The 57333-nt window shown below is 66.9% G+C and carries 49 protein-coding genes and 1 pseudogene (1 of these 50 only partly in view); 18 read left to right on the top strand and 32 right to left on the bottom strand.

Going from position 1 to position 57333, the window contains the following annotated elements; all coding sequences use genetic code 11:
• Window positions 1-2010, top strand: partial view of a TonB-dependent siderophore receptor gene (locus N7590_RS08890; protein WP_164241038.1) — the 3' portion only. It extends 126 nt beyond the left edge of the window; only the last 2010 of its 2136 coding nucleotides appear in the window; its start codon lies beyond the left edge, outside the window; it ends in the stop codon at window positions 2008-2010.
• Window positions 2011-2073: 63 nt separating this feature from the next.
• Here the strand turns inward: N7590_RS08890 and N7590_RS08885 are convergent, their stop codons facing one another.
• The 12 genes from N7590_RS08885 to N7590_RS08830 all read right to left on the bottom strand — a co-directional run bounded on the left by N7590_RS08885 (window position 2074) and on the right by N7590_RS08830 (window position 13369).
• Window positions 2074-2664 carry an outer membrane beta-barrel protein gene (locus N7590_RS08885; RefSeq protein ID WP_080376047.1) on the bottom strand — a complete coding sequence of 197 codons (591 nt, stop codon included), beginning with the start codon at window positions 2662-2664 and terminating at the stop codon, window positions 2074-2076.
• A gap of 147 nt (window positions 2665-2811) precedes the next feature.
• Window positions 2812-3516 carry a molecular chaperone gene (locus N7590_RS08880; protein WP_053512069.1) on the bottom strand — a complete coding sequence of 235 codons (705 nt, stop codon included), beginning with the start codon at window positions 3514-3516 and terminating at the stop codon, window positions 2812-2814.
• A gap of 38 nt (window positions 3517-3554) precedes the next feature.
• On the bottom strand, window positions 3555-4535 hold the full coding sequence (locus N7590_RS08875; RefSeq protein WP_239544160.1) for a fimbrial protein: 981 nt from the start codon (window positions 4533-4535) through the stop codon (window positions 3555-3557).
• Window positions 4536-4679: 144 nt separating this feature from the next.
• Window positions 4680-5282: a type 1 fimbrial protein gene (locus N7590_RS08870; protein WP_164241027.1), complete on the bottom strand. Its 603-nt coding sequence runs from the start codon at window positions 5280-5282 to the stop codon at window positions 4680-4682.
• 95 nt (window positions 5283-5377) lie between these two features.
• Window positions 5378-6127: a molecular chaperone gene (locus N7590_RS08865; protein WP_080375950.1), complete on the bottom strand. Its 750-nt coding sequence runs from the start codon at window positions 6125-6127 to the stop codon at window positions 5378-5380.
• A 49-nt stretch (window positions 6128-6176) separates the two neighbouring features.
• Window positions 6177-7184 (bottom strand): hypothetical protein, encoded by a 1008-nt coding sequence (locus tag N7590_RS08860; protein ID WP_279935341.1) that lies wholly within the window; start codon window positions 7182-7184, stop codon window positions 6177-6179.
• Window positions 7185-7230: 46 nt separating this feature from the next.
• Window positions 7231-9798, bottom strand: coding sequence for a fimbria/pilus outer membrane usher protein (locus N7590_RS08855; protein WP_164241025.1), 2568 nt, complete (start codon window positions 9796-9798; stop codon window positions 7231-7233).
• 89 nt (window positions 9799-9887) lie between these two features.
• A complete protein-coding gene (locus tag N7590_RS08850; RefSeq protein WP_204275095.1) occupies window positions 9888-10622 on the bottom strand; it encodes a molecular chaperone in 735 nt (244 codons plus the stop codon).
• A 63-nt stretch (window positions 10623-10685) separates the two neighbouring features.
• Complete coding sequence (locus N7590_RS08845) at window positions 10686-11210, bottom strand: fimbrial protein (RefSeq protein WP_053509166.1); 525 nt, start codon at window positions 11208-11210, stop codon at window positions 10686-10688.
• Between the two features lie 168 nt (window positions 11211-11378).
• Window positions 11379-12308, bottom strand: coding sequence for a hypothetical protein (locus N7590_RS08840; RefSeq protein ID WP_053509168.1), 930 nt, complete (start codon window positions 12306-12308; stop codon window positions 11379-11381).
• A gap of 97 nt (window positions 12309-12405) precedes the next feature.
• Window positions 12406-12603 carry a hypothetical protein gene (locus N7590_RS08835; RefSeq protein WP_154582878.1) on the bottom strand — a complete coding sequence of 66 codons (198 nt, stop codon included), beginning with the start codon at window positions 12601-12603 and terminating at the stop codon, window positions 12406-12408.
• 88 nt (window positions 12604-12691) lie between these two features.
• On the bottom strand, window positions 12692-13369 hold the full coding sequence (locus N7590_RS08830; protein WP_053509170.1) for a response regulator: 678 nt from the start codon (window positions 13367-13369) through the stop codon (window positions 12692-12694).
• 56 nt (window positions 13370-13425) lie between these two features.
• Here N7590_RS08830 and N7590_RS08825 point away from each other — a divergent pair, with 56 nt between their 5' ends.
• Window positions 13426-14070: a response regulator transcription factor gene (locus N7590_RS08825; RefSeq protein ID WP_053509172.1), complete on the top strand. Its 645-nt coding sequence runs from the start codon at window positions 13426-13428 to the stop codon at window positions 14068-14070.
• Between the two features lie 26 nt (window positions 14071-14096).
• On the opposite strand, the gene N7590_RS08820 is transcribed toward N7590_RS08825, so the two are convergent.
• Entirely contained in the window at window positions 14097-17504 is a 3408-nt protein-coding gene (locus N7590_RS08820) for an ATP-binding protein (protein ID WP_053509174.1), read from the bottom strand.
• Between the two features lie 32 nt (window positions 17505-17536).
• Window positions 17537-20218: an ATP-binding protein gene (locus N7590_RS08815; RefSeq protein ID WP_164241024.1), complete on the bottom strand. Its 2682-nt coding sequence runs from the start codon at window positions 20216-20218 to the stop codon at window positions 17537-17539.
• Window positions 20219-20262: 44 nt separating this feature from the next.
• Between N7590_RS08815 and N7590_RS08810 the strand changes: the two genes are divergently transcribed.
• Both N7590_RS08810 and pip read left to right on the top strand, forming a co-directional pair.
• Window positions 20263-21279, top strand: a complete 1017-nt coding sequence (locus N7590_RS08810; protein ID WP_239544159.1) for a hypothetical protein — start codon at window positions 20263-20265, stop codon at window positions 21277-21279.
• 95 nt (window positions 21280-21374) lie between these two features.
• Window positions 21375-22334 carry a prolyl aminopeptidase gene (gene pip, locus N7590_RS08805; RefSeq protein ID WP_053509178.1) on the top strand — a complete coding sequence of 320 codons (960 nt, stop codon included), beginning with the start codon at window positions 21375-21377 and terminating at the stop codon, window positions 22332-22334.
• 9 nt (window positions 22335-22343) lie between these two features.
• Here pip and N7590_RS08800 read toward each other — a convergent pair whose 3' ends face one another.
• Genes N7590_RS08800 through N7590_RS08785 form a run of 4 tightly spaced genes read right to left on the bottom strand, consistent with a single transcriptional unit; the run spans window position 22344 to window position 28676 of the window.
• Window positions 22344-23705, bottom strand: coding sequence for a heavy metal sensor histidine kinase (locus tag N7590_RS08800; protein WP_164241023.1), 1362 nt, complete (start codon window positions 23703-23705; stop codon window positions 22344-22346).
• Complete coding sequence (locus N7590_RS08795) at window positions 23702-24391, bottom strand: heavy metal response regulator transcription factor (RefSeq protein ID WP_164241022.1); 690 nt, start codon at window positions 24389-24391, stop codon at window positions 23702-23704. The genes N7590_RS08800 and N7590_RS08795 overlap by 4 nt, the downstream gene beginning before the upstream one ends.
• Window positions 24388-27501, bottom strand: a complete 3114-nt coding sequence (locus N7590_RS08790) for a multidrug efflux RND transporter permease subunit (protein WP_164241021.1) — start codon at window positions 27499-27501, stop codon at window positions 24388-24390. The genes N7590_RS08795 and N7590_RS08790 overlap by 4 nt, the downstream gene beginning before the upstream one ends.
• A complete protein-coding gene (locus N7590_RS08785) occupies window positions 27498-28676 on the bottom strand; it encodes an efflux RND transporter periplasmic adaptor subunit (protein WP_239544158.1) in 1179 nt (392 codons plus the stop codon). Before N7590_RS08785 ends, N7590_RS08790 begins: the two co-directional genes overlap by 4 nt.
• Window positions 28677-28926: 250 nt before the next feature.
• Between N7590_RS08785 and N7590_RS08780 the strand changes: the two genes are divergently transcribed.
• From N7590_RS08780 to N7590_RS08755, 6 genes are all read left to right on the top strand, one after another.
• Window positions 28927-29232 carry a hypothetical protein gene (locus tag N7590_RS08780; protein WP_053509188.1) on the top strand — a complete coding sequence of 102 codons (306 nt, stop codon included), beginning with the start codon at window positions 28927-28929 and terminating at the stop codon, window positions 29230-29232.
• Window positions 29233-29549: 317 nt separating this feature from the next.
• On the top strand, window positions 29550-29849 hold the full coding sequence (locus N7590_RS08775) for a hypothetical protein (RefSeq protein ID WP_006447714.1): 300 nt from the start codon (window positions 29550-29552) through the stop codon (window positions 29847-29849).
• Window positions 29850-29912: 63 nt separating this feature from the next.
• Entirely contained in the window at window positions 29913-32672 is a 2760-nt protein-coding gene (mgtA, locus tag N7590_RS08770; protein ID WP_279935332.1) for a magnesium-translocating P-type ATPase, read from the top strand.
• A gap of 30 nt (window positions 32673-32702) precedes the next feature.
• On the top strand, window positions 32703-33443 hold the full coding sequence (locus N7590_RS08765) for an MgtC/SapB family protein (RefSeq protein ID WP_164241019.1): 741 nt from the start codon (window positions 32703-32705) through the stop codon (window positions 33441-33443).
• A gap of 277 nt (window positions 33444-33720) precedes the next feature.
• Window positions 33721-34776: an ATP-binding protein gene (locus tag N7590_RS08760; protein ID WP_053509194.1), complete on the top strand. Its 1056-nt coding sequence runs from the start codon at window positions 33721-33723 to the stop codon at window positions 34774-34776.
• Window positions 34769-35410, top strand: a complete 642-nt coding sequence (locus tag N7590_RS08755; RefSeq protein WP_053509196.1) for a response regulator — start codon at window positions 34769-34771, stop codon at window positions 35408-35410. The genes N7590_RS08760 and N7590_RS08755 overlap by 8 nt, the downstream gene beginning before the upstream one ends.
• A gap of 64 nt (window positions 35411-35474) precedes the next feature.
• On the opposite strand, the pseudogene N7590_RS08750 reads toward N7590_RS08755, so the two are convergent.
• The 3 genes and pseudogenes from N7590_RS08750 to N7590_RS08740 form a co-directional block, all read right to left on the bottom strand.
• Window positions 35475-35723 (bottom strand): annotated as a pseudogene (locus N7590_RS08750) (EamA family transporter); the annotation flags it as partial.
• Between the two features lie 20 nt (window positions 35724-35743).
• On the bottom strand, window positions 35744-36916 hold the full coding sequence (locus N7590_RS08745; RefSeq protein ID WP_279935330.1) for a low temperature requirement protein A: 1173 nt from the start codon (window positions 36914-36916) through the stop codon (window positions 35744-35746).
• A 9-nt stretch (window positions 36917-36925) separates the two neighbouring features.
• The gene (locus N7590_RS08740) at window positions 36926-37192 is read right to left on the bottom strand and encodes a hypothetical protein (protein WP_133934788.1); all 267 of its coding nucleotides are present in this window, start codon (window positions 37190-37192) and stop codon (window positions 36926-36928) included.
• Between the two features lie 202 nt (window positions 37193-37394).
• On the opposite strand from N7590_RS08740, the gene N7590_RS08735 reads away from it, so the two are divergent.
• From N7590_RS08735 to blaL1, 5 genes are all read left to right on the top strand, one after another.
• On the top strand, window positions 37395-37919 hold the full coding sequence (locus N7590_RS08735; protein WP_164241017.1) for an RNA polymerase sigma factor: 525 nt from the start codon (window positions 37395-37397) through the stop codon (window positions 37917-37919).
• Window positions 37916-38767 carry a FecR domain-containing protein gene (locus N7590_RS08730; protein ID WP_279935327.1) on the top strand — a complete coding sequence of 284 codons (852 nt, stop codon included), beginning with the start codon at window positions 37916-37918 and terminating at the stop codon, window positions 38765-38767. Before N7590_RS08735 ends, N7590_RS08730 begins: the two co-directional genes overlap by 4 nt.
• Window positions 38768-38848: 81 nt before the next feature.
• Window positions 38849-41272, top strand: coding sequence for a TonB-dependent receptor (locus N7590_RS08725; RefSeq protein ID WP_164241015.1), 2424 nt, complete (start codon window positions 38849-38851; stop codon window positions 41270-41272).
• A gap of 90 nt (window positions 41273-41362) precedes the next feature.
• Window positions 41363-42829, top strand: a complete 1467-nt coding sequence (locus N7590_RS08720; RefSeq protein ID WP_164241014.1) for a P-loop NTPase fold protein — start codon at window positions 41363-41365, stop codon at window positions 42827-42829.
• A 134-nt stretch (window positions 42830-42963) separates the two neighbouring features.
• Entirely contained in the window at window positions 42964-43836 is an 873-nt protein-coding gene (gene blaL1, locus N7590_RS08715) for a L1 family subclass B3 metallo-beta-lactamase (RefSeq protein ID WP_164241013.1), read from the top strand.
• A gap of 97 nt (window positions 43837-43933) precedes the next feature.
• Here the strand turns inward: blaL1 and N7590_RS08710 are convergent, their stop codons facing one another.
• Window positions 43934-44473 carry a DUF411 domain-containing protein gene (locus N7590_RS08710; protein ID WP_164241012.1) on the bottom strand — a complete coding sequence of 180 codons (540 nt, stop codon included), beginning with the start codon at window positions 44471-44473 and terminating at the stop codon, window positions 43934-43936.
• Between the two features lie 476 nt (window positions 44474-44949).
• Window positions 44950-47235 carry an FdhF/YdeP family oxidoreductase gene (locus N7590_RS08705; RefSeq protein ID WP_279935325.1) on the bottom strand — a complete coding sequence of 762 codons (2286 nt, stop codon included), beginning with the start codon at window positions 47233-47235 and terminating at the stop codon, window positions 44950-44952.
• Between the two features lie 245 nt (window positions 47236-47480).
• Here N7590_RS08705 and fdhD point away from each other — a divergent pair, with 245 nt between their 5' ends.
• Window positions 47481-48326, top strand: a complete 846-nt coding sequence (fdhD, locus tag N7590_RS08700; protein ID WP_164241010.1) for a formate dehydrogenase accessory sulfurtransferase FdhD — start codon at window positions 47481-47483, stop codon at window positions 48324-48326.
• 102 nt (window positions 48327-48428) lie between these two features.
• On the opposite strand, the gene N7590_RS08695 is transcribed toward fdhD, so the two are convergent.
• A complete protein-coding gene (locus N7590_RS08695; protein ID WP_164241009.1) occupies window positions 48429-48965 on the bottom strand; it encodes a carboxymuconolactone decarboxylase family protein in 537 nt (178 codons plus the stop codon).
• Window positions 48966-49071: 106 nt separating this feature from the next.
• Between N7590_RS08695 and N7590_RS08690 the strand changes: the two genes are divergently transcribed.
• Window positions 49072-49962 carry an AraC family transcriptional regulator gene (locus tag N7590_RS08690; protein WP_164241008.1) on the top strand — a complete coding sequence of 297 codons (891 nt, stop codon included), beginning with the start codon at window positions 49072-49074 and terminating at the stop codon, window positions 49960-49962.
• A gap of 192 nt (window positions 49963-50154) precedes the next feature.
• Here the strand turns inward: N7590_RS08690 and N7590_RS08685 are convergent, their stop codons facing one another.
• From N7590_RS08685 to N7590_RS08650, 8 genes are all read right to left on the bottom strand, one after another.
• Window positions 50155-50712, bottom strand: coding sequence for a TetR family transcriptional regulator (locus N7590_RS08685; protein ID WP_164241007.1), 558 nt, complete (start codon window positions 50710-50712; stop codon window positions 50155-50157).
• 4 nt (window positions 50713-50716) lie between these two features.
• Window positions 50717-52249 (bottom strand): MFS transporter, encoded by a 1533-nt coding sequence (locus tag N7590_RS08680; protein WP_164241006.1) that lies wholly within the window; start codon window positions 52247-52249, stop codon window positions 50717-50719.
• Window positions 52250-52402: 153 nt separating this feature from the next.
• On the bottom strand, window positions 52403-53149 hold the full coding sequence (locus N7590_RS08675) for a hypothetical protein (RefSeq protein ID WP_164241005.1): 747 nt from the start codon (window positions 53147-53149) through the stop codon (window positions 52403-52405).
• A complete protein-coding gene (locus N7590_RS08670; protein ID WP_164241004.1) occupies window positions 53149-53775 on the bottom strand; it encodes a DUF3299 domain-containing protein in 627 nt (208 codons plus the stop codon). The genes N7590_RS08675 and N7590_RS08670 overlap by 1 nt, the downstream gene beginning before the upstream one ends.
• A complete protein-coding gene (locus tag N7590_RS08665) occupies window positions 53765-54325 on the bottom strand; it encodes a DUF3299 domain-containing protein (protein WP_164241003.1) in 561 nt (186 codons plus the stop codon). The genes N7590_RS08670 and N7590_RS08665 overlap by 11 nt, the downstream gene beginning before the upstream one ends.
• A gap of 2 nt (window positions 54326-54327) precedes the next feature.
• Window positions 54328-55581, bottom strand: a complete 1254-nt coding sequence (locus N7590_RS08660; protein WP_164241002.1) for an ABC transporter permease — start codon at window positions 55579-55581, stop codon at window positions 54328-54330.
• Window positions 55574-56269, bottom strand: coding sequence for an ATP-binding cassette domain-containing protein (locus N7590_RS08655; RefSeq protein WP_164241001.1), 696 nt, complete (start codon window positions 56267-56269; stop codon window positions 55574-55576). Before N7590_RS08655 ends, N7590_RS08660 begins: the two co-directional genes overlap by 8 nt.
• A complete protein-coding gene (locus N7590_RS08650) occupies window positions 56266-56799 on the bottom strand; it encodes a DUF2796 domain-containing protein (protein WP_164241000.1) in 534 nt (177 codons plus the stop codon). The genes N7590_RS08655 and N7590_RS08650 overlap by 4 nt, the downstream gene beginning before the upstream one ends.
• 32 nt (window positions 56800-56831) lie before the next feature.
• Between N7590_RS08650 and N7590_RS08645 the strand changes: the two genes are divergently transcribed.
• Window positions 56832-57308, top strand: a complete 477-nt coding sequence (locus N7590_RS08645) for a MerC domain-containing protein (protein WP_164240999.1) — start codon at window positions 56832-56834, stop codon at window positions 57306-57308.
• Window positions 57309-57333 lie beyond the last annotated feature (25 nt).

The following is a 57333-nucleotide window of genomic DNA, read 5'->3' as shown; positions in this document are numbered from 1 at the left end:
CGCCGGGTGACCGGCGATTATGCCGGCGGCCAGGTAGCCTCCGGCAACCGCGTCGGCCTGCTCGGCGACAAGGACTTCATGGACACACCGTTCAGCACCGTCAGCTATACCGAGGCCTTCATCCGCGACCGCCAGGCCCGGGACCTGACCGACGTCATCGCGGCGACCGACCCCACGGTATTCAGCAACGGCGTGACCGGTTCGTGGAGCGAGAACTATTCGATCCGTGGTTTTGCCTCCAGCACCAGCGACACCACCTTCAACGGGCTCAGCGGCATGGCGCCGTACTACCGCACCTCGCCGGAAATGTTCGAGCGCATCGAGGTGCTGAAGGGCCCGTCCGCACTGCTGAACGGCATGCCGCCGGGCGGCTCGGTCGGCGGCAGCGTCAACCTGGTGCCCAAGCGCGCGGGCGAGCAGCCGCTGCTGCGGGTCAGCGCCAACTTCGCCTCCGATGCGCAGTTCGGCACCCATGTGGATCTCGGCCGCCGGCTGGGCGCCGACAAGCAGTTCGGCATCCGCTTCAATGGTGCCTACCGTGATGGCGACGGCGCCGTGGGCAAGCAGAGCAAGAAGGTGCAGCTGGGGGCGCTGGCACTGGACTGGCGCGGCGCGCGCGCGCGCATCTCCGCCGATCTGTACAGCGCCGACGACCGCGTCGATGGCCCGGCACGTGGCGTTGGCCTGGCGCCGGGCGTCGCCATTCCGCGGCCACCGCGTGGCGATACCCTGATCAACCCGGATTGGGCCTACGTCGACAGCCGCGACAAGGGCGCGATGCTGCGCGGCGAACTGGACATCAACGACAACCTGATGGCCTACCTGGCCTATGGCACCAGCAAGACCGACTACCGCTACAACGGTTCGATCAGCGCGCAGGTGCTGAACCCGGCCGGCGACTTCACCACGGTGATCGGCCAGCTCGCCTTCGACATCAGGAAACAGTCCGGTGATGCCGGCCTGCGCGGCCGCTTCCACACCGGCAGCGTCGGCCACCAGTGGGCCGCCAACGTGACCCACTACCAGCACACCCAGAACGACTATGGCCGCCGCAGCGTGCCCGGCTGGGACTGGACCACCAACCTGTACAACCCGGTGTGGGGGCCGGCGGCGCCGTTCGTGGCACCGCACATTTCGCACACCGAGCTGAAGCTGGACAGCATCGGCTTCGCCGATACGCTGTCCTTCGCCGATGGCCGCGTGCAGCTGACCGTGGGCGTGCGCCGCCAGCAGGTGCTGAGCGAAACCTTCAGCGTGGCCACTGGCGCGCGCACCTCGCGCTACGACGAGAGTGCTACCACCCCGGCCTTCGCCCTGCTGGTGAAGGCCACGGACAAGGTTTCGCTCTACACCAACTACATCGAGGGCCTCAGCCAGGGTGCCACCGCGCCGATGACCGCCGCCAATGCCGGTGATGTGTTTGCCCCGTTCCGCACCAAGCAGAAAGAGCTGGGCCTGAAGCTGGACCTGGGCCGCTTCGCGCACACCTTCGCCGTGTACGAGATCAAGCGGCCGAGCAGCTACACCGACCCGGTCACGAATATCTTCTCGTTCGGCGGCGAGCAGCGGAACCGGGGCATGGAATGGGGCTTCTTCGGCGCACCGCTGGATGGCCTGCGCCTGATGGGTGGCGTGGCCTACGTGCAGCCCAAGTTGACCCGCACCGCAGGCGGCGTGAATGAAGGCCGCATTGCGACTGCTGTGGCACAGCGCCAGGCCAAGCTGGGCGTGGAATGGGATGTGCCGGTGCTGGAGGGCTTGACCCTGACCGGCAATGCCACTGCGATGTCGAAGCAGTACATCAGTGCCGACAACCGCCTGTCGGTGCCGGGGCGTACGTTGTTCGACGTGGGTGCGCGCTACAGCACCGCGCTGGCCGGCCGGCCGCTGGCGTTGCGGGCCAGCGTGAACAACGTGACCAACAAGGCGTACTGGGGCATGCCGTTGTTGTCGAGCCTGGCGTTGGGCGCGCCGAGGACCGTGTTGCTATCTGCGACGATGGACTTCTGAAAAGCATCCACGCATGGCGTGGATCTACGGTGGAGCCGAGCCGAGCATGGCTCGGCTCTCTACTCAGAACTGATACTGCAGGCCCAGCGTGGCCGACCCCAGGCTGAGTTCGCCGCGAACCGGCCCGGCGTGGTAACTGCCCTGCGACAAACTGTCGACATCCAGGCGGACTGCCATGGCATTGGTGATGCGGTAGCGCGCACCCAGCCCCAGGCCCAGATGCATGTGATTCATCCTGACCGTGTACGGCTTCCGCACGCCCTCGCTCCACCGGTTGCGCTCGATACCGGCCGACAGCTTGCCAAACAGTTCGAACGAATCGCCCAGCGGCACGATGCCCAGTACCGAACCCTGGGTGCCATAGCTGCGCACGCCCCCCAGGCTGCCGAGGTTCACCTTTCCCAGCGTGGTGTGCGCGTTGGCCTCTACCGCCACGTGGCGGCTCCAGCGGTAGCCGATGCCAGCGCGCAGGCTGGGTGCGGTGCCATTGCGCTCTACACGCGCACCGGCCGCGGAAGCCTCGGCCTCGACGGTCGCCACCCCGAGGCTGCCGAAGCGATACAACCCTTGATGATCGGATGCGCTGACGATGGCCGGCATACCGGTTGCGGCCAGGAGGACAAGGGTGGAAATCAGCGGGTTCGCCTTGCTCATCAGATGCGGCACTCTCTTGGGAAAGTGCCACTTTCGGCGGTGCTCAGGGTCTTGGCTGTAGGATGAAGACGAATTCTGGGACGAGCAGCACCGTCCACGCATGATCCATCAGAATCTGTCGGTTCGGTGCCGTCAGGCCCTTCCCCGTCAACGCAGTTCGCGCCGCTCGGCATGCAGTGCGCCATCATCATCCACCCAGCTGTAGCGGATGGCGGTAGCCGGGCCGGAGAACCCGGCCGGGAACGCAAGGTGCTTTGTCTCACCGGGTGCGACGTAGAAGCTGTCCAGCGCACGCTCGCCAGCCGTCGATTCCAGCGTGGCTTCGCCTACGTTGAAGTAGTGCGGCGCTGCATTGCTTATGTCCAGCCCTGCCGCGCTGACGCGCACACTCACCTGCGCGTCCGGATTCGAGGGGGCGCCCACGCCTTCAGGGCGATACAGCAGTTTCAAGCGGAAGCGCACTGCCACCTGGATGACATTGTCGCCCACGCCCGACTCCCGCGGCGGCACATCCACCACGTTCAACCAGTACAGATGCTCTTTCGCGTCCACCGGCGCCCCGGTCGCGATTCCGCGCACCCGCAGGCTGTGTGATGTGCCCGGGTCCAGGCGGAACATCGGCCGGTCCACCACGAAGGGCGCCTTCGACGCCTCCGGCGGCTGGTCAGCACCTCCATCGGACACCCACGCCTGTACCAGCGATACGCGTTGCCCCTCGTTCTTCAGGGTGACGCTGATCTCGCGCGCGCCTGCCGGGAACACCGCCCGCGTGCCCACCACCGTCACTTCCGCCTGCGCCACCGGGCAGCACAACAGCAACACGGCGAACAACGCCGGCAGAAAAGTGCGCATCATCGCGAGAGATTCTCCTGCTGAGGCCTGTGACGGGTTCATGGAAAGGTGAGGCTGAACATCAGGCCGGCGTTGGCCGGCCCGGGGGTGATGGTGGGCAGGGTCTGCTGGAAGCGCACGCCGAAGGTCTTGGTCAGCACCTGCTCTGTTGCCCCGCCATGGCCGAACAGATCAGTGGCATAGAAGCGCAGGGGCGAGCCATCTGCATTGAGGAATTGATACGCCACGCCGGCCACCCCGCCAGTGGCTTCAGCCAGGCCCAGTTCGCTGTTGATCACCGCCGTGGTGGGCACCACCTGATAGTCCACCTGGCCGACACCGGCTTCGCAGTCCAGCACCAGATCGTAGCTGCGTTGCCCGGCGTGGCTGCCGACGCCGCTGAACGACGCGGGCGAGAGGGTGCCCATGTTCACTTCCTGGGTCCGCATCCTGCAACTGGGTGGGTCGGAGACCCTCAGCGTTGAGCCCATCAGGTGCAGGTCCACTCGAAGCGGCTCGGCATCTCCCGCTTCATACAAGCGGGACTGGATTGGCATGACCATCCTGGTGCTGTGACTGCCGTTGGAAATGTTTCCCGTGCGGATGAACTTGACCAGAATCCGCATCCCCAATTCGGTGCCGCTCTGCCCGGCGAACAGTTCGACCTCGTCATAGACCAGAGCAAACGGTCTGCCTCTTGGCGCTTTTGGAGACTCCATGTTGAAGACCACGCCCACGCCCTGCACGCCAGTGGGATAGACCATGTAGGATGCTCCACCTTCAACATAGCGCTCGGCAATGAAGCCTCCGTGGCTGATGCCGCGATAACTGACGTGCACGCTGGCGGCACAGCGGAAGTCAGCAACCACTCCCCCCGTACTGGCGTTGACCGGGATCCAGGGGGTCAATGCAGCATTATTGGCCACGCCCTTTGTCGAGAACTCAATCGAGGCAGGCGCGGCAAAAACGGCCGTCCCTGTTCCTGCGCTGCAACTGGCAGCGCGCGCGGATGGCGCAAGTACCATCAGCACGCACAGCATGACCGGCCAGGCGGCCGCACACGGTCCGCTCCTGAGCATCGGCAAACGTATTCTCCGAACGCTGGCCAACATAACGCCTCACGGGCAGGGGCTGCCCGAGATATACCCCGCCCCAGTACAACGCGCAAGGCATCCTTGCCATAGTCACTGCAAGGACACCGCGGGGCACGCGGCGCTGCCTGCGCGATTCATGGGAAGGCAAGGCTGAACATCAGCCCGGCGTTGGCCGGCCCGGGCGTGATGGTAGGCAGGGTCTGCTGGAAACGCACGCCGAAGGTCCTGGTCAGCACTACCTCGCTTGCTGCCCCCATGGCCGAACAGGTCGGTGGCATAGAAGCGCATGGGCGAGCCATCTGCATTGAGGAATTGATACGCCACGCCGCCCACCCCGCCGCTGGCTTCAGCCAGGCCCAGCTCGCTGTTGATCACCACCGTGGTGGGCACCACCTGATAGTCCACCTGGCCGACACCGGCTTCGCAGTCCAGCACCAGATCGTAGCTGCGGCGCCCGGCGTGGCTGCCGACGCCGCTGAACGACGCGGGCGAGAGGGTGCCCATGTTCACTTCCTGGGTCCGCATCCTGCAACTGGGCGGATCTGCAATCTTCAATGTGGTGAGTGCGAGCCAGAAGTCCGCCCGCAACGGCTCGGCGAACGGGTCTTCATACAGGCGCGTCTGGATGACCATGGTCAGATCGGTGGGAAAGGTTCCTCGGGGCACATCACCCATGCGGATGAACTTCACCATGATGCGCACCCCAGTTTCGGCGCCGCTCTGCCCGGTATGCAGTACCACTACCCGGCCCGGGCCGGGCACGCAAGGCGCCCCCCAGCGGGCCCGGATCACAAACCGGTGCACTGCTCCGACGAGCAGCTCACATTGGCCTGCAGGGACTGACCCTCCCCCTTGTCATCCAGCCACAGCACCTTCACCACAGCTCCCTTCCTTGCAGCCGGTTCCGGAATCCCGACCGTCCATTCGGAAAAAGGTGCAATTACCGCACTGTCCGGGTCCAGCTCAATCTCCGCATCGCCCACGCTCAGCTCGCGCAGATTGATGTGGTAGGGCGTGTCATTCTGGGCGCGAAGCTGCACCACACCCGCCTCGCCCTTCTGCATCCTCCAGGCCAGCTGCGCCGGCGCAGCCTCCGCCGCCCCGGCCAGGCCGGCAGGCCGATGGAACAGCTTCACCCGCCAACGCACCGCATAACTGATGTTCATGGCGTCGGCCGTCTTCTTTGATGCGGGAAGATCCAGAATATTCAGCCAGTACAACGACTCGCGATCGCGCGGAAGTGAGGCCGCGTCCACCAGCCTTACGCTGATGTCACGGTTGCGGCCAGGCTCCAGCTGGAACAGCGGTGGCGTAACGAAGAAGGGCAAGCGATCGGCCTGGGGTGAGTCGTTGCCTTGGCCGGTGTCGATCCATGACTGGATCATCGAGGCCACCTCACCCTGGTTCCAGATGCGTTGCACCACCATCCGCTCGCTGCCTTGATGAACAAGCCGCGTGGCCTGGATGGCAATATCGGCCCGGCTGATGAATGACAGTGCCAGCAGACCCATTGCAAAGACAATTCTATACAGCAGCATCACGCTTGCTCCTTCTTCATTCCGGCAGCTGCGCAGGCAACTGCCGGAATCAGTACACGTCCAGATTGATTTTCAGGCTGCCGTTGGCTACTCCTGGCTTCAATTCCGCCCCGGTGATGGGTACGTAACGTACGTCCAGGTATTCCGTCCCGCTCGTTCCCCGACTCGAGACCTTGTTGAACTCCACCGGCCTCCTGGTAGAACCGGAGCTGATGGCGCGCCGCACCTCAAGCTCGACACCCTCGGCTGCGCCAACGCCTGCTTCAATGGACATCCGCCCTGACTTTGGGTCTGTGGTACTGGTACCGGGCGTGTAGGTTATGTTCGCTCCCGATGCGGTGGAGTTGCAGTTGAAGCTCCAGGTGAACGCCTGCTCCGGCCCGCTACCTGTCCGCTCCAGCATGCCGACCGTGGTAAGGGGCAATGCAACACTGGCCGGAGGACTTCGTACGAACCAACACGACCGTGGCGGTGGCGGGACATACAGCTTGATGTCGTCTGCGGCCGATCCCTTGCCGAAACTCAAGCTCCCATCGCTGAAATTGGTGATGGCCCAGGTGAACGGGTTCATTTTCAGCGACATTGCAGAGCCGACATCAACAATGGCGATGTAGCGATACCATAATTTGAATCGAGCACGACCGGTGCCGAGCGCCTCCACGTTGAGATTCGAGCCGGTGCTACCCACGCTTCTCGCGCTGCCAAAGCCGGAAGTACCTTCGACAATCCTGAACTGCACGCCCACGTTGCTTGCCACCTCGAACACGGCAGCGCCATCGACCTCGTATCCCACGTAGGCCAGCTGAGGGGATACATTGAGCGAGTAGGTGCTACCTACCGTACAGTCGACATAGAAGCTCGCTGCCGGGTCCACATAGCTGCCCCACATCTCCTGCCACTCGGTCAGCGGCCGGCGAACCCCGGAATAGGTGAAATCATTCCCCGACGTTAGAGGGCGCATTTCATCGTAGTTTGCAGTGCACGCCTGCGCGGCCCAAGCGCCCATCAACAACACTATGGCCAAGGCGCCCTTTCCTGTCCTGATTGCTAGTTTCATGGTGAATTCTGCCTGTCTCGAGTTGAAGGATGCCGAAAGGCGCACCTTAGTTCGGCGCACCACGGGTGGACGGTGCCGGACCGGCTGCGTCCGCGATGCCATGCGCAACACAGCGGCTGAGGTGCAGTTCATCGCTGGCCGAATCGGCCAGGTTGTACGCGATGGTGCAGCGCTGCCCACCTTCGTTACCCGCATTGACGTAGAGCTGGCCCGACTCGTTGATGCCGCGCACCCACAGCCGGCTGCCCTGCCCCACTACGCCCACCACTTCGCCTGCTTCGTCGTAGACATCCAGGCCGAACGGCAGTGCCAGGCCCCGTTCGTCCATGGCTTCGATCAATGCACTTCGGCCGCTTGCGGTGGGGATGACCAGCTTGACCACGGCACCTGCGGTCGGTGCCGTGCTGGCAGAGCCGGCCTTCAGCTCAACGTCCATCGGCAGGCCCTTGGGATCTACGGAGACTTCATTCAATCGATACGGGCTCAGGTACGGCACGACAGCGAATCCGTTCTTGTTGGTCTTCACGCCGCGATGGTGGCCCACAGCGGCGTTGGCCGCGCCCGGCACGTGCAACAGTGCGACGGTGTCGCCCAGGCGCTGCGAGAAGGCGACACCCTGGCCGTGCGCCAGCACGCTGCCGCTGGCTGACACGCCGAACTGCTGGCCTGCGCTCGAGCGCGTCCACGACGCCCCCAGGGTTGCCTTGGGGGCCTGGTAGCCCACGCCAACACCGATGTCATGGCCGTTGCCATTGCTACCCAGCGCGACGTTGTAGTTGCCCTGGCGATCGCTGCCGAACTGACCGTCCAGGCTGCCGTTGTAGCCGGTGCCATAGCGGTCGTTGTTGACCGTGACGCCCAGGCGCGGTGCCGCCGGGGCCCGGCCCAGCGGCATGTGCACGCTCAGGTAGCCGCCCGTGCTGGCGGTCTTGAAGCCGCCAGACAGCGACGATTCCATGCTGCGACGGGCGCTGATGCTGTACGACGCAGGGCCCAGCCGGCCGTTGTAGCCCAGGCTGAAGTTGGTGGAGCGGCGATTGTCGCTCCAGTAGTCCGTGGTGCTGCCCTGCAGGTACAGCGAACCCTTGGGCAGACGATGGTTGACCGTCAGGTCCAGGCGGCTGCGCTGGCGCGAGATCGTCGGGCGCGAAACGCCCGCTTCGAGCTCGGCCTGCATGCGCGCGGCGTCGCTGAAATCCAGATAGCCGTCGGTGGAGTAGCGATAGGCCGCCAGGGTGAAGCTGGTGGCCTTGGTAAAGGTGCGGCTATAGGCCAGGCGATACGACTGCCCCTGCATGCGGCGGCCGAAGCCCTCCACCGAAGCCGGCAAGCGCGCATCGGAGAAGGTTACGTCGCCGGAGAAGGCGCCGATGCGGGTGTTTACCGCACCGCCCAGTACGATGGCGCGGTAGTCTTCGGCGGCCAGCAGACCACCGTAGCCCGTGAAGGCGCTGCCCAGGCCGTGGCGCACAGTGGCCTGAACGAATCGCGGTGCGGTGGCGCCATTGGTGCGCAGTTCGCCCACGGTGACGCTGCTGCGCTGTTGACCCTGACGCAGCAGGCTGGGCACCGACGCGTACGGAACCACGAAGGTTTCCACACGGCCATCGGCCTCGGTCACTTCCACTTCCAGATCACCGCCGACCGACATGTTGCGCAGATCGTCGATCTCGAACGGACCCGGGCTGACCGTGGTTTCCAGGATCACCTGATTGCGCTGGCGGATGGTCACCCGCGCATTGGTCTGCGCCACGCCACGCACCACCGGCGCATAGCTGGTGGCCGTTTCCGGCAGCATGCGCGGATCGGTGCTTACATTGATGCCGCGGTAGCCCACCGACTTGAACAGGTCACCATCGGTAGACGATTCGCCCAGCGTCAGCTGCGCGTTCCAACGACGGACCTCGCGCTGCGCGTAGGTGTTGCCGGCGGCATAGTTGAAAGCGCTTTCGCTGCTATGCGAGAAGTAGCCGTTGTGGCGCACGCGCCAGGCACCCAGATTCAAGCCAGCATCGATGCTGGCGCTGGTATGGTCGCTGCTGCGGCCGTTGGATTCGAAGCGCGTGTGGCTGAAGCTGTAGTTCACGAAGGCGGCATTGATGCCCTGGTCCCAACGGTCCGGGCCAACCCAGCCATGCAGGTTCGAACGCATGTAAGCCTGCGGAATGCTGACCTCCAGAACCTGTTCGCCCATATTGAGGTTGAGCGTGGCAGCAGGAATGAAGCGCGCGATATCCTCGCAGCTTGGCGCATCGGGGAACGGCAGCAGATCGGCATGCTCGCCGCTGGTGCGTGCGGCGTCCAGCTTGGCCTCATCGAAGCCCATCATGGCCAGCAGCTCAGGGGTCAGGCAGACCGTGGAGCGTCCATCGATATCGCGCACGTTCACATCGCGGCGGCCCACCAGGGCACCGTTCACGCTGATGTCGGCGCTGTAGATGCCCGGGGAAAGGTCATCACGCTCGAAGCGGCTGAGGTCGATGCCACTGCCGTACAGCAGGTCTGAGTTGAACTCCAGCGCCGGGGCCGCCATCGCCGCTGCCGGTAGCAGCGCGACAAGCACGGCGGCGGCAAGGCGATGCTGGCGCGGCGAAGCTGTCGGATGTCGGTTCATGGCGAAGTCCTGCGAGTAGGCAAAGGGAGTCCTGCGACCCCCTGCGGGGCCCGGAGGCAGAAGAGCAATGGGCGTCGGAAAAGCTGGAATCAGGACCGGGTGAGCGGTGCTGTCACTTCCTTCACCGCGCCATGGTCGTTGACGACTTCAAAGGTGACCGTCTTGCCCAAGGCGCTGTACTGCGCCTGGCTCAGCCGATAGCGGGTGGTGGCGAAGGGCGTTGCCAGACCCGCCGGGATCCGTTCGCTGCTGATCACTGCATTGATGTTCACGTGATAAGCACTTGGGTTGTTGGCCTGCAGCACCCAGCCCTGCGCATCGCGGGACACCGACCAGGCCAGCTGCGAGGCGACCTTGGACGCACCCACAGCGGGCAGGCCCTTGGGCCGATAGAACAGCTTCAGGCGCGAGCGCACGATCAACTTCATGTGCGCCTGCCCTTCAGCCGCGGGCGCTGCTGCAGGCACGTCCAGCACGTTCAGGTAGTACAGGCTTTCGCGATCGGCCGGCATGGGTTGCCCGGTATGCAGGATGCGCAGTACCTGGCCGGCCCCGGCATTCATGCGGAACACGGGCGGACGGATCACGAACGGAACCCCCGCCGACTGCTCCGGCGTGGCGCGCGGATCACCGTCGTCAATCCACGCTTGAACCAATGACGGAGTCTGCGAGGTGTTGGACAGACGGAGCGTGACCTCACGCTCCTGTTCCGGGAAGATCACCCGCGTTCCAGCGATCACCACGCCGGCTTCTGCAGTCTGTGCAACCAGCGTCAGTGCGGCCATGGCTCCAGCCAGCACAAGATTCCTGTTGATGAAGGACATGACGTCTACTCCGGATCGAGGGGTGTCCAGGGCCTTGCGGCCCTGGAAGGCGGGGGCGCTTCGTCAGTACGAGACGAAGATCTCCATTGCAGTGGCGAAATCACCGTCCTGGGCCGTGGCGCCAGACGCCTGCTCGTAGCGCGCAACCATCGGAATATTGGTAAAACCGGTGCTACCACTGATGACCTTGGTCACGTCGCCGGTGGCCAGGTTCAGCGGCATGCCGTCCGCGTCGATGGCGAGTTCAACACCCTTGGCTTCATCGCCGCTGGACACCGTATTGTTCAGTCGGCCATCAGCGTTGACGTTGGCACCCTTGAAGGTGAAGGTGTAGGTGCCATCGGCACACTTGGTGGTGCCGTCGCCCAGCTGCAGGTTGAACGCCTTTTCGCGGGGGGCACCATTGTTGATGGAGGACGCCGAAATCGTCGGCATGTCCACGCTGAGGGTCGAGCTGCCACCGATGGTGAACTTGCAGGTCAGTGCTTCGATCTTGCCGGTGAAGTTGACGGTGGCGTCGGCAGCGTTGGCCGAGGCGATAGCGCCCAGCGAGAGCGCGGCGGACAGTGCGATTGCAATCTTGTTCATGGGAATGAATTCCTGTTGTGAGTGGTTTCTGGTGTTCAAGCCGCGCTGTGCTGGGGCTTGAGCGAAGGACCCTGCCTTCGAGATCAAATGCTACGGATGCGACGGATTGGCAGGCATAGGACGACGACTAAATTCGCTTTTGGACCGCCATGCCGGCCTTTCTGCGCTCTAGTTCTGAACGTGCCAAAGCTCGTCAATGGCGCTGTAGCGCATGCGCAGCTCCTGGCCCTTCGGCAGGCCCCGGGACGCCGGCATCGAAGTGTGCGTCGCTGCGACGCGATGTTCGTCAAGACCGGCTTCGTCCAGGAATACGTAGACGTCACCATGCACTGCATGCTTCGGCAGGGTCATCTGCGAGGCCGGATCAATCGCCGCATTGATTTCCACGCGCATCACGCCGCTTACCGGGAACGGCAGCTCCGCCACCGGGCGCACGCTGCTGCTGCGATCCGCGGCATGCCAGCCGCCCTTTCTGGTGTCATACGCGAAGACACAGTCCGTGCGGGAGCCGCAGGTCCGCCAACGCGGATTGTGGTCATTGCCGAGATTGATGCGGGTGGACCAGGTGGCCCGATTGGCCACGGTCAGCACCGCATTGTTCGGCGCCTGCAGCGGCAGGTGCAGCTCGCCAGCATGCTCTCCGTCCGCCATGGTGTACTGGGTGATCAGGTGCTGCGATGAGGCGATGCGATCCACTGCTTTGTTGGGCCCCAGCAGAGCGCGGGCGATCTGGCCGTTCTGCACATCCCATCGACCTGCGTGAGCGTTCCAGGCCAGATCCAGCAGGTCCCACGGGCTGACGACCACGCCGCGTGCCGACTCAAATGCCGTGCCGGCCAGGTCCAGGCGCGCAGCCCAGCGTGCTTCGGAGTACAGGCTCACCCGGTCGCTCTGGGTCGGCGTTGTCGGCAACCTGATGACCGGCGCCCAATCACCGTTCTCCATCAGGAAGTTCAGCTGGCTGTAGCCAGAGGGCAGATGCCCGGTGCCGCCATTGGTGTTGGGCGAAAGGTTCGCCTCCGCAGCCCACAGGCTCGCAGCGGGTGCGCAGCAGGCCAGCAGCAGGCTCGCTGCCAGCAGGTTCGATGTCTTCTTCATTTCGGTGCTCGTTGATGGGGAGGCCGGGGCGTCCACTCAACGGCACACCCTTCGGCACCGCATACGATGCCTTCCAGGGTCAGCGCCAGCTGTCTGACTAGTTCGAATTTTTCACATCATCATCACATTCATTGGACTGCTGCGCCTGCCAGCGCAGACGCAGGCGCCGGCGTTGTGCCGGGGACGCGTACAGGTAAGCATTGAGCAACTCGGTGAATCGCCGCTGCGCGAGGGGTGTAAGTTGCGAGAAACGGCACATCAAGGCTGCGATGCGTGCATCGAGCGAGCTTGGCACGGCGACTCCTGGGTGTGGATCAATAGGCCCTTTCACCGTATCTGTCGTGCCACACCAATCCATCGGACGATGTCTGATTGCCGCTGGATCAGTCGCCGTCATCGTGATCGACCCGACGCGCACGCATTGCCTGCGAGGCTGACACCATGCCGGTCTGCACGGCGTACTCGAAGATCTCCGCCGGGCGCTGCATGCCCAGCTTGCGCATGGCGGAGTGCTTCTGCGTGCTGATGGTCTGCCGGCTGCGCTGCAGTTGCGCGGCAATCTCGGTCTGGCTGAGGCCCTCGGCGATCAAGCGCAGCACCTCGGCTTCGCGTTTGGTCAGACGCGCCTCGCCAGACGCCGGCTGGGAGGCCAGCTGACGCTCGACATCGGCCGATAGATAGCCTTCGCCATTGCGCGCGGCACGGATGGCGCTGGCCAGTTCGCTGATCGGGTCAGCCTTGGCGACAATGCAGGCAACACCGGCCTTGCGGATGCTGGCCAGTACCTGGATACCGCCGACGCCGGTCAGCACCACCAGTGGGATTCCGGAGAAGCGGCGGCGCAGGAAGCCGAGCAAGGCGGCGCCGTCGCCATACTTGCCGCCGGGCATCGAAAAGTCGGTCACCGCGACGTCCACCGGCAACTTGCTCATAGCGTCAACCAATGACGTAGAATCCTCGGCGCCAGCGACCACCGTGATGCCTGGCTCGCTGCCGAGCGCTTCGCGCACGCCGGCCAGAATGACGGGATGGTCATCGGCGATGACGATGCGGATGTTCATGCTGCTTTCTCCTGGAAATGGTTCGCACCCTTGATGACGACCGGACGCCCGACCCCATGACCCAGCTGTCCATCCGCGTTGCGGTTGCCGACGATCACCCGGTGATACGGCTGGGCGTGCAGAGCGTGCTGGATGAGGCGCCGGCGCTGCACTGCATCGGTGCGGCGCAGGATTCGACCGAACTGGTGGCGCTGCTGCAGCGTGAACCCTGCGATGTACTGGTCACCGACTATGCGATGCCGGGCGGTACGCATGGTGACGGGCTGGCGCTGCTGGACTTCCTGGCCGCGCACTTCCCGCAGCTGCGTATCGTTGTGATGACCGGGCTGGACCAGCCCTCGCTGCTCAACCGGCTGGATGCGCACGGCGTGCATGGCATCGTCAGCAAGGGCGACGACCTGCAGCATGTGCAGTCGGCGGTAATGGCGGCCTACGCCAACCGCCGCTTTCTCTCGCCCAGCGTGGCCGAGATGCTGGATCGTCGCGAGCAGCGCCGCGTCACCGCCTTGTCGCCGCGCGAGCAGGAGGTGGTTGAACTGTTCATTGCCGGCCTGAGCGTGGCCGAGATCGCCAGGAAGCTTGACCGCAAGAAGCAGACCGTCAGCACGCAGAAGAACAACGCCATGCGCAAGCTGGGCATCGAGCGTGACGCCGAGCTGCTGACCTTCGCTGCCGACCTGGGGCTGAAGCCGCAGGGGTGAAGGCCGTGGCCGTATAGCCCACGCACTCACGACGGCTGCTCCAGATCACGCCGGTAGTCATCCAGCCGTGCCTGCAGCGCTGCCTGCAGCGCGTCGAGTGCTTCTTCGTCCAGAGGCATCGCATCGCGCAGGTCGCGCTCGATGGCGCCGCACTGCTCGGCCAGGGAGTGCTCACCCAGCATCTGCAATGCCCCCTTGAAGGCGTGGATGCGCTCCAGCAGGTAGCTGGCATTGCCCTGCGCGCGGGCGTCGGCGATGGATTGCAGATCCTTGTCGCCGGTGTCGACGAAGATCCTGCGGATCGCTGCCGAAACCGTACGCGGAACCGGCTGCGTGGGCGGCTTGCGTTCAACCTTGCCGGATGACGATTCCCAGCGCGCCAACCCTGCCTCCAGGCGTTCCAGGTTGAGCGGCTTCAGCAGCAGATCATCGATGCCGGCTGCCAGGCAACGCTCGCGCTCACTGGCCAGTGCGGTAGCGGTGATCGCCACGATGGGCAGCGACTGGCCACGCTGGCGCAGTTCGCGCGCCAGCGCATAGCCATCCATCACCGGCATGTTGATGTCGGTCAGCACCGCGCGATAGCGTCCGTCCTGCCACTGGACCAGGGCTTCCTCGCCGTTCTCGGCGGTGTCCACCGCAAAGCCGATCTCTTCCAGCTGCTGCTGGATCAGCTCGCGGTTCACCGCGTTGTCTTCCACCAGCAGCACGCGCCCGCGGGCCTCGCTGGCCGCCGGCACTGGCGCGGGCGTGGCGGCAGGCGGGCGGCCGTCCACGCTTTCGCCGGGCCCCAGTGCCTCAAGCACGGCCTCGCTGGCATAGCTGCTGACCTCGATGCGGTCGCCACGTGTTTCCGCGCTGAGCGGGCCCTGCGCATGGGCGTGCACGGTGCGCGCGTAGCCCTGCATCAGCTGCAGCTCTTCCTCAATGCTCCACGCGCGGTGGTCGCCCACGATCAGCAGCGCGTCGCCGCCCTCGTCGCCGTTCTTCGGCCGGTCGAGCAGTGTGGTATTCGCCCCCCACGCCACCAGCAGGCGCTCCATCTCGGCACGCCATTCCGGTGTGCTGGACAGCACGGTAACCCGTCGGCCCAGCAGCGGCTGCATGGGCGGTGGCTGCAACGCCTGTACCTGCATCGGCAGCAGCAGGGTGAAGCTGCTGCCAACCCCTTCCGTGCTTTCCACCGACACCTGGCCGCCCATGGCCTGCGCGATCTGCTGGCACAGCGCCAGGCCAAGCCCACTGCCGCCGTAGCGGCGCGAAACGCTGGCGTCGGCCTGCTGGAATGGCTGGAACAGTTGCGCGGCCTGCTCAGGGCTCATGCCGATGCCGGAGTCGATGACCTGCACGCGCAGCTGAGTATCCTGCCCTGCCCCGCCCTGCATTTCTGCCCGCAGCAGGATGCGCCCGGACTCGGTGAACTTGACCGCGTTGCCCACCAGGTTGGTGAGGATCTGGCGGATGCGATGGGCATCGCCTACGCAGAGCTGGTCCACCGCCGCGTCCACGGTGAAGTACAGGCGAACGCCCTTGCGCAGCGCGTCGGGCGCGAACAGCAGCGCCACGCCTTCGATCAGGGGACGCAACGCGAAGGGCACGGGCTCCACGTCCAGCTGGCCGGCCTCGATCTTGGAGAAATCCAGCACGTCACTGATGATGCGCATCAGCGCGTCGGCCGAGAAGCGGATGCGGTCCAGGCGCTCGCGCTGCCCTGGCTGCAGCGGCGAACGGGCCAGCAGTTCCAGATGGCCCAGCACGCCGTTGAGCGGCGTGCGGATCTCATGGCTCATTGTGGCCACGAAGGCGGACTTGGCCCGGTTGGCCGCCTCGGCGGACTGGCGTGCGGCTTCGGAATCCTCGCGTGCGCGGCGCAGGTTGTCTTCCAGCTCTACCTGCGCGGTGACGTCGCGCAGTGCGCACACCCACACCGGCTGTTCGTAATAGGTGGCCTGCGCCATGCTGATCTGCAGCTGGGTGGCGGTACCCGATTCGGCGGGAGACCACTGCAGTTCCAGCACTTCATCGATGCTGGCATTGCGGCCCAGTTCGGCAAGGCGCGCATACAGCGGCGGCAGCGTGGTGTCCTCGCCGGCTTCATGCACGGTCTCGACCAGCTGGCGTGCCGCGTCGTTCTGCAGCAGCGGTTCGCCGTTGCTCCGCGACAACAGCGCCAGGCCGATCGGCGCGGTGCCGATGATGACCCGGCTCAGCGCTTCACTCTCGTACACCCGGGACGCATCGGCCAGCGCCGGAGTGAAGACACGCCGGTCGATGCGTTGCAGCAGCCACCACAGCAGGCCGATGATCAGCAATGCGCTGAGCGCGCGCGCCAGCAGGTAAGGCCCCTGGCTGCGCCAGACATCAGACCAGTCGTAGACGTGGCCGAGCGTCCAGTCAACGCCCGGAAGCCTGCACGCCACCACGAACCGCCCGTGGCTGTAGCGACGCAGCGGCTGTGCGCCCGCGCGCCCCGCGTTGCCTGAGGGCAGTGTCATCAGCAGGTTCTGTTCCCGGCTGGTCAAGCCACCGGTACTGAGCACGACCTGCCGGTCTGCGGTGGTGACCAGGTAGCGGCCCTGCTCACGCGCTTCCAGCTGGGCCTTGATGGTGCCGATCGATTCAAACACCACGCGGCGGAAGTACGGGCTCGTGCCCTCGGCAAGGGTAACCATGCCGACCAGCGATGGCTGGCCGGTGAACGGGTTGATGTCATAGCGCGACAGCAGGCGCCCCTCGCGTGCGGCCTCGCGGATCGGGCCGGGCCGCGGCGGTACCTGGCGGACCTGCGCTTCTTCGTGCAGCAGCCGTGCAAAGGCCTGCTGCCGGGTGGCCACGCCCAGGGTCTGCAGCAGCTGGGATTCGTCACGGATGTTGGACACCGCCAGCAGCCGCCCCTGCGGCTCGTAGGCATAGACCAGCAGTGGCCCGGCGGCATTCTGCGAGGTGATCGAATCGGCGGTGTAGGCCGAGTAGATGTCGACCATGCCCAGGTAGGCGGCCAGCTCCTGTTCCGGCAACGGATTGTTCTTCAGCCCCAACACTAGCCACGGCACCGCAGTGCGTCCTTCGGCGCGCACCAGCACTTCTTCGCCCTGCGCGTGGAAACGCCCGGCCAGTGCAGCGCCGGTGGCAACCAGCCCCGGGCGCTGGTCGCGCCACAGCACGTCATTGCCGTTGATGGAGGTGGCGTAGGCACGATCACGCTGCAGCAGGTAGTACTCGACCGCAGCGCGTGCCTCGTTGAACGAGTGCCGTTCGCGGGCATGGAACTCCTCGACATCGGCGATGGAACTGACGATGGCGGTCAGCAGCACCAGCACGGTGATCAGCGCACCACCCCCGAACAGCAGCCGGCGGCGCAGCTGGCGCAGGTCGTCCAGGCGCGTGGCGGCCGCGCGCCTGTTGGGGCCATGCACTGCGTCTGAGCCTGCCATGACCGTGATCCTGAGGTGAGTGCCCATGCAATTTATCCGATTGCAGTACAGGCTGTCAGGCTGGGCGCTGGCGTCGGCAGGACCCGCTGCACGGCCTGGTACAGCGCATTGCTGGCATAGCAGGACACCATGGCGGTCTGCCCGTCCCAGCGTGCTCGCACCGGGCCATCGCGGCTGACCAGCACGCGCGGAATGCCGCGCTCGGCAAGGCGCAGCAGCTGGTCCGGCGCCGGTTCGAACAGCACGATGGCGGCCAGGCCGGCAACAGGCGGGGCGCCGTGCTCCAACGGGCTGAGGTACTGCACCTGCGCGCCCCAGTCCTGCAGCCGCCGCCCCAGCTCGTCACGCCAGGGCCCGGCCGAGGCCAGCAGGCCGATCGAGTGACCCTGCAGGGGCACCGACGGACGGACACTGGGGGTGCCCAGCAGCGGCGCCTCGGCGATGAAGCGACTGCCGACTCCCTGCGTGCTTTCCACCCAGATTCGCCCGCCCATGCACTCGCACAGCTGCTGGCACAGGGCCAGGCCCAACCCGGACCCGCCGAAACGCTGCAGGATGCTGGCATCGGCCTGCACGAAGGGTTGGAACAGGCGCGCGCATTCGTCAGCGCTGAGGCCAATGCCGGAGTCGGTTACTTCCAGGCGCAGATGGCTGCCGCCCTCGCCGCGCAGGCAGGACACGCGCAGCTGCACCCGCCCCGAAGCTGTGAACTTCAATGCATTGCTGGCCAGATTGCGCAGCACCCGCTCGATCGTGCCCATCGGCGCGACCACCGCGGTCGGTACACCCGGGTCCACCACGCAATCCAGCTGCAGGCCCTTGGCCTGCGCCACCGGGGCATACAGCAGGGCCACGCGTTCCAGCATCGCCACTGGCGAGAAGCGCTCGGGGTGCAGCGCCCACTGCCCGGACTCGATGCGCGACAGGTCCAGCACGTCGGTGATGACGTCCATGAGCGCATCGGCCGACTGGCGCAGACGCAGCACCCGTTCACTGGCCTCGGCCGGCAGCGGTGCGCGGCCCAGCAGTTCCAGATGACCGATGATGCCGTGCAGCGGCGTGCGCAGTTCGTGGCTCATGGCTGCCACGAAATTCGACTTGGCATGGCTGCCCGCCTCGGCCTCGGCCCAGCGCACCTGCTCGTGCTGTATCGCACGTACGTGGTCGCTGATGTCCTCCACGATCAGCAGTACGCTGCCCGGCCAGCTTCCATTGCCACAGTACAGGCGCGTGCGGTGGAACAGGCGCTGCCCATGATCGAGCACCTGCGGCAGGTCCTCGCTGAGGGTGACCGGGCCGTTGCTGAGGTCGGTCGTCGTCACCGCAGCCCGCAGCCGCCGGATCAACCGCGATCCGGTGGCCCGGTCCATGTCCTGCAACGGGCCATTCCAGTCCTGGATGTCGCCGGTGGCCGCATCCATCAATGCCACGCCGACCGGAACGTGTTCCAGCAACAGGCGCAGGCGCCGATCACGGGCATAGATCGCCTTCACCTGGCGAAGCGCCGGCGAGTACATGCGCCGATGCAGCCACAGCAGCAACCCCCACAGCAGCACCAGCCCCCCCAGCAGCATCGCCGCACTGCTCAGCAGCATCGGGGTGATGCCACGCAGGATGTCTGCCCAGCAGTAGGTTTCCACCAGGGTCCACGGCGTCCCTTCCACCGCCAGTGCAAGGGTGAAGCGGCCATTGTGGTAGCGCGCACGGGTGGCATCGCCGAGCAGCACCCAGTCGCGATCAACGCCAGGGCCGTGGCGTGCCGCTGCCGGCTGGTTGGCGCACAACAGGCGCAGGCCGCCACGATCAAGCAGCGACAGGTAGCCCTGGCTGTTGCGGGCCAGCAGGGCCTGCAGGCCGGCAACCGGTTCATAGGCGACGAATGTGGCGAACGGCCGCCCTCCTTCGCTGGCCTGGAACACCGACACCAGTGACGCTTCGCCACTGATGGGATGGCGCCCGAAGGTTCGCCGCGGCTGATTGCTGCTGGCGACACTTTCCAGCAACGGCATCTGATCGACGCTTGACGCGGGTGCCAGAAGATGCGCCGGCGCCCGCAGGTGCTCGAACACCTCGGCACGCGACGTGACCGCCAGTGCCTCGCGCAGGCTGCGCTCGGTCAGGCCCTTGTCCAGCGAGAGATACTGGCCACTAGGATCGAAGAAGTAGGACACACTGGCGGGTTCGCCGTCGTTCGGCGTGCTGGTCAGCCGCTGGATCAGCGAGACCGCCGCGCTCAGCTCCAGGTAACGCTCCAGCGTTCGCGGCGCCCACGTGGTGGTGGCCAGGCCCAGTGCCATCTGCGGCTTGCTGGCGTCGTCGGCCACCACCACCAGGCGCTGGTCGCCCTGCAGGTAGGCCGTGCGCAGCGCCTCCGGGCTGTCCTGGCCAAGCTGGATGTTCCGGCCCCACGCGTACTCGGCCATGTTGGCCAGCCGTGCATAACTGGCGTCCTGCCGGCCCAGCTGGATCTGCAATGCGTTGTGGGCACGGCGGAATTCGGCGATGCGGCGTGCTTCGTAGCTGTTCACCTGCACCACGATGAGGGTGACCAGCACGCTGATCGACAACAGGCTGAGCACTGCGCCGCAGGCCAGCATCAGGCGCCGTGGGTAGCGCTTGAGCGCCGTCAGCTCGCCCGCAGCCGCCGCGCCCGCCTTGGTACGGGTACGCAGGCGGCGCAGGGTATCTGCAATGGAAGGGGCGGCGGACGCCATGGTGGTCGTGTTCCGAAGCGCCTGATGAAGGCTGGGTCATCAGCATGGAAGCTGCCGCCCGGCGCAGATGTAGGACGATGTCCAAAAACGGGTCCATGAATGACGCATTCACCCGCCATCGAGATTTCGAACTTGTCCGCTGTGTCGCGGCCTCCCGGCCCGCCATCCTGCCCCAGAACCAGAGCGGGAGTGCGGCCATGCAGGGAAGGAGGATGCGAGAGCGCCTATGGGCGCTGAAGCTGATGCTGGGCTACGCCTGCCGGCGCGCCGGTTTGCGGCTTGGCGTGCTGGCATCACGCCTGTTGCCCGGCTGGCTGTATCCCTGGCTTGCCGAACAGGCCTTCACCTGGCTGGGCCCGATGCTGGTGGCGCGCCGGTTCACCCTCCTGCGCGCACGCGTGCGCGCCTCAGGGTGTACACAGGCGGAGGCTACCCGATGGACAGCGCGTGCGCTGGCCCGCGCCTGGCTGCGAAGGGTGCGCCGGCACCGACTGCTATCGCTTCCGCACGGCGAACTGCAACGCCACCTGCGAACGATGGTCTGGTACGACCCGCATGGTCTATGGCCCGCTGCCGGCGGCCGCCGCGGCGTGGTCTGCCTGCTGCCGAGCGGCGACGCCGAACTTGGGCTGGCCGCGGCATTGGATCGTCCAGGCGCCCCGGCGCACTACTTCGTGCACTGCCCCCATCACGAGCAGTCACGCGCATACCGCACGCTACTGGCCTTGCAGCGCGTGGGGCACCGGTTGGACGTGGATTGCGCTGGAACGCGCGGCATGGCGTGGCGCCAGCTGCGGCGCGGGGCCAGGGTCTTTACGCTGCTGACCATGAATGACGTGGCCTCCAGTGATGCAGTGCCGGCGCCGCTCCGACTTGCACGCCTGGCCGGCGTGCCGGTGCTGCTGCTGGGGCACCGTTGCAACGGGGCCGGTGCCGGCACGCTGCATGTAGTGGGCGAATATGCGGGCGCGGCGCTGGATGCCGGGTCCCCACGGCTGCTGGAATCCGCTCGCCGCTTCCTTCGCGCATCGCCCCATGACTGCCACGCCGCGGTTGCCTGAAAGCCGACGGCCATCCTGCGATCAGGTGCGACACCTGCGTACCGGCTGCCACGGCGGGAGGTATGCTGGCAGGCCCTGCTTGTGAGACACCCGTCATGCGCATCCTGTACCCGGCCATCGAGCCCTACCGCGAGTTCACCCTGGCGGTGAGCGATCTGCACACCCTGCACATCGAGGAGTGCGGCACGCCGGACGGAATACCGGTGGTGTACCTGCATGGCGGCCCGGGCGCCGGCATTTCACCGACCCATCGCCGCTTCTTCGACCCGGCGCGCTACCGCATCGTGCTGATCGACCAGCGCGGCAGCGGGCGCTCCACGCCGTTCGGCGAGCTGCGCGACAACACCACGCAGGCGCTGGTGGCCGACATCGAGAAGGTGCGTGAGCATCTGGGCATCGAACGCTGGCTGGTCTACGGCGGCTCGTGGGGCTCGACGCTGTCGCTGGCCTATGCGCAGGCCCATCCCGCGCGTGCGACCGGCCTGATCGTGCGCGGCGTGTTCCTCGGCCGCGAGATCGAGAACCGCTGGTTCGCAGAGGCCAGCGGCGGTGCGCGCTGGATCTTCCCCGAACGCTGGGACCGCTACGAGGCCTATATTCCAGAAGGCGAGCGCGCCGACATGATCGCCGCCTACTGGACGCGCCTGGACAGCGCCGATGAAGCCACCCGCATCGAAGCGGCACAGGCGTGGCTGGGCTGGGAGGACAACGCCGCCACCCTGCAGCACGATGTGGACGCCGTATCCACCGATGACCCGCTGGACACGCTGGCGAAGGCGCGCATCGAGGCGCACTACTTCCGTAACGGCATCTTCCTTGAAGCCAACCAGCTGCTGCGCGATATCGACCGCATCCGCCATCTGCCCGGCGTGATCGTACAGGGCCGCTACGACATCATCTGCCCACCGCGCAGCGCCTGGGACCTGGCCAAGGCATGGCCGGAAGCACGCCTGGAAATGGTGACCTCGGGCCACAGTGCGAACGAGCCGGCCACGGTCGACGCGCTGGTGCGGGCCACGGATGCGTTTGCCGACCAGTACGGCCAGCGCAGCTGAGCCACAGCCTCAGCACATCACCGTGAACCCCACCGTGGTCAGCCCATTGCGGCTGGCCACGAACACGTCGCCGCCATGCAGCATGGCGATGGCCTTGACGATCGACAGGCCGAGGCCGTGGTGGCGTTCGCCCCGGTACTCACGGGCCTGGTCCACGCGATAGAAGCGCTCGAACAGCAGGGGCAGGTGCTCGGCAGCGATGCCTGCCCCCTCGTTCATCACCGCGATGCGCGCGCCCTCGCCTTCGGCCTGCAGCTGCACGCGCACCTCGCTTCCGGGCCGTGCATGCTGCACGGCGTTGTGCAGCAGGTTGGTCAATGCCCGCCGGAACAGCGACGGGTCGATGCGTGCGGTGGCGTCGCCTTCGACGTGCAGGGTCAACCCGGCATCCTCGAACAACAGCTCGAGGAAGTCACCCGCGGCCGCCACTTCCTCGGCCAGCGCAACCTGACGGGTCTCCATGGCGATGTCACCCTGCCCGGCACGCGACAGGAACAACATGTCGTTGACGATGGCACGCAGCCGTTCCAGTTCTTCCAGGTTGGACTGCATCACCTCCTGCAGCTCAGCGTTGTCGCGCGGCCGCGACAGCGCCACCTGCGTCTGGCCCATCAGGTTGGCCAGCGGAGTGCGCAGTTCGTGGGCGACGTCGGCGTTGAAGCCGTCCAGGCGGGTGTAGGCCGCTTCCAGCCGGTCCAGCGCGCCGTTGAACGCGCCGGTCAGGTGGCCCAGTTCTGCCGGCAGGCCGTCGGCCGCCAGGCGCTGCGACAGCCGCTGTGGACTGAGCGAGCGCGCCTCGTTCGAAAGCGCGCGCAGCGGTGCCAGCCCCAGGCGCGCGATCCAGTAGCCGAGCCCGGCCACCAGCAGTACGCCCAGCACCCCCGCGACCCACAGCGCCACCACGAAACGCTGCAATGCATGCGTGTACGGAGCGGAATCGATGCCGATCCACACATCCACCGCCGGGCGCACGCCCTTGCCTGGCACGTGCTCGTAGAGGGTGCGCAATGGGTGCTCGCCTATCCGCTGCAACGTCCCCATCCCCGCATCGCCCTTGGCCGGTGGCCGCACCTGCGGACGCGCGGTGCCAATCCGGAAGGTCGGATCATCGCTCCACGCCCAGACCAGCGTGTCGCGATCACCGGAAATCAGATTGCCGACTTTCTCACGGACCTTGGTCCAGCGCTCGCGGGTATCACACATGGCCACGCTGCCGCTGACCGCATGCAGCTTGGTCTGCAACTCGGCATACTGATATCGCTCCACCTGGCGCTCCAGCACGCCGTACACGCCGATGCCCAGCAGGGTGAACACCAGCAGCGCAGCCAGCGCGAACATCGCCGACAGGCGCTGCGCAATCGACATCCTCATCGACCGTCACCCTCATCGTCGCGCACTTCCAGCACGTAGCCCATGCCGCGCACGGTGTGCAGCAGCTTGCTGGGATACGGGCCATCGAGCTTGCTGCGCAGCCGCTTGATCGCCACTTCCACCACGTTGGTATTGCTGTCGAAGTTGATGTCCCAGACCTGGGCCGCAATCACCGTCTTGGACAGGATCTGGCCGCGTCGCTGCGCCAGCAACGCCAGAAGCGCGAATTCCTTGCCGGTCAGGTCCAGTCGCGCGCCGTCACGATAGGCACGCCGTGCCAGCAGGTTGACCTGCAGGTCGCCCACCTGCAGTTCGGTCGGCTCCTGCTGGCGTCCGCGCCGCACCAGCGCCTGCAGGCGCGCCAGCAGTTCGATGAACGAGAACGGCTTGACCAGGTAGTCGTCGGCGCCCTGCCCCAGCCCATGCACGCGATCATCCACGCGGTCACGCGCGGTCAGCATGATTACCGGGGTCTGCTTGCTGCGACGCAGTTCGCGCAGCACGTTGAAGCCGTCAATGCCCGGCAGCATCACGTCCAGCACGATCACGTCGTAGTCGAACTCGCGGGCGAGATGCAGGCCGGTCAGGCCGTCGGCGGCCAGATCCACTGCCCAGCCCTGCTCGCCCAACCCGGTGCGCAGGTAATGGGCGGTCTTGCTCTCATCCTCGACGATCAGCAGTTTCATCCGGGCTCCGTCAGCGCGGCGCCTGCCGCTGCCCTGCGCTCACGTCGGCGCTGCAGGAACAGCCGGTCCAGGGCCAGATAGATCACCGGGGTACTGTACAGGGTCAGCACCTGGCTGATCAGCAGCCCACCCACCACCGCCACGCCCAGCGGCTGGCGCAGCTCCGAGCCGGTGCCAAAGCCAATCATCAGCGGGATGGCGCCGAGCAGTGCCGCCAGCGTGGTCATCATGATCGGGCGGAAACGGGTCAGGCAGGCCTCATGGATCGCCTGCATGGGTGTCAATCCACGATTGCGTTGCGCATCGAGGGCGAAGTCGACCATCAGGATGCCGTTTTTCTTGACGATGCCGATCAGCAGCACGATGCCGATCAGCGCCATGATCGAAAAGTCCAGGCCCCACAGCCACAGCATCAGCACCGCACCGATACCCGCCGAAGGCAGCGTGGACAGGATGGTGAGCGGGTGCACGAAGCTCTCGTAAAGCACGCCGAGGATGATGTAGACCGCCAGCAATGCGGCCAGGATCAGCATCGGCTGGCTGGCCAGCGACTCCTGGAACGCCTGCGCGGTACCTTGGAAACGGCCGCTGATGCTGGCAGGCATGCCGATCTGCGCCTGTGCCTGCTCGACCAGCGTTACTGCCTCGCCCAGCGAAACGCCCGGCGCCAGGTTGAACGACAGGTTCACCGCCGGCAGCATGCCATTGTGGCTGATCGACAGCGGGCCGTTGCCCGGCGGCTGCACCTGCGCCACCGCCGACAACGGCACCATCTGCCCGGTCAGCGGCGAGCGCAGGTGGAAGTAGGACAGCGCGTCGACCTGGCCGAGCAGGCCCGGTGCGATCTCCAGGATCACCCGGTACTGGTTGGTATCGGTCTGGAACTCGTTGATCTGGCGCTGGCCGAAGGCGTCGTAGAGCACTTGGTCGATATCGTTGGCGGTGAGGCCGAAGCGCGCTGCGGCGGTGCGGTCGATCTGCAGCCGGGTGACACTGGCGCCCACCTGCTGGTCGTTGGACACGTCGCGCAGCTGCGGCAGGCCGCGCAGGCGCGTGGTCAGCTGTTCGGCCCAGCGCGACAGTTCACGGCTGTCCTGCCCGCGCAGGGCGTACTGGTACTGGGTGCGCGACGGCCCGGCACCGAGGTTGATGTCCTGCGCGGCACGCATGTATACGGTGATGCCGGGCACGCTGGCCATCTTCGCGCGCAGGCGGTCGATGAAGGCGTGCACGTCCACGTCGCGGTCGCCGCGGTCCTTGAGGATGAACCAGAAGCGCCCGTTGGACAGGGTCTGGCTGCCGCCGGTCGCGCCCACCGCATGGTTGTACGCCAGCAGCGCCGGATCTTCGGCGGCGATCTTCGCCAGCTGCTGGTGCTTGGCCGCCATCTCCTCGAAGCCGATGTCCTGCGCCGCTTCGGTGGTGGCAATGACGAACGCGGTGTCCTGCAACGGGAAGAAGCCCTTGGGAATCATCACGTACGACGCCACGGCCACCGCCACGGTGGCGCCGAAGCCGAGCAGTATCAGCCGTGGATGGCCCAGCGCCCATTGCAGGCTGCGGTCGTAGCCGGCCAGCAGGCGCCCGGCCAGTGTGTCCTGGCTTTCCCGGTGCGCCGGCATGCGCTTCATCAGGTGCGCGGCCATCATCGGTGCCAGTGTCAGCGAGGCCACGATGGAGATCAGGATGGCCACGGTGATGGTCAGCGCGAACTCGGCGAACAGGCGCCCGACAACGCCGCCCATGAACAGCAACGGGATGAACGCCGCGATCAATGACAGGCTGATCGAGACCACGGTGAAACCAATCTCCTCGGCCCCCTTCAGGGCGGCCTCCATCGGCCCCAACCCGGCCTCCCGATGACGATGGATGTTCTCCACCACCACGATGGCATCGTCCACCACGAAGCCGACCGCCACCACCAGTGCCACCAGGGTGAGATTGTTGAGGCTGAAGCCGGCTACATACATGGCAGCGAAGGTGGCCACCAGTGCCACCACCAGCACCGCGCCGACGATGAGCGTGGCCGACAGCTGGCGCAGGAACAGGCCCATCACCAGCACCACCAGCACGATGGTCAGCACCAGGGTCACTTCCACTTCGTGCAGCGAGGCGCGGATGGTGCGCGTGCGGTCGTTGAGCACGTCCACATCGACGCTGGCCGGCAGGTTCGCACGCAGCTCCGGCAGTGCTGCCAGCACAGCGTCAGTGGTGCGCACGATGTTGGCGCCCGGCTGCCGGCTGATGATCAGGCCCACGCCCGGCTGCCCGTTCGGCCACGCCTGCACGTAGGCGTTCTCGGCACCGTCGACCACCTGCGCGACGTCGCCCAGGGTCACCGGCGAGCCCGCGCGGTAGGCCACCACCAGCTGCCGGTAGTCCTGCGCATCGAACAACTGGTCGTTGGCTTCAAAGGTGGATGTACGCTGCTCGCCCATCAGCGCGCCCTTGGCCTGGTTGAGGCTGGCGTTCTGGGCCACCCCGCGCAGATCGGACAGGGTCATGCCCATCGCCGCCAGCCGCTCCGGCTGGGCCTGGATGCGGATGGCCGGGCGCTGCTGGCCGACGATGTTGACCTCGGACACGCCACTGATCTGGCTGATCGAGCGCGCCAGCCGGCTTTCGGCCAGATCGCTCAGCTCGGTCATCGACATCTGCGCCGACACCACGCTGAGTACCAGGATCGGGCTGTCGGCCGGATTGACCTTGCGCCAGGTCGGCAGGTTCGGCAGGTCGCTGGGCAGGCGCCCGGCGGCAGCATTGATCGCCGCCTGCACTTCCTGTGCGGCGGTATCGATGTCCTTTTCCAGATCGAACTGCAGCGTGATCGAGGTACTGCCCAGCGCGCTGGTGGAGGTCATCTCGATGATGCCTGGCACGCCGGTCAGCTGCGTTTCCAGCGGCGTGGCAACCGCCGACGCCATGGTGTCGGCGCTGGCCCCGGGCAGGCTGGCATTGACCCGGATGGTGGGGAATTCGGCCTCCGGCAGCGGCGCCACCGGGAGCCGTGGCAGTGCAGACACGCCCAGCAGCACCACCGCCAGGGTGAGCAGCGTGGTCGCCACCGGATGCCTGACGAACCAGCTGGACAGCGAGACACGTGCGCTCATGGGGCGGCCCCGCCCCTGGCAACTGGTACGGCCGGTGCCGCGGCTTCAGCGACGACCACACCCGGGCGCAGGCGCGACTGCCCGTCGCGCACGATCACATCGCCCACGCGCAGTTCGCCCTGCACCACCACCTGCCCGTTCTCGGCCTCGCCGAGGCTGACCGGCAATACTTCCACGCTGCCGTCGCCGAGCACGCGATAGACGAAGCTGCCGTCCACACCGCGCTGGATCGCCGCCGCCGGCACCACCAGGGCGCCGGTGCTCTGGCCGGTGCGCACGCGCACGCTGACCAGCTGCCCGGGCCACAACCGATCATCGGCATTGGCAAAGCGCGCACGCAGGCGCACGGTGCCGGAGGTTTCCTCCACCTGGTTGTCGATCACCTGCAGGCGGCCTTCGGCCAACAGCTGGCCACCGTCGCGGTCGAGCGCCTGCACCGCCACTTCACCGGAAGCCAATGCCTGCCGCAGCTGCGGCAATGCGTCCTGCGGCAGTGCGAACACCACCGAGATCGGATCGGTCTGCTGCACGGTGACCAGCCCCTGGGTATCGGTGGCCCGCACCAGATTGCCTGGATCGACCTGGCGCAGGCCGATGCGGCCGTCCATCGGCGCCAGGATGCGGGTGTACGACAGCTGCACCTGCGCGGCGTCCACCGCCGCCTGGTTGCCGTGCCCGGTCGCCTGCAGCTGCTGTACCGTCGCGGCCTGTTGTTCAAGCATCTGCCGGGACACCAGCTGATCGCTGGACAGGTGCTGCAGGCGGGCGAGGTCCGAGCGTGCGGCATCCAGCGTGGCGCGGTCACGCACCACTGCGGCCTGCGCGCCGCCCAGGTCGGCGCGGATCGCGCGATCATCGATGCGGGCCAGCAGCTGTCCCTTGCGCACCTTCTGGCCTTCCTCGAACAGCACCTCGGTGAGCACGCCATCGACCTGGGGCCGCAGCACCGCGCTCTGCAGTGACTGCACCGTGCCTACGCCGCTGCGCCAGTGCGCCACATCGCGCTGCTCCACGCGACCGGTGACCACCGGCACCGGTGGCGGGGTGCTGGCGGGCTGCGCGTCACCCCGCGACACGCCATGGAACAGCATCACCAGCGACAGCACCACCAGCAACAGCGCACCCAGTGCGAGGTGGCGGCGACGCATTCGTGCGGACAGGAAAGGAATTCGCATGCGGGGAGTCCATACCGGTGCCGGCGCGGGGGCTGCGCGGGCCTGGTGCCATCCTTACCGGTAGCCTCCGGCGCCTGGCTGTCGCCTGCCTGACAATTCCGTCAGCTGGACGTCCTTAGGGCGTCCCGTGAACGATGGCCCACCCACGTGCGCGACCACCGGCCTTCTTCGCGCCTCCCTTACGGAGCGGTGCCGATGATCCGGCCATGGGCGCCACGCTGGCGATCCCACACCCTCCCAGGAGTACGCCATGACCGGTTTCCGCTTCGTCCCTGCTGCCCTCGTGATTGCCACCGCCCTGCTGCTGGGTGCCTGCTCCAGGCCACAGGAGGCCAGCAAGGCCACTGCGGCCGAAGACGTCACCGAAGTGAAGCTGCTCCCCGCCTATGAATCCCTCGACAAGGACAAGGACGGCATCGTCACCCTGGCCGAAGTGGATGCAGTCGCACCGGACTGGGCCGAGCGCCTGCACACCTGCGATACCGACCGTGACCAGAAACTGAGCCGCGGCGAATACGACGTCTGCAAGCAGACCGCGCCTGCGGCCGCGCATTGATTCCCGGCGCCGGCGCGCCTGTGCGCGCGCCTGGCCGTGTTGGCCGCGCACGCTCCCCCGCCCACGGCTATACCAAGGTATAGCCGGGCTAACCCACGAGCCTCTAGGACTGCCCCATTCAGGGGCGGACAATAGCGCCACTGGCCAGGGCAACCCTGGCCGGCACCCTCCCCTCATGGAGACGCAGATGGACCCCGACCCTGCCGGGCGCGACGCGCCCCGGATGCCTGTTGCCTGTTCCTGGCGCCTGCCCGCTGGTCCCTGCCTGCCTGAGTGACGGGGGATCGCCAGGTGCCGCCTGCCTGGAGATCGCCCCCATGTCCTACAAGATCCTCTACATCACCCTGCGCCGCCTGATCGGTGAGCGCGATGTTGCCGCCCTGCGCAGCCAGCTGCTGCAGCACGGCCCGGTCATGTTCGCCCGTTCGTTGTCGCTCGGCTCGCCACGCGTGGTGGCCGACGCGCTGTCGCTGCTGCCGATCAGCGAGCGCATCAACGTGCTGCGCCACCTGCCCTACCCCCTGCGCGATGCGATGAAGCCGCTGTGCATCGGCGGCAGCCAGCGCCTGCACATGCAGCCGTGGTCGCCGGCGGTGCTGGCGATGCGCCACGCCTGACCTGTTCCATCCGTTCCGTTCGTGTTCCGGCCCCGGCCGGCTCTGACATTCGAGGAGAGTCCCATGAGCCTGCTCAACGCCTGGTTCAACGCCTTCCTGCGCAGCCGTCGCGCAGGCAACCTGTTCCGCCGCCGTGCGATGCCCGAGGCCGGCTTCGGCCCGGGCAGCGCCGAAGCGGCGCCGTTCGCGCTTACCACCGGCCTGGTCACCCTGGCCCAGCAGCCGGAAGCGGAGCTGCTGGCCACGCTGGATTCGCATGCCGATGGCCTCAGCCCGCACGAAGCCGGGGAGCGACTGGCCACGCTCGGCCCCAACGAGGTTGATCACGAAAAGCCACTGCCGTGGTGGCGCCACCTGTGGCAGTGCTACCGCAACCCGTTCAACCTGCTGCTGACCGTGCTGGCGGCGGTGTCCTGGCTGACCGAGGACCTGAAGGCAACGATCGTGATCGGCGCGATGGTGCTGCTGTCCACGCTGATCCGCTTCGTGCAGGAGGGCCGTTCCAACCGTGCGGCCGAACGCCTGAAGGCCCTGGTCGGCAACACGGCGCGGGTGCTGCGCCGCAATCCGGGTACCGAGGCCGCCGACGTGGCCGACCAGTACTTCGGTGCACACCTGCACAGCCGCCGCCCGGCGCGCCTGCTGGACCTGCCGATCCGCGAACTGGTGCCCGGTGACCACATCGTGCTGTCGGCCGGCGACATGATTCCGGCCGACTGCCGAGTGCTGACCGCCAAGGACCTGTTCGTGGCGCAGGCGGCGATGACCGGTGAATCGCTGCCGGTGGAGAAGTTCGCGCACCCGGGCGATGGCCTGGCCGGCCTGCTGGAGCAGCACAACCTGCTGTTCATGGGCACCAACGTGGTGTCCGGCACCGCCACCGCCATCGTTCTGGCGACCGGCAACCGCACCTACTTCGGCACCCTGGCCCAGCGCAGCACCGCCACCGACCGTGCACCCACCGCATTCCAGGCCGGCGTCAACAGCGTCAGCTGGCTGCTGATCCGCTTCGCGCTGGTGATGGTGCCGTTCGTGCTGCTGATCAACGGCTGGACCAAGGGCGACTGGACCGAGGCGTTCCTGTTCGCACTGTCGGTGGCAGTGGGGCTGACCCCGGAAATGCTGCCGATGATCGTCACCTCCACCCTGGCCAAGGGTGCGGTGCTGCTGTCGCGGCGCAAGGTGATCGTCAAGCGCCTGGACGCGATCCAGAACTTCGGCGCGATGGAAGTGCTGTGCACCGACAAGACCGGCACCCTCACCCAGGACAAGATCGCGCTGGAACGCCATACCGACGTGTTCGGTCACGATTCGGAGGACGTGCTGGCGTTTGCCTACCTCAACAGCCACTTCCAGACCGGGCTGATCAACCTGCTCGACCGCGCGGTGCTGGAGCACGTGGAGCTGCAGAGCTCGCTGCGGCTGTCGCAGGACTACCACAAGGTGGACGAAATCCCGTTCGACTTCGAGCGCCGCCGCATGTCGGTGGTGGTGTCCGAGCGCGAGGATCATCACGAGCTGATCTGCAAGGGCGCAGTGGAGGAGATGCTGGCGGTATGCAGCACCGTGCGCGAGAACGGCCAGGACATGCCGCTGGATGACGCGCGCCTGGCGCGCGTGCGGCAGACCACCGAGGAACTGAACGAACAGGGCCTGCGCGTGGTGGCGGTGGCGATGAAGGAAACCGCGGCCAGCCGGACCGCCTACTCGCAGGCCGACGAGTGCGACCTGACCCTGGTCGGCTACGTGGCCTTCCTCGACCCGCCGAAGGAGTCCGCCGCGCAGGCACTGCAGGCGTTGGCCGCGCATGGCGTGGAGGTGAAGGTATTCACCGGCGACAACGAACTGGTCACCGCCCGCGTCTGTGCCCAGGTCGGGCTGGACGCGGACACGATCCTGACCGGCCCGCAGATCGAGCGCATGGATGATGGCGCACTGTCGCGGGCGCTGCATCACCATCGCGTGTTCGCCCGGCTGACGCCGCTGCACAAGGAGCGCCTGGTGCGCGAGCTGCGCGCACAGGGCAAGGTGGTCGGCTTCCTTGGCGACGGCATCAATGATGCGCCCGCGCTGCGTGCCGCCGACATCGGCATCAGCGTGGACAGCGCGGTGGACATCGCCAAGGAGGCCGCCGACATCATCCTGCTCGAAAAGAACCTGATGGTGCTGGAGGAAGGCGTCATCCAGGGCCGGCGCACCTTCAACAATATGCTCAAGTACATCCGCATGACCGCCAGTTCCAACTTCGGCAACGTGTTCTCGGTACTGGTGGCCTCGGCCTTCCTGCCGTTCCTGCCGATGCTGCCATTGCAGCTGCTGGTGCAGAACCTGCTGTACGACATCTCGCAGATCGCCATTCCGTTCGACAACGTGGACGAGGAACTGGTACGCAAGCCGCTGAAGTGGAACCCGGCGGACATCGGCCGCTTCATGGTGTTCTTCGGGCCGATCAGCTCGATCTTCGACCTGACCTGCTTCGCCCTGATGTGGTACGTGTTCGACGCGCGCACCGTAGCCGACCAGAGCCTGTTCCAATCCGGCTGGTTCGTGGTCGGCCTGCTGACCCAGACCCTGATCGTGCACATGATCCGCACGCCAAAGGTGCCGTTCCTGCAGAGCATCGCTGCACCGCCGCTGCTGCTGATGACCGGCCTGATCATGGCCATCGGCGTGGCCCTGCCGATGAGTCCGCTGGCCGGCTACTTCAAGCTGCAGGCCCTGCCGGCCGGCTACTGGCCGTTCCTGGTGGCGATCCTGTTCGGCTATGCGGTGCTGACCACCGCGCTGAAGAAGTTCTACATCCGTCGCTACGGCTGGCAGTAAGCACTGGCCGGCTTGCCCAGGGAGAAATGGATGCTCGACATCAATCCGAACCTGCCGGCGTTCAACGCCGGCGCCACCCTGAGCTCGCTGATCAGCCTGACGGTGGCCTTCGTGCTGGGAACGATCATCGGCCTGGAACGGCAACTGCGCCAGCGCACCGCCGGGCTGCGCACCAACACGCTGGTGGCGGTAGGCGCGGCGGTGTTCGTCGACCTGGCCGTGCGCTTCCATGACCTGTACGGAGGGCCGCCGTCGCCGCTGCATGTGGTGGCCTATGTGATTTCCGGCGTCGGCTTTCTCGGTGCCGGCGCGATCATGAAGGACGGCGCGCAGGTGTCCGGCCTGAACACCGCCGCCACCCTGTGGGGCTCGGCGGCGGTGGGTGCGTGCGCCGGCATCAAGCTGCTGCCGGAAGCGGTGATGGCCGCGATCTTCGTGCTGGCCGCCAACACGCTGTTGCGACCGGTGGTGAACCGCATCCAGCGGCAGCCGCTGCCGGAAGCCTTCAGCGAGGCGACCTATGCGATCAACGTGGTCTGCCAGCGCGAGCAGCAGGCCGAGGTGCTTGACCAGCTGTTGCTGCTGCTTGAGCAGGCGCAGTACCCGGTACGCGCGGTGGACCAGCGGCCGTTTGGCGAACGCGATGTGGAGATTGAAGCAGTGCTGTACGCCACCACGGTCGATGCCGGCGAACTGGATGCCGTGCTGGCAACGCTGGCGACCACGCCTGGCGTACTGCAGGGATTCTGGAACGCCAGCCTGGAGGAGTAGCTCGGCGGGCTACTCGGGGTCGTGCTGACCAACGGTCGGCACCCACCCGCAGCCAGCACATCCTGCCTTCGCACCCTGCTTCGGTAGGTGCCGACCGTTGGTCGGCACAAACCATCAGATGCCATGCCCGCCGCTGCGGTAGTGCCGGCCGCTGGCCGACAACCTCATGATCTCCAGAGGCACCATGCAGATGCCGGCCAGCGGCCGGCACTACCGGTCGGCAACCGACCCATGCCCGCTTTGCTATCCTTTCCGCCCACGCCAGGGAGCTGTCCCGATGCCATCGCTGTCGCCCCATCGCCCGCTGGTGCTGCTGGCCCTGATCGTCGTGATGGCGGCGATCTTCCTGATCGACACCGTCACCGACTACGCCGTTGCAGCGGCGTGTTTCTACGCGGCGGTCATCCTGGCCGCCTCGCGCGTGCTGGCCGCCCGTGGGCTGATCACGCTGGCCCTTGCCTGCATCGCGCTGACCGCTCTGAGCTTCTTCCTGACCCGCTTCGGCACCTACCGTATCGGCCTGGTCAATTCGGTGATCGGCATGCTGGTGATCGGCATCACCACCTATCTGGCCCTGAACATGGAAGCGGCCAAGGCGGCGGTGCAGGAGGCCCAGGGACGATTGCTGCGGGTCGCGCGCGCGTCAACCGTAGGCGAGCTGACCACCTCCATCGCGCACGAGGTGAACCAGCCGCTGGCGGCCATCGCCAGCAGTGCCGAGGCCTGCCAGCGCTGGCTGGCGCAGGACCCGCCGAACGTGGACAAGGCACGGCAGACCGTGGCCCGCATCCTGGCCGATGCGCACCGCGCCGGCGACGTGATCGCGCGCATCCGCGGCCTGACCCAGGGTGCCGCGCCGGAGCGTCGCGCCTTCGATCTGAACCAGGCAGTGGAAGAAATGCTGGCACTGTCACGCAGCGAGCTGGATCGGCATGGCGTGGCGGTGGCGTTGCTGCTGGATGCCGACCTGCCACCGGTGCAGGCCGACCGCGTACAGGTACAGCAGGTGATCGGCAACCTGATCCTCAATGCGGTGGACGCGATGGAAGCGGTGCCTGCCGCTGACAGGCGCCTGTCCCTGCTGACCCAGCGCGATGGCGCGCGGATCAGCCTCAGTGTGCGCGATCGCGGTGTCGGCCTCCCCGCCGACCATCCCGAGCGTGTGTTCGATGCGTTCTGGACCACCAAGTCACACGGTCTTGGCCTCGGCCTCAGCCTCAGCCGTTCGATGATCGAAGCCAACGATGGCCAGATCCGCGCCGAGCGCCCGAGCGGCGGCGGGGCCTGCTTCGTCTTCGACCTGCCCATCGCCACGGATGTTCCTCATGCGTAAGCCCACTGCCCCGGTTGCCGATCCGGCACCGATCGTCTACGTGATCGACGACGACCCCTCGGTGCGCGCGGCGCTTGAGGATCTATTGGCTTCGATGGGACTGCAGGTAAGGGCCTTCGCCTCCACCCAGGCGTTCCTGGACCACGAACTGGAAGATGCACCGGCCTGCCTGGTGCTGGATGTGCGCATGCCCGGCCAGAGTGGCCTGGAGTTCCATCGCAGCATGGGCACGCACGGCCTACAGCTGCCAGTGGTGTTCATCACCGGCCACGGCGATATCGCCATGGGCGTGAACGCGATCAAGGACGGCGCCATCGAATTCCTGACCAAGCCGTTCCGTGACCAGGAACTGCTGGACGCGATCCACAAGGGCATCGAGATCGATCGCCAGCGCCGCCGCGACGGCGAGGCACTCGATGCCCTGCAGCAGCGCTGGAACACGCTCAATGCCGGCGAGCGCGAGGTGGTCGATGGCGTGGTGCGCGGGCGTCTCAACAAGCAGATCGCCGGCGACCTCGCGGTCAGCGAGATCACGGTGAAGGTGCGCCGTGCACAGGTGATGCGCAAGATGGGCGCGCGCACCCTGGTCGATCTGGTGCGGATGTACGACCGCCTGCAGGCGGGCTCGCCCTGACCCGGCAGCACGGCAGAGCGGATCGGCAGCGTCGAACAGCATTCCGCTTGCGCTATTTCCGGGTGGCCAGCACGACCACCAGCACGACGCTGACCTTGTCGACCACCGCGACCTTGGCCAGTTCGCCACTCTGCAGCGCGCGGAAGTAGAACAGCCATGAGGCGCCGGTTGCCAGGGCGGAGAGCACCAGGAACAGCTGGGTGCGCCCCGGCAGCAGCAGCGGGTTGGACCGCTTGCCGGTGACCACCACCAGCGGCAGGATCACCGCCGCCACGATCAGGGTGCGGATGGCCAGGTCCGAGTCCACACCCTTCGTGCCGTACCCGGTGTGGATCAGGTGCGCTGCAGGCGATGCTTCATGCGTGTATCCATCAGCCCCACCGCCAGCAGGACCGCGCTGGTCAGCCAGCCGGCAGCCAGCAGAGGGGTCTGCGGCAACAGTACGCCCAGTACGCCCAACGCCACGGCACCGAACATGTGCGAACGCGGCGCGTGTCCATAGACCACGCGCTTGTACAGGGCACTGCCCAGCAGATAGATCAACGGCCCGGCCACCATCACGGTGGCGTACACCGTGCTGACGGCTACGCCCGGATGGCCCATCACCAGGTCGTTGCCCACCGCCGTGGCGATGATGCCGGCGATCAGCAAGGCATGCACGTAATGGAAGTTGGCGCCCATCCGCCCCGGGTCTTCGGCATGGGTGATGGCCTCGGTGGCATCGCGGCTGGAGATGCCAAAGTACAGCCACCACATGGCGATCGTGCCGGCGAACGTGGCCAGCACGGCCGAGACCACTTCGCCGCTCCAGTGCTCGACTTCACTGAGCACGCCGCCGGTGGCAAGCAGGGTTTCGCCCAGCGCCACGATGACGAACAGCTGGCAGCGCTCGGCCAGATGCCCGCCCTCGATGGTCCAGTCACGAGTGTGCGAACGGCCCATGCCCGGGAACGCGAAACCGAACATCGGCGAGATGTACTCGCAGGCCACGGTCACCGCCCACAACGCCAGGCGCAGAGAGCCCTCGGCTGCGGCACCGGCCAGCCAGAAGCACGCCGAAACGCTGACCCACGCCAGCATGCGGCGGAAGTTGGGCGCCAGCGGATGGCTGCGACCGACCTCGAACAGGACGAATGCCGTGCGCCCCACCTGCATCGTGGCGTAGGCCCCCGCGAACATCCAGGCCCGGTCGGCAAAGGCCTCGGGAATGGACGAGGACATCAGCAGCGCCAGCAGCATGGTGGCAAACAGCAGGCCGCGGATGCGCGGCGCCTGCGGGTCGAACCAGTTGCTGACCCAGCAGGCGTACTGCCAGCCCAGCCAGACCGCGAACCAGAGCACCAGGGTCTGCAGCACGCCGGCCAGATCAAGGTGGTGCAGCAGGTGGTGGCTGAGCTGGGTGACCGCAAACACGTAGACCAGGTCGAAGAACAGTTCTTCGTAGGTCACGCGGGCATGGTGGCCATCGCGATGGCGCAGCGCGGGCAGGCGCAGTCGGGTGCTCATGGCGGGTCTTCAGCGTGCCAGGCGCCAGTACAGCAGGCCCGCCAGCAGTGCCGGCACGGCGAACACCAGCAGCAGGATCGGCAGTTCCTCGCGCACGCTGTAGCCGGCCTTGCTGACCCCTATCCACATGTTGGCCACCGAGACCAGCAGCCAGGTGGCGATGAACGCGATCAGCGCGGCAGGCAGCTGCGAGCTGCCCACGCTCCAGAGCCGGCCGAACAGCAGGAACACGCCCAGCAGCAGGACGCCGGCGGTGATCACCAGAAGCACATGCATGTAACGATCTCCTTGAGCCTGCTGGCAGGCTAGCCCGGGCCGATTCTGCGCTCCAGCCGATGATCGTGGTTTCACCTTCCAGCCGCTGCGAACAATCAATGGCTGCCGGGACATGGCAAACGCGAACGGTTCCCATTAGTATTGCGTCATCGTGCAGGGATGCCCTCCCTGCAGCCGCCCCTCGCCCCTGTTGCCGGTCCGGATGTCCCAGCTGCCCTCGCCTCACCCACCTGCACTGCCGCTGGTGTCTTCGCTGGCGCGCCACTACGAGGAACTGGTGGACTACCTGCGCCGCCGCTTCCGCTCGCCCGGACTGGCCCGCGAGGTGGTGCACGACGTCTGCGTGCGCCTGCTGGAGCGCCCGCCGCTGCACGATGCACGGCAGCCGATCGCGCTGCTGCGCCGGATCGCGCATGACGCGGCGGTTGATCGCTGCCGCGCCGAGGATCTGCGCCGGCACTGGGTGGAAGCACGCGCCGAGCTGCCGGACGATGCCTGCCCCCGGCCCGGGCCCGAGCAGCAGGCCCAGGGCCTGCAGGCGCTTCAGCAATTGAGCGCGACCATCGAGCGCATGCCGTGTCGGCGCCAGCAGGTGTTCATCCTGCACAAGATCCACGCACTGCCCCAGGCCGAGGTCGCGCTGCGGATGGGTATCGGCCTGAAGGCGGTGGAACGCCACCTGCGCCTGGCCATGGCCGACTGCCGCCAGCAGGCCGGGCAGCGATGAGGCGTACACCCGGGCCTCCCACGCGGCCGCAGCCGTCGCAGCCTCCCAGCACCGATGAACTGCTCGACCAGCATCGCGATGCGCTGAAGGAACGGTTTCCGCTGCCGGACCCGAAAACGCTGCAGCGTCGTCGCGGCGGCCGTGCCGCCAAGGTCGTGCTGCCCGCACTGGCGCTGATGGCCGGCGCGCTGTTGCTGGTCGATCCGGCCTGGCAGGTGCAGGACCATCGCACGGCGGCAGGCGAACGCCGCGCACTCGATCTGGCCGACGGCAGCCACCTGCTGCTCGATGCCGGCACCCACTTGCAGGTGCGTCGCCACCTGCGTTCACGGCAGGTGGTGTTGATCCAGGGGCGCGCCCGCTTCCAGGTACAGCATTCGGCATGGCGACGCTTCGAGGTCGATGCCGGACCGGTGCGCGTGCGCAACTACGGCACGGTGTTCGATGTGGATCGCCAGGGCGATCTGAGCGAAGTGACCCTGTGGCGCGGCGAGGTGGGGGTACGCGCCGAGGGCAGCGATGCCGAGCAGCGCCTGAAGCCCGGCCAGCGCCTGCTGGCGCAGCCGGGGTCGATCTCTCCGCCCGAGGCGATCGACACCGACCCGGCCGACTGGACCACCGGGCGGCTGCAGTTCGATCGGCTGCCGCTGGTGGAGGTGTTCCGGATCCTGCAGCGCTATCACGACCGTCCGATCGTGCTGGATGACCCCACCCTGGGCCCGCTGCAGGTGTCCGGCGTGTTCGACGCCGACCGCGCCGACACCGCCGTGGCACTGCTGCCGGAGATCCTGCCGGTACAGGTGCACGCCGCCGCCGATGGCAGCCTGCACCTGCGCAGGCGCGATTGATCGCCATTGATCGCCTTCGCAAGGGTGGGTTGTGCGCCGTCCCATCCGGCAGGTGCGTGAACCCCTCCGAAGGACCCCCGAATGACCCGCCCTGTTTCGCCCGCCGCACTGCGTCGGCTGGCTCCCTCCCTGCTCGCCGCCTGCCTCTGCGCTGCCCTGCCCGCCGCCGCGCAGGCCGCCGCGCCTGCGCCGATGGAGCTGCATCTGCCCGCCGGCCCACTGCAGGCCTCGCTCAACACGCTGGCGCGGCAGAGTGGCATCCAGCTGCTGTTCGCCGCCGACAGCGTGAGCGGCCGCACGGCCCCGGCGCTGGATGGCCGCTACACCCCGCGCGACGCCCTGCAGCGGCTGTTGGCGGGACAGGGCCTGGCCCTGCAGGAACGTTCGCCGGGCGTCTTCGTGGTCAGCGCCGCGGCAGCGCCAGCGCCGGCAAAGGCCAATGCCCCGGCGCGCGCGCCTGCGGCTGCGACACCGACCTCACTGGCCCGCGTCACGGTATCGGCCTCGACCGCGCGCATGCCGCAGGGCGAGACCGCCATGCCCAACACCATCACCGTGCTGACCCGCGAAGACATCGCGCAGCAGCTGGCGCTGGGTTCGGACGTCTCGCGCGTGCTGTCCTCGCAGATTCCGGCCTTTGCGCCGGCGCGCGAGAAGATGTCCAACTACGGCGAAACGATGCGTGGCCGCGGCATCCTGTACATGGTCGATGGCGTACCGCAGTCGACGCCGCTGCGCGATGGCTCGCGTGACTCGCACACCATCGACCCGGCGATGATCGAACGCATCGAGGTCATCCATGGTGCCAACGCGCTGCAGGGCATCGGTGGCACCGGCGGCATCGTCAACATCATCACCCGCAGCGCGCCCAGCGAGCCCGGTGCGTTCCTGCTCGACACCAACATCAACTACAGCAGCGCCCTGCCCAGCCGCCGCGATGACAGTGGCCAGCGCGGTTCTGCGCTGGTCGGTGTGCGCGGCGAGCAGTTCGACCTGGTCGCCGGCCTGGCCTATGAGAAGCAGGGCCTGTTCCATGATGGCGAGGGCCGTTCGATCGGCACCAATGCGCAGGGCGAGCTGATGGATTCGACCTCGTCGAACGTGTTCGCCAAGCTGGGCTGGACCATTGCCGAGGGCCATCGCCTGCAGGTGATGGCCAACCGCTACGAACTGCGTGGGCTGGACAACTACCTGGCGATCAACGGTGATTACCGCACCGGCCGGCCGACGATTTCGGTGCGCGGTGACACGCCGCTGGAGCCGCCGATGAACCGCTCGCGCTCGCTGACCCTGGACTACAGCGCTGCCGACCTGCTCGGTGGCCGCTTCCAGGCGCAGGCCTTCGCGGTCGATTTCGAAGGCCGCTATGGCGCCAGCCAGTGGGACCCGTGGGGCAACACCGGCGCCAACGCTGCCTGGGACCAGACCCAGAACGAATCGGACAAGCGCGGCTTCAAGCTGACCCAGAGCTGGACCCGCATCGCCGACACCACGCTGGACGTGACCCTGGGCCTGGACGGCCTGCGCGACCGCACCCACCAGGTGTTGCTGGCCAGTGGCATGAACTGGGTGCCGCAGACCACCTACCAGAGCCTGTCACCGCTGCTGCAGCTGCATTGGTGGCCCACCGACCACCTGATGCTGTCCGGCGGCCTGCGCTACGAAAAGGGCGAGCTGGAAGTGGGCGACTACACCACCCTGCCGCGTTACGGCGCACGCAGGGTGGCCGGCGGCAAGCCGACCATGAGCGAGACCCTGCCCAACTTCGGCGCGGTCTGGTACATCAATGATCGCCTCAATGCGTATGCCTCCTACTCGGAGGGTTACACGGTGGCCGACGTCGGCCGGGTGCTGCGCGCGATCAACCGTGACGGCCAGCGCGTGGACAGCCTGATCGATCTGTCCCCGGTGGTGTCGGACAACCGCGAAGTCGGGCTGGAGTACGACGATGGCCGCTTCAGCGGCGACGTCGCCTACTACACCTCCGAATCCAAGCTCGGCTCGGTGCTGGTCTACGACCCGGGCATCGACGCCTACGCCGTGCAGCGCCAGGCCACCCGCGTGGAAGGCTTTGAGACCAACCTGCGCCTGCGTCTGGGCGACAGCCGCCTCGGCCTGGGCTACGCACGCGCCAACGGCCGCTACGATGCCAACCTCGATGGCCGCCTCGACAGCGATCTGGCCGGCGTCAACATCGCGCCGAACCGGCTGACCGCGTTCTGGGAGCAGAACTGGACACCGCAGCTGAGTACGCGCCTGCAGGCCAGCCGCGCATTCGACCGCGACTTCGACCTGCAGGGCGCGCGGGTAGCCGAGTTCAAGGGCTACACCACCATGGACTTGGTCGCGCGCTATGCGCTGGACAAGCACAGCTTCACCCTGGGCGTGCAGAACCTGGCCAACAGGCAGTACATCAGCTACTACTCGCAGACCACACCTTCGAACCCGAGCTACTTCTCCGGCCGTGGGCGGGTGCTGACGCTGGGGTGGCAGTACCGGTACTGAGGCAAGTGCTTCAGCGCTTCTTCCCGAAGCGCTGAAGCCGAGGCCAGGCAGCAAGTATCATGCACCCTCGTTGAAGAAGACGCAGGCAACATGGCGATACTGAGAAAGGCCGCGCCTCCCCGGATCGATCCGTCATCACCTTGGATCGATGATCTTTTCGAGCGCGAGACCGAGGGCCAGGTACTTGCCAACCTGATTGCGTCCAGTGCAGAGTCGCCGCTGGTAATATCCCTTCAATCTCCATGGGGCAGCGGAAAGACAGTCTTTCTGCAACGACTGGCGCTTCACATGGCCGGCACCATGCGCATCCCCACGGTCACCATCGACGCCTGGAAGACCGATGACTGTGCAGATCCGCTGGTTGCCATCGTCGCCCAGCTCACCCGGCAATTGGAGGCCTTTCGCGTACAGGAGCCCAAGCTCAGCAGAGTCGTGGATCGCTGCATCTCCGGACTCGCCAGCCATGGCTCCAGAATAATCCTTCCCGGCAGCTCAATCCTTGCAGATCTCACGGTTCCGGGCAGTGGCAGCGTTCTCCGCGCAGCTGGACAGTTTGCCGAGAAGCTGCTTGACGCGCAGAAGCACCGAGCCGACGCTGAAAAGTCTTTCAGAAAAACCTTGCTGGACGTCCGCGACCTGCTGACCGGACGAGATCCCGGCCGTCGCCCGCGGCCCATACTAATCATCATTGATGAGCTGGATCGCTGCCGCCCTGACCACGCGATCCGGACATTGGAGCGCATCAAGCACTACTTCGATGCCCCTGGAATCTCCTTTCTCATCGCGACTGATCGTGGAAACCTGCCCGCCGCCGTTCAATCCGTATACGGAGCGCACGTCGATGGCGAGCTGTATCTTCGAAAATTCTTTGACTACGAATTTCACCTGCGTGCCCCCCAGCCCAAAGTGTTCGCCAAAAATCTGGTCCAGAACTATCTTCTACCGGAGGTCGAGCCGATCCTCATGCAGGAACTTCGCCCCACCCGCAGTGCGGAGATGGACTCAATGCTGGGGTTGATCCGCGATCCAGCCAAGACAAGACCTCTCCTGAAAGGGGAGTATCTGGATGCATTTCAGGAATTCTCCGAATCCCTGCAGCTAACCTTGCGGGATCAGGAGCAGGCGATGACCATGATTTCCGCGTTTGTTCACTCGCGGGCAGAAGATCAGGAACCGATCCCGGTCATCGACTGCTTTCTCGCCTGCCTGAGGTACGCCCACCCGCCCTCTTTCAGAGCGCTTGTGGAAGGTGGCACCCGCATACCATTGATCGAATCCACCAGCGATGTGGATGTACAGTTCACGAAACGTCTTCGCGCCCTTCCCCACTGGGAGGCTATCGAAGTGGCAATCAACCAAACAAGGCTCCCGGGACCACCTCGCACCACTGAAGAGGGACCTACTGTTCTTTCGGACAAGCTGCTGAGGCTCTACTTGAGCACGTCCCGATCACGCCTGACGCGAACACCATTGTTGATCCTCGCCGCGAGACTGTACGCACGCGACTTCTACTTCTTCAGCTATGCAAGGGCGTTTCTGAGACTCGGCATCACCTGATCCCGGGCAGCCTCACCCTTGGAGGCCGCTACACGCAGCATTGCAGAATGCTAATGCCTTCCATGAAACCTATGCGTTTCTGCGATGACAAACCGCATGCTAGTTTCTGGGCCTCCTTCAAGCGGACCTGGACCATGCGCTCTTCCCTGCTCGCCCTCACCCTCGCTGCTGCACTGCCGGCTGCCTACGCGGTGGCCGCCGAAACACCGCTGCCACAGCTGCGGGCATACACCGTGGATGCGTCCTGGCTGCAGCCGATGGCACCGCTGCAGATTGCCGACCACACCTGGCAGATCGGCACCGAGAGCCTGACCGCGCTGCTGGTACAGACCAGCGAAGGTGCGGTGCTGCTGGACGGCGGCATGCCACAGATGGCCGGCCACCTGCTGGACAACCTGAAGGCACGCGGCGTGGCAGCGCAGGACCTGCGGCTGATCCTGCTCAGCCATGCACATGCCGACCACGCCGGCCCGGTGGCGGAACTGAAGCGCCGTACCGGAGCGCGCGTGGTGGCCAACGCAGAATCAGCAGTCTTGCTGGCACGCGGCGGCAGTGATGACCTGCACTTCGGTGATGACATCACCTATCCGCCGGCCAGCACCGACCGCATCGTCATGGATGGCGAGGTGGTCACCGTCGGCGGTATCGCCTTCACCGCACACTTCATGCCCGGGCACACCCCCGGCAGCACGGCCTGGACCTGGACCGACACGCGCGACGGCAAGCCGGTGCGCATCGCCTATGCCGACAGCCTGAGCGCGCCGGGCTACCAGCTGCGTGGCAACGTCCGCTATCCGCGTTTGATCGAGGACTACACGCGCAGCTTCGCCACCGTGCGCGGGCTGCCCTGCGACCTGTTGCTGACGCCACACCCGGGCGCCAGCCACTGGGACTATGCCGCCGGCAGCAAGGCAGGTGCCAACGCACTGACCTGCAAGGCCTACGCGGATGAGGCCGAAAAGAAATTCGACGCACAGCTGGCCAAGGAAACGGTCCGGGCCCGTTGATTCCGTAGAGTCGAGCTTGCTCGACTGAAGCGAAGAACAGTCGAGCACAGCTCGACTCTACAAAGAGCAAGCCGAGCGTGGGCTCGGCTCTACAAGGTCAGCAATCCTGCCCATGCTCGGCGAACGCTTCGATGCTGCCATCGGTACGCACCAGCTCGACGGTATACGGCTGCACGTAGCCATCCGGCATTTCCATGCCCGGCGAACCGGCCGGCATGCCCGGCAGCACCAGACCGCGCGCCGCCGGGCGCTCGGCCAGCAGGCGCTTGATGTCCTCGGCGGGCACGTGGCCCTCGACCACGTAGCCGCCGATCTCGGCGGTATGGCAGGAGCCCTTGCCGGCCGGCACACCCAGCCGGACCTTGATCGGGTTCATGTCATCGGTATCGCGCACCTCCACCTGGAAGCCTTCGGCCTTCAGGTGGTCGACCCAGATGCCGCAGCATCCGCAGCTGGCGGTCTTGTGCACGACAGCGATGGGCAGTGCGGGATCGATCGTGGCCGGGCCGGCCTTGATGGGCGCCGCCGGGGCCTGCCCTGCAGGCGACGCAGCGCTGGCGTCTTCAGCAGCGCGTGCGCAGGCGGCGGTGGCAAGCACAGTGCCCAGCAGCAGGCCGAGGGAGAGAGAACGGTTCATGGGTTGATTCCTTTGCAGATGCGGGCAGTACAGCCCGCCACCGGCGCATCAATGGCGCAGGCAGGGTCGTAAGTAGAATGAGCAGCCATGGCAGGCGCTTGCGCGCCTGCAGGAATCAACCGATGGGTGGCCGCAACGGGTCCGGCAAAGGCGGCGGCGCATGTTGCCGTGCGCTGGCGGGGGGAGGCGCCTCGCGCCAGGGCGACGCGGGCGTTCCATTCAACGTGGCCAGCATGCCCAGGCAGGCCGGTGGGCATTCGCACTCACCGCTTGCGCAGAGCGTTGATGCCGCTTCGTCGCAGCATCCGTCCATGGCAGTGGAATGCGGGGCGACGCAATGCCCTGCTGTAGGCACCGATGCATCCGGCAACGACGCAAGCGCCAGCGCCGGTGCATTCAGCGCCAGGGCAACAAGCAGCATCCATCGCAGCAGCAGGCCAGGCAGGTTCACGCGTCGATGATAGCCGATGCGCGCATCAGGCCGTCGCCGCCGCCATCGCACGCATCCTTACCGGAATCGACTTGGCCGCCGGGGTGCCGCTGATCCGGTCGTAGTAGTCCAGCGGCAGCAGTGGATTCAGTTCGGGGTAGTAGCCGGCCAGCGCGCCGCGCGGCATCGGGTAGTCCAGCACGGTCAGGCCATCGATGCGCCGGCTCACGCCATCGCGGCTGATCGTCTCCAGGCTGACCTGCGCTTCCTTCTGCAGCCCGCGCGCCAGCCGATCCTCGATGTTCATGAACAGCACCATGCGATCGTTGTACACGCCGCGGTAGCGGTCGTTGTAGCTGTAGATGGTGGTGTTGTACTGGTCATGCGAGCGCACCGTGGCCAGCCGCAGCATCTCGGGGTCATCCACCGGCTCGTCCACGTCCAGGCCGGGCATCACCAGGATGTTGGCCTTGCCATTGGGCGTGGGCCACACCCGGCGGCGCGGCGGAATATCCAGGTGGATGCCATGCGGCTGCTGGATGCGCTGGTTGAAGCCGGTGTAGATCTCCGGGTACACCGCTGCGATCAGGTCGCGGATCGGGGTGTAGTCGTGCATGCACGCGGCCCAGTCGACTTTGCTGCCAGGCAGCGTTGCCATCGCCATGCGGCAGACGATCTCGACCTCGGGCAGCACCTCGGTACTGACCGGTTCCAGCACACCGCGTGATGCGGTCACGTTCGACATCGCATCCTCGATGGTGACGAACTGCTCGCCGGCCGGCGTCACGATACGTTCCGAGCGCGCCACCACCGGCAGGATCAACGCATCGCGGCCATGCACCAGATGCCCACGATTGAGTTTGGTGGCGATGCCGACGGTCAGCTCGAGGCCACGCATCGCCGCATAGGCACGCGGCGTATCGGGCACGGCATGGATGAAATTGCCACCCAGGCCGATGAACACCTTGGCGCTGCCATCCAGCATCGCTTCGATCGACTCGACCACATGGTGGCCGTGCTCACGTGGCGGATCGAAGCCGAACACCTGCTGCACGCGGTCCAGGTAGGCCGGCTTGGGCTTCTCGTCGATGCCGACGGTGCGGTCACCCTGCACGTTGGAGTGGCCGCGGATCGGCCCGATGCCGGCACCGGGCTTGCCGAAGTTGCCGCGCAGCATCAGCAGGTTGGCCACCTGCTGCAGCAGGCGCGAGCCGTACTGGTGCTGGGTCAGGCCCATGCCGTAACAGATCACGGTGGCGTTGGAGCGGATGTAGATCTCCGCACAGCGGCGGATCTGCGCTTCGGAGATGCCGGAAACGCGAACGAGATCGTCCCAGTCCTGCGCCATCACATCGTCGCGCAGCGCATCCAGGCCCACGGTGTGTTCGGCCAGGAAGTCGTGGTCGAGCACACGCTCGCCCTGCGCCTCACGTTCAAACATCACCCTCATCATGCCCTTGATCAGCGCCAGGTCGCCGCCGATGCGGATGTGCACGAACTCGCTGCTGATCTCGGTCGAACCCAGCGTGGCCATCTGCACCACGTCCTGCGGCTCGGCGAAGCGGATCAGCGCGCGCTCGGGCATCGGATTGACCGCCACGATCGGGATGCCACGTTTGCGCGCCTCGACCAGGTTGCTCATCATCCGCGGCGAATTGGTGCCGGTGTTCTGGCCGATCACGAAGATCGCCTCGGCGTGCTCGAAGTCCTGCAGCACGATGGTGCCCTTGCCCACGCCGATGGCCGGCGGCAGGCCTCGGCTGGTCGGCTCGTGGCACATGTTCGAGCAGTCCGGGAAGTTGTTGGTGCCGAACTCGCGCACGAAGATCGAGTACAGGAACGCCGCTTCGTTGGGCGTGCGGCCGGAGGTATAGAACTCGGCCTGGTGCGGGCTGTCCAGCGCCTGCAGGTGGCGGCCGATCAGCGCGAAAGCCTCGTCCCAGCTGCACGGCACGTAGTGATCGGTGGCCGCGTCGTAGCGCATCGGCTCGGTCAGCCGACCCTGCATCTCCAGCCAGTAGTCGGTCTGCGCCATCAGCTCGGTGACGGTGTGCTGCGCAAACAGCTCGCGACCGGCACGGAACTGGGTGGCTTCCCAGGCCAGTGCCTTGGCCCCGTTCTCGCAGAATTCCAGCTTCCTGCGCTCCTCGGCATCGGGAAACGCACAGCTCGGGCACTTGAAGCCGCCCGGCTGGTTCATCGCCAGCAGCGCCTTCGAGCCCTTGCCGATCACGCTCTGCTGCAGCAGCACCTTGGCGGTGGCGCCGGCGGCACCCCAGCCACCGGCCGGCTGGTTGTAGGGCTTGTAGCGCGGCGGCTTCTGCTCGGACATGTTCGGGAACCTGGCGGGAGGAACGCAACATCAGAATGGCGCGGAGTGCGGGCGTGCTGCCTTTCAGCCGCTCACCAAGCCCTACAGTCAAACACGGTCCATGCGGCTGCGCCAGAGGCTGGAACCGATTGCAGCGCAGCGTGTCATGACAACGGTTACCGCCGCGTCAGCGCTCGGCCACTGCGCTATTCTCGACGCCGTGGGTGGTCCACCACCTGCGTTTCTCCCTTGCCCGGATGCGCTGCATGCCTGACTCGACCCCGCCGCACACCCCGCCTGCCGGCACGGCCCAGCGCCCGATCCAGCGCTGGCGCAGCGAGGGGCAACAGCAGCAGGTCGACGTGGTGGCCGAGGAAGTGCCGGTCGCGCTGCGCTACAACGGCGCCGCCTTCGCGGTAATGATGGCCACCCCGTGTGACCTGGAGGACTTCGCGCTGGGCTTCTCGCTCAGCGAAGGGATGATCACCGCGCCTTCGCAGCTGTTGACCATCGATGTGCGGCCCCAGCTGGAGGGCATCGAGCTGCAGATGACGGTGACCGACGACGCACCCGGCGCCGATCTGGACCCGGCCAACGGGCGCCTGCTGCCCGGCCGTGGCGGCTGTGGCCTGTGCGGCACCCGCCAGCTGGAGGACGTACTGCGTCCGCTGCCGCAGATCCACGGACGCCGCACCTATCCGCATGCCGCGCTGCAACGGGCATTGGCCACCCTGTCGCGGCACCAGCCGATGAACGAAGTCAGTGGTTCCACCCATGCTGCGGCCTGGGCCGACGCCAGCGGCCGGATTGGTTGGGTGCGCGAAGACGTCGGCCGGCACAATGCGCTGGACAAGCTGATCGGCGCGCTGCACCACAACGAACACGTCATCGACGGCGGCCTGCTGGTGATCTCCAGCCGCGCCAGCTACGAGATGGTCAGCAAGGCGGTGCGCGCCGGCGCCAGCGTACTGGCCGCGGTGTCGGCGCCGACCGCGCTGGCGATCGACCTGGCCCGCAGCGCCGGGCTGTGCCTGGTCGGGTTCGCGCGCGAGAACGGGTTCAATGTGTACACCCATCCGGAGCGGCTGCAGGCCGACGAACCAGCTCGGTAGAGTCGACCGCTGGTCGACTAACGCGCGCAGCGCGGGCTTTTCGCCAACTGAACGAAACGCAGTCGACCAGCGGTCGACCCTACCGAAGGGCCGGACGTCACCTCAGCGCAGCGCCACCTTCGGGAAATCCACCGGCACGTCGAACGCTACGTTGACGTAGTTGGTGAACAGGTTGAGTGCCACATGGGCGAGGATTTCAACGATCAGCTCATCGTCGAAACCCGCCGCGCGCAGCGCCTGCACATCGGCATCGGTGATCTGCGCGCGCTGCTCGACCACCTTCAGCGCGAAGTCCAGTGCGGCGGCCGTGGCCGGATCGCTGGACTGGCCGATCTGCGCGGCGGCCATCTGTTCGCCACTGGCGCCGGCCTTGCGACCCAGCGCGGTGTGTGCGGCCAGGCAGTACTCGCAGGCATTGCGGTTGGCGATGGCCACGGCGATCTGCTCGCCCAGCAACGGGGACAGGCGGCCAGCCCCCAGCGCGCCGAACGCCCCCCACATGCTCTGCAGTGCGGCCGGAGAATTGGCCACGGCACGGAACATCGCCGGAGTGGCACCGAAGGCGGCATGCACCTGGCCCAGCAGGCCCTGGCGGTCGGCGGTGGTGGCGGATGCATCGATCAGGGGGACACGGGACATGGTGGATCTCCTTGGGAAAGCGCCCGGGATTGGACGACCCGGCCATCCTAGGTAGACTCCATGGACATATCAGGCCATATCTGCCGCTTGCATTGTCCATTCGTCCATGAACGCTTCTACAACCCAGACGGATACCTCCGCGCCTGACCGCCTGTCCTCGCTGCTTGAACGTTTCCGCGTACAGGCCGCGCTGTTCCACAGCGGCCCGCTGTGTGGGCGGCACGTGTTCGCGCCGCAGCCCGGGCGCGCGTTCCTGCACATCCTTCGCCAGGGCGAGATGGAGGTCCGCCATCCCGATGGCGATACCGCACTGCCACGACTGAAGATCGACAGCCCCAGCCTGCTGCTGTACCCGCAGCCGCTGCACCACGTGTTCCACAACGCGCCGCTGGAGGGACCGGATTTCACCTGCGCCACGCTGGATTTCGATGGTGGTGCGCGCAATCCGATCGTGCAGTCACTGCCGCCGGTGATGGTGGTGCCGCTGGCTGCGATCAGCGAACTGGACGACACCCTGCACCTGCTGTTTGCCGAGGCTGATCGCCAACGCTGTGGTTCACGGCTGCTGACCAACCGCCTGTTCGAAGTGGCGTTGATCCAGATCCTGCGCTGGGTGGTCGATCACCCGGATGCGGCGGGTGTCAGCCATGGGCTGATGCGCGGCCTGTCCGATGCAAGGCTGGCGCGCACGCTGGTCGCAATGCACCAGGCGCCACAGCACGAATGGACGCTGCCGCGAATGGCTGCCACCGCCGGCATGTCGCGCAGCGCCTTCGCGGCAGTGTTCAAGGAGGTGATGCAGGCGACACCCGCGAGCTACCTGCTGGACTGGCGGCTGAGCCTGGCCTGCGCGCAGCTGCGTGCGGGCGTGGCGGTCAAGCAGGTCGCCATCGAGGTGGGGTTTGCCGATACCGCGTCGTTGTCGAAGGCCTTCCGCAAGCGGCTGGGGGCGTCGCCACGGGCGTGGTTGGCCGCGAGCGCAGCGCAGGCTGGGTAAATGGGTAAGGGGTAGAGTCGACCGCTGGTCGACTATCGCGCGAAGCGCGGGGGTTTCGTGGCCTGGCCGAAGGGCAGCCGACCAGCGGTCGGCTCTACCACGGGTGATGTCGGCGCGTTCGTGGTCTGACCGAAGGGCAGCCGACCAGCGGTCGGCTCTACCAAGAGCAATGCTCGCGCGATGGCCGATGGCCTAGCTGGCCGCCCCATCGGTCTTCGCCAGCAACCCGGCGATGCGTTCGGCCACCTGGGCACGCACGCTTTCATCCAGCTGCCCTTCGTACATCGCTTCGTAGATCCACAGGCCATCGGCCGCCAGCCGCGCCACGAAATTGTCCAGCGCGGCCGGGTCGTCCTGCCCGGGTGAAGGCGGCAACGGCGCCCAGCGTCGTACCGCCGGGCCCCACGGGCGCTCATCGGCATCCGGGTCGGCCGATTCGAGCATGAACATCAGCTCGGCACGGGTGGCGCTCTGCGCCGACACCCGCACGAAGGTCTGATAGCGCTCCAGCGCGGTGGCCTCATCCGCGCGCTTGCCCAGCAGCGCTTCCATCGACGCTTCCCATGCCTGCACCAGATGCTCGTCGATGCCGCGCAGCAGCGCCTCGCGCGAGGGGAAGTGGTACAGCAGGCCACCGCGGGTCAGCTGGGCCTCGGCCGCCACCGACTCGAAGGTCACCGCACGCACGCCGTCACGATTGATCACGTTGACGGCGGCGTCGAGGATGCGGTCGCGCTTGCTGGTTCTCATCGCATCATTTTACGCGATCGGCCGCGCCCTCGCGGCTGCCGACTCGGCCGCGCAGCAGGCGCGCGATGATCGTCGCACCGACCGCCAGCATCACCGTGATCACCAGCAGCACGATCTGGTAGCCGCGGTCGTACGCAGCCGTGGCCAGCGTGAACCACTCGCTCTGCCCGCTCTCGCGTGCCACATGCAGGGCCTGGGTGAAGCCCTCGCGTGCCAGCGCCGGCATATCGGCCGAGGCCGGCAGGAAGGCGCTGTACATCGCCGCGCTCAGGCTGCCCAGCATCGCCACCGCCAGCAGGCCACCGAATTCGTAGGAGACTTCCTCCACCGACGAGGCCATGCCCGCACGGTGCGCCGGCACATTATTGAGGATGGCGGTGGACGCCACCGAGATGGCCGAGCCCATGCCGAAGCCGGTGATGGCCATGCCGGCCACCACCCAGCCCAGGCCGTGCGGGAAGCCGAACGCAACCACGCCGACACCCACCGCGCCTGCGGCCAGGCCACCGCAGATCAGCGGACGCAGGCCGACCCGGTGCAGGATGCTGCCGCCCAGCAACGCGCTGGGCAGGCTGCCCAGCGCCGCCACCGAGACCAGCAGGCCCGCCTGCAACGGGGTGAAGCCCGCCACCAGCTGGAAGCGCTGGGTGGTGACCAGCTGCAGGCCGGCCATCGCGAACAGGGTGAACACCGCCGACAGCGTGCCGGCCAGGAACGCGGGATTGCGGAAGATCGCGAAGTCCAGCAGCGGGTACGGCAGCTGCTGCTGGCGCCGCGCGAACGCCGCACCGCTGATGACCGCCAGCAGCAGCGCGCCGGCACCGAGCGCGTACGACGGCGGCGTGGCGATCAGCGACTTGATCGCCAGCACCAACCCGGACAGCGCAGCCAGCGCCAGCACCGACGACACCAGATCCCATGGGCGCGAGGTATCGCGCTGGCCTTCCGGCGCCAGCAGCAGCGTGGCCACGAAGGCGACCACCACCACCGGCACGTTGATCAGGAACACCGAGCCCCACCAGAAATGCTGCAGCAGCCAGCCACCGATGATCGGGCCGAGCGCGGCGCCGACGATCGCCACCGAGCCCCAGATCGCGATGGCGATGTTGCGCTCGCGCTCTTCGTGGAAGCTCAGGCCGATCAGCGCCAGCGTGGCCGGCATCATCGCCGCCGCACCGACCGCCAGGAACGCGCGCGCAGCGATCAGCTGCGCGGCACTATCCGCGAATGCCGCAGCCAGCGAAGCAACGCCGAACACCACCAGGCCGATCAGGAACATGCGGCGGTGGCCGATGCGGTCGCCGAGCGTGCCGGCGCCGAGCAGCAGGCCGGCCATCACCAGCGGATAGGCATTGATGATCCACAGCGCCTGGCCGGCGCTGGCCGACAGTTCTTCGGTAAGCGTGGGCAGCGCGGTGTAGAGCACGGAGTTGTCCAGCGTGACCAGCAGCAGGCCGGCGGCAACGGTGAACAACAGCGCCCAGCGGCGGGCGCGCGACAGGGCCGGAGCACCGGCCAAGGGCTGGGACAGAGCCATGGGAGAACCTGGTGGGGATGAAGTACCGGCATAACTATACCGGATATCCTGTATAGTTATGAGCTTCGAAATCGACCGGTTCAGCTTCTGTAGAGGCACGCCTGCGCGACCGCGCGCCCCAGCCAGGCATGGCCTGGCTCTACGGGTAAACACTCACCGGCAGTCTTCCGGCAATGCGGCAATCGCGGACACCACGGCCGCCTGCATGCCCTGCCCCACGGCCATGTCCAGCTCGCCACCGATGCCGCCGTGCTGGCGGCGCAGTTCGTCCTCGCACAGGCCGCGCACCCGCCCGCGTGCATTGGCGCGCAGGCTGCTGCAACGCCAGTCGGTGCCGCCCAGCGGCAGCACCGAATACACCACGCTGTTGCAGGCATTGCCGGCGCGCTGCTGCAACGACAGGCCAGCGAAGTCACGTGGTTCACTGCTGCGCTGCGGATCGAAGTAACTGTCGGGGAAGGTGCGCGCGTACTGCTCGATGTCCACGTCCATGCTGCGGCCCGCCGCCAGCGGCATCTGCAACGGCTGGCCACAGCGCAGGGCATCGGCGCGATGCTGGATGTACTGGTATATCGGCCGGTCGAGCGTGGGATCCTGCTGGGTCACCGCGCTGACCGCCGCCAGCACCGGCAGCGACGCACGATTGGCCATGCGCGCCAGCAGCCCCGCCTGTGCTGGCTGGCAGCGATCACGCAGCGTGGCCGCCAACAGGAACAGCACGTCGTTGCGAAAGGCCGGTTCTTCGATCAGGCGCTGTTCGATGCGCTGGCGCGCATCCGCCGCGGGCGCCGGGAACGCGATCGCCGGCGGCTCGGAGAGCGCGGCACGCCACTGCCACCACACGGCCAACACCACGCCGCACACCAGCATGCCCGCAACGATGACCCAGCGCGTGCGCATCAGTTGTGGATTGCCGTCAGCGTTGCCGCTGCGGCGTCGTAGGACGCGCTGGCGATATCCGTATCGAAGCGCTTCACCTGCAGGCGGCCGGCCAGCCGGTACGGGTCCCACAGGTCGCCGAGCGCGATCGGCGTGGCCAGGGTCACATGGATGATCTGGTTCGGCGGTGGTGGCGGCACATGGATGCAGGCGCCGTAGAACGGCACGAACAGCAGTTCGTCGACCAGGCCGGCGTCGTTGGTACCCAGCGGCACCACGTAGCCGTCCAGATCCACGGCGCGGCCATCGGCGGCATCGACCACCTGCGACGAGCCGAACTGCCTGGCGCGGTCGGGGCTGGAATGGTCGATCTCCTGCCCCGGCGGCGTGCCGGAACCGGTGTCGTCGATCAAACCGCCCACGCCGCCCATGCCATTGCGTGACAGGCCGATCTGCGGCGGCGGCCGCTGATAGGTCACTTCATCGGGCCGCAGCGCGTCCCAGCGGTTGATGGGCGCATCGGCCACCGTTGGCTGCGCGGAATGCGCGTGATGCGCGGTGCTGGCAGGCGCGGCGGTCGGCATCGGCTGCGTACAGCCAGCCAGGCACAGGCAGCCCACCAGCATGACAACGTGCTCACGGTTCATAGGGCCTCAGGTGCGCATCGCGCATGGTATAGGCAGAACCGGCCAGGTCGTCGTCCAGCCGCTCCGCGCTCAGGGTGCCGGCCAGGAAGTACGGCGAGTACATGTCCGGCATGTCGATCGGGCGTGGCAGCACCACGTGCACGATCTGGTTGGGCGGTGGCGGCGGCACGTGGATGCAGGCGCCGTAATACGGCACGAACAGGAATTCGGTCAGGCGCCCATCCTGCGCGTTGGCCAGCGGCACCACGTAGCCCGGCAGGCGCACCGGTCGTTCCAGCACCGCGTCCACGGTGCGGAAGGTGCCGAACTGCGGCATGCGCCGGTTGCCGTTGTGCTCGACCTCGGGGCCCTCGCCCCGCTCCAGCGCGGCCAGCTCATCACCGGGCATCATCTGCAGCCAGTCCAGCTCCTGTTCTTCAGCCGTGCCCGCAGTCACGGCGCCACTGCGGTCGATCACCGGCGACGGCGGCAGCGCCTGCACGCCGCTATCCACCGGCCGCTCGCAGGCAGCCAGGAACAGCAGCATCGGCAACATCAACGCGCGGCGCATGCTCAGCCTCCCGGCGACAGGCCATCGGCCAGCGTGCGCCGATAGGCCAGCAGCGCCGGCACCAGCCCGGCCACCGCGCTGATCACCAGCACGCCGACGATCCACGCCAGCTCGCGAGCGTCCGGCCAGACATGGGTGATCGACAGCCCGAAGCTGGCCAGCGCCCACGCGCTGCCCGCCAGGCTGGTCACGGCCAGCACCGCCAGCGCGAGCACACAGGCCAACGCGCTGGTCGCCACCGCTTCAACCACCAGCAGAGCGGCGATGTATCCCGGCCGCGCACCGATCGCACGCAGCACGGCCATCTCACGCCGCCGTTCCTGCAAGGTCGAAACCAGCAGCGCCACCAGCGACACCATGCCCAGCAGCACCACCATCGCGCTGATCAGCTGCAGGGCACGTTCGGCCGTGCCCAGCGACTGCCACAACTGCTGCAGGGTCACGCCCGGCAGGATCGCCAGCATGGCCTCGTCCGGGTACTCGTTGATCCTGCGCTGCACCGCGAAGGTGGCGATACGCGAGTTCAGGCCGAGCATGAACGCCGTGATGCTGGTCGGGGTCAGATCCAGGTGGCGTGCCTGCTCGGCGCTGACGCTTTGGCTGCGCAGCTGCACACCCGAGCGCCAATCCACATGGATCGCCTCGATGGCCGGCAGCGAGACCAGGACAGATGAATCCACCGGCGTACCGGTACGCTGCAGAATGCCGGCCACGCGGAACGGCTTGTCGGCATGGGTGGCCAGGGTCACCGCGCCAGTGCCGTGCGCCAGCACGATCTCGTCGCCGAGGCTGACCCGCTGCGCAGCGGCCACTTCGGCCCCGATCACCGCATCGTACAGATCGTCGAACGGCCGGCCCTGCGCGAAGGCCAGCGCGTGACCGGCGCCGTAACGGTAGTGATCGAAGTAGCCGCCACTGGTGCCGACCACGCGGTAGCCACGCCAGGAGTCACCCAGTGACAACGGCACCGCCCACTTCACCTGCGGCAGCGCCGACAGCTCCTGGTAGGACTGCCAGGACACATTGTTGGTCGGGTCACCGATATGGAACACCGAATACAGCAGCAGGTTCACCGGCCCCGAACGCGCACCGACGATCAGGTCGGTACCCGACACCGTGCTGGCGAAACCCTCGTGCGCCTGCGTGCGCACGCGTTCAACGCCCAGCAACAGCACCACGCTGAGGGTGATCACCAGTACGGTGAGGCCAACGCTCAACGCGCGGCTGCGCAGGCTGGCCCAGGCAAGCTCAAGCATGGGCGGCACCTGCGTGGTTGATCTCCGCCAGGGCAATCGTGCGGTCGAACAGCGGCTGCAGGCCATCATCGTGGCTGACCACCACCACCGTGGTGCCGGCCGCCTGGCATTGTGCGGACATCAACTGCAGGAAGGCCGTGGCGGCCTCCCGGTCCAGCGCCGAGGTCGGTTCATCGGCCAGCAGCACCGCCGGCCGGCCGATCAGCGCTCGTGCGGCCGCCACGCGCTGCTGCTGGCCGACACTCAGGGTGCCCGCGCGCCGTTGCATCAGCGCCGGGTCCATTTGCAGGGCGCCCAGCAGGCGCGCGATCTCGGCGTCCAGCGGCCCGCTGATGCGCTCGCTGCGCAGGCGCGAGAAGCGCAGGCCCAACGCAACGTTGTCGCGCACGCTGAGGAACGGCAGCAGGTTGAACTGCTGGAAGATCACGCCCAGGTGGTCGGCGCGGAAACGGTCGCGCCGGGCGCCGCGCATGGCCTGCAACGCCTGCCCGGCCACCTCGACGCGGCCCTTGCCGGGCAGCAGCACCCCGGCCAGCAGTCCCAGCAGCGTGCTCTTGCCGCCACCACTGATGCCGCGCAGCAGCACGCTGCTGCCCTGCTCGATCCACAGCTGCGGAATGTCCAGCACCAGGCGCAGGCCATAGCCGAACTGCACCTCATCCAGCCTGATCACCGCAGCGCTGCTCACGGCGCCAGTACCACGCGCAGCTGGGTGGCGGTCAGCACGCTGCGGCCCTGGCCACGACCGGTTGCGGTGTTGACGATGACCTCGTGCAGGCCGGGGAATACCGCCGGCAGCCGCATCACCAGCGCGCGCAATGCCGCTGGATTGGCACAGCGGTACTGCAGGTTGGCGCTGAAGCCGGCGTGGCGGTGTTGCCCGGCTGCCGGTGCCGCAGCGGTTGCATCGAAACCCTCGGCGCTGGCATCGCTGCTGGCCAGCCGGCAATGCGCCGCCGTCGGCAGCGTTACCCAGCTGCCACTCTTCAGCACCGCGGTGGCGCGTGCCAGCGATGCCCGCTCAGCGGCGTTGGCTGGCGGACGCTCGAAATCGAGGATGCCGATACCCGGCGCCTGCAGGGCCAGTTCCAGCACGCCCTGATCGAGCGCGAGATCAATGGTGGCCTGGCCGTGCACGTGCGCACCGAGCTGGCGGACGTCATGGGCCTGCGCGGCGCTGGCAGCCAGCAGCAGGAAAAGAGCAGCAGGAAGCTTCATGGGAGAGACTCCAATTGTTACTATGTAACATTATGGACCACATCCCCTCGATGCCCGCAAGGGCCCTGGCCCAGCCGCCAGCTTCGGCACGCTGGCATCCCCGCCTCGATCTGGCCGGTGCCTGGCTGTCGCTGGCCTGTGCCGCCCATTGCATCGCCCTGCCGCTGCTGCTGGCATTCGTGCCGGCCGCGATGATGGCGCTGCGTTCGTTCCAGCACCCCGGCCATGGCGCGATGACGCTGCTGCTGCTGATGTCGCGCTGGGAGTGGCTGTTCGCACTGGTAGCCTCGGCGCTGGCGCTGGCCAGCACCACGGCGGGGCTGCGCCGGCATGGCCACAGGCGGCCGCTGCGGCTGGCCTGCGTGGGCGCCGGCCTGCTGCTGTCGGCGTCGTTGTATCTGCCGCTGAAGGAATCATTGCTGTGGCACGGCGTGGCAACGGCCTGCGGTGGCGTGCTGCTGGCCTGTGCGCATATCGGCAACCGTCGGGCACTGCACCAGCACCGGTAGCGTTCCGAAGATGCCGGCCAGCGGC

This window comes from Stenotrophomonas sp. GD04024 (assembly GCF_029837545.1).
GTDB lineage: Bacteria > Pseudomonadota > Gammaproteobacteria > Xanthomonadales > Xanthomonadaceae > Stenotrophomonas > Stenotrophomonas forensis.
The sequence above is the reverse complement of the archived record's forward strand: the minus strand, read 5'-3'. Positions and strand labels throughout refer to the sequence as shown.

Excerpts from the sequence above, each read along its gene's own strand:
- N7590_RS08695 (WP_164241009.1), bottom strand. The coding sequence starts at position 48,965 with ATGTCCCGTGTCCCCCTGATCGATGCATCCGCCACCACCGCCGACCGC.
- N7590_RS08670 (WP_164241004.1), bottom strand. The coding sequence starts at position 53,775 with ATGAACCGTGAGCACGTTGTCATGCTGGTGGGCTGCCTGTGCCTGGCT.
- N7590_RS08855 (WP_164241025.1), bottom strand. The coding sequence starts at position 9,798 with ATGAACCGACATCCGACAGCTTCGCCGCGCCAGCATCGCCTTGCCGCC.
- N7590_RS08735 (WP_164241017.1), top strand. The coding sequence starts at position 37,395 with ATGTCCCAGCTGCCCTCGCCTCACCCACCTGCACTGCCGCTGGTGTCT.
- N7590_RS08870 (WP_164241027.1), bottom strand. The coding sequence starts at position 5,282 with ATGGTGAAGTTCATCCGCATGGGTGATGTGCCCCGAGGAACCTTTCCC.
- N7590_RS08790 (WP_164241021.1), bottom strand. The coding sequence starts at position 27,501 with ATGAGCGCACGTGTCTCGCTGTCCAGCTGGTTCGTCAGGCATCCGGTG.
- N7590_RS08665 (WP_164241003.1), bottom strand. The coding sequence starts at position 54,325 with ATGCGCCGCGCGTTGATGTTGCCGATGCTGCTGTTCCTGGCTGCCTGC.
- fdhD (WP_164241010.1), top strand. The coding sequence starts at position 47,481 with ATGCCTGACTCGACCCCGCCGCACACCCCGCCTGCCGGCACGGCCCAG.
- N7590_RS08785 (WP_239544158.1), bottom strand. The coding sequence starts at position 28,676 with ATGCGAATTCCTTTCCTGTCCGCACGAATGCGTCGCCGCCACCTCGCA.
- N7590_RS08880 (WP_053512069.1), bottom strand. The coding sequence starts at position 3,516 with ATGCGCACTTTTCTGCCGGCGTTGTTCGCCGTGTTGCTGTTGTGCTGC.
- mgtA (WP_279935332.1), top strand. The coding sequence starts at position 29,913 with ATGAGCCTGCTCAACGCCTGGTTCAACGCCTTCCTGCGCAGCCGTCGC.
- N7590_RS08730 (WP_279935327.1), top strand. The coding sequence starts at position 37,916 with ATGAGGCGTACACCCGGGCCTCCCACGCGGCCGCAGCCGTCGCAGCCT.
- N7590_RS08760 (WP_053509194.1), top strand. The coding sequence starts at position 33,721 with ATGCCATCGCTGTCGCCCCATCGCCCGCTGGTGCTGCTGGCCCTGATC.
- N7590_RS08740 (WP_133934788.1), bottom strand. The coding sequence starts at position 37,192 with ATGCATGTGCTTCTGGTGATCACCGCCGGCGTCCTGCTGCTGGGCGTG.
- N7590_RS08705 (WP_279935325.1), bottom strand. The coding sequence starts at position 47,235 with ATGTCCGAGCAGAAGCCGCCGCGCTACAAGCCCTACAACCAGCCGGCC.
- N7590_RS08680 (WP_164241006.1), bottom strand. The coding sequence starts at position 52,249 with ATGGCTCTGTCCCAGCCCTTGGCCGGTGCTCCGGCCCTGTCGCGCGCC.
- N7590_RS08645 (WP_164240999.1), top strand. The coding sequence starts at position 56,832 with ATGGACCACATCCCCTCGATGCCCGCAAGGGCCCTGGCCCAGCCGCCA.
- N7590_RS08780 (WP_053509188.1), top strand. The coding sequence starts at position 28,927 with ATGACCGGTTTCCGCTTCGTCCCTGCTGCCCTCGTGATTGCCACCGCC.
- N7590_RS08885 (WP_080376047.1), bottom strand. The coding sequence starts at position 2,664 with ATGAGCAAGGCGAACCCGCTGATTTCCACCCTTGTCCTCCTGGCCGCA.
- N7590_RS08830 (WP_053509170.1), bottom strand. The coding sequence starts at position 13,369 with ATGAACATCCGCATCGTCATCGCCGATGACCATCCCGTCATTCTGGCC.
- N7590_RS08720 (WP_164241014.1), top strand. The coding sequence starts at position 41,363 with ATGGCGATACTGAGAAAGGCCGCGCCTCCCCGGATCGATCCGTCATCA.
- N7590_RS08755 (WP_053509196.1), top strand. The coding sequence starts at position 34,769 with ATGCGTAAGCCCACTGCCCCGGTTGCCGATCCGGCACCGATCGTCTAC.
- N7590_RS08710 (WP_164241012.1), bottom strand. The coding sequence starts at position 44,473 with ATGAACCGTTCTCTCTCCCTCGGCCTGCTGCTGGGCACTGTGCTTGCC.
- N7590_RS08840 (WP_053509168.1), bottom strand. The coding sequence starts at position 12,308 with ATGAAGAAGACATCGAACCTGCTGGCAGCGAGCCTGCTGCTGGCCTGC.
- N7590_RS08800 (WP_164241023.1), bottom strand. The coding sequence starts at position 23,705 with ATGAGGATGTCGATTGCGCAGCGCCTGTCGGCGATGTTCGCGCTGGCT.
- N7590_RS08795 (WP_164241022.1), bottom strand. The coding sequence starts at position 24,391 with ATGAAACTGCTGATCGTCGAGGATGAGAGCAAGACCGCCCATTACCTG.
- N7590_RS08660 (WP_164241002.1), bottom strand. The coding sequence starts at position 55,581 with ATGCTTGAGCTTGCCTGGGCCAGCCTGCGCAGCCGCGCGTTGAGCGTT.
- N7590_RS08865 (WP_080375950.1), bottom strand. The coding sequence starts at position 6,127 with ATGCTGCTGTATAGAATTGTCTTTGCAATGGGTCTGCTGGCACTGTCA.
- N7590_RS08765 (WP_164241019.1), top strand. The coding sequence starts at position 32,703 with ATGCTCGACATCAATCCGAACCTGCCGGCGTTCAACGCCGGCGCCACC.
- N7590_RS08845 (WP_053509166.1), bottom strand. The coding sequence starts at position 11,210 with ATGAACAAGATTGCAATCGCACTGTCCGCCGCGCTCTCGCTGGGCGCT.
- N7590_RS08850 (WP_204275095.1), bottom strand. The coding sequence starts at position 10,622 with ATGTCCTTCATCAACAGGAATCTTGTGCTGGCTGGAGCCATGGCCGCA.
- N7590_RS08650 (WP_164241000.1), bottom strand. The coding sequence starts at position 56,799 with ATGAAGCTTCCTGCTGCTCTTTTCCTGCTGCTGGCTGCCAGCGCCGCG.
- N7590_RS08820 (WP_053509174.1), bottom strand. The coding sequence starts at position 17,504 with ATGGCAGGCTCAGACGCAGTGCATGGCCCCAACAGGCGCGCGGCCGCC.
- N7590_RS08690 (WP_164241008.1), top strand. The coding sequence starts at position 49,072 with ATGAACGCTTCTACAACCCAGACGGATACCTCCGCGCCTGACCGCCTG.
- N7590_RS08745 (WP_279935330.1), bottom strand. The coding sequence starts at position 36,916 with ATGAGCACCCGACTGCGCCTGCCCGCGCTGCGCCATCGCGATGGCCAC.
- N7590_RS08675 (WP_164241005.1), bottom strand. The coding sequence starts at position 53,149 with ATGCGCACGCGCTGGGTCATCGTTGCGGGCATGCTGGTGTGCGGCGTG.
- N7590_RS08875 (WP_239544160.1), bottom strand. The coding sequence starts at position 4,535 with ATGCTGTGCGTGCTGATGGTACTTGCGCCATCCGCGCGCGCTGCCAGT.
- N7590_RS08860 (WP_279935341.1), bottom strand. The coding sequence starts at position 7,184 with ATGAAACTAGCAATCAGGACAGGAAAGGGCGCCTTGGCCATAGTGTTG.
- N7590_RS08775 (WP_006447714.1), top strand. The coding sequence starts at position 29,550 with ATGTCCTACAAGATCCTCTACATCACCCTGCGCCGCCTGATCGGTGAG.
- N7590_RS08815 (WP_164241024.1), bottom strand. The coding sequence starts at position 20,218 with ATGGCGTCCGCCGCCCCTTCCATTGCAGATACCCTGCGCCGCCTGCGT.
- N7590_RS08685 (WP_164241007.1), bottom strand. The coding sequence starts at position 50,712 with ATGAGAACCAGCAAGCGCGACCGCATCCTCGACGCCGCCGTCAACGTG.
- N7590_RS08810 (WP_239544159.1), top strand. The coding sequence starts at position 20,263 with ATGGAAGCTGCCGCCCGGCGCAGATGTAGGACGATGTCCAAAAACGGG.
- N7590_RS08825 (WP_053509172.1), top strand. The coding sequence starts at position 13,426 with ATGACCCAGCTGTCCATCCGCGTTGCGGTTGCCGACGATCACCCGGTG.
- pip (WP_053509178.1), top strand. The coding sequence starts at position 21,375 with ATGCGCATCCTGTACCCGGCCATCGAGCCCTACCGCGAGTTCACCCTG.
- N7590_RS08725 (WP_164241015.1), top strand. The coding sequence starts at position 38,849 with ATGACCCGCCCTGTTTCGCCCGCCGCACTGCGTCGGCTGGCTCCCTCC.
- blaL1 (WP_164241013.1), top strand. The coding sequence starts at position 42,964 with ATGCGCTCTTCCCTGCTCGCCCTCACCCTCGCTGCTGCACTGCCGGCT.